55 protein-coding genes and 5 pseudogenes (2 of these 60 running past the window's edge) are annotated in these 54,443 nt (G+C 59.7%); 22 read left to right on the top strand and 38 right to left on the bottom strand.

All coding sequences use genetic code 11. From position 1 onward, the window contains the following. Positions 1-667, bottom strand: the beginning of a protein-coding gene (locus tag ACKFRT_RS00525) for a succinic semialdehyde dehydrogenase (RefSeq protein ID WP_408925367.1). Its footprint begins 935 nt before the window's first position; only the first 667 of its 1,602 coding nucleotides appear in the window; the start codon lies at positions 665-667; its stop codon lies off the left edge, out of view. Positions 668-959: 292 nt separating this feature from the next. Between ACKFRT_RS00525 and ACKFRT_RS00530 the strand changes: the two genes are divergently transcribed. Beyond that, the gene (locus ACKFRT_RS00530) at positions 960-1,865 is read left to right on the top strand and encodes a Bax inhibitor-1/YccA family protein (RefSeq protein ID WP_296214387.1); all 906 of its coding nucleotides are present in this window, start codon (positions 960-962) and stop codon (positions 1,863-1,865) included. An 840-nt stretch (positions 1,866-2,705) separates the two neighbouring features. Here ACKFRT_RS00530 and greA read toward each other — a convergent pair. Next, positions 2,706-3,227 (bottom strand): transcription elongation factor GreA, encoded by a 522-nt coding sequence (greA, locus tag ACKFRT_RS00535; protein ID WP_296214388.1) that lies wholly within the window; start codon positions 3,225-3,227, stop codon positions 2,706-2,708. Positions 3,228-3,352: 125 nt separating this feature from the next. Next, a complete protein-coding gene (locus ACKFRT_RS00540; RefSeq protein WP_296214390.1) occupies positions 3,353-3,787 on the bottom strand; it encodes a DUF4307 domain-containing protein in 435 nt (144 codons plus the stop codon). A gap of 109 nt (positions 3,788-3,896) precedes the next feature. Between ACKFRT_RS00540 and mca the strand changes: the two genes are divergently transcribed. From mca to ACKFRT_RS00555, 3 genes are all read left to right on the top strand, one after another. Beyond that, positions 3,897-4,805 (top strand): mycothiol conjugate amidase Mca, encoded by a 909-nt coding sequence (mca, locus tag ACKFRT_RS00545; protein ID WP_408925368.1) that lies wholly within the window; start codon positions 3,897-3,899, stop codon positions 4,803-4,805. A 112-nt stretch (positions 4,806-4,917) separates the two neighbouring features. Next, positions 4,918-5,334, top strand: a complete 417-nt coding sequence (locus ACKFRT_RS00550) for a hypothetical protein (RefSeq protein WP_408925369.1) — start codon at positions 4,918-4,920, stop codon at positions 5,332-5,334. A 10-nt stretch (positions 5,335-5,344) separates the two neighbouring features. After that, the gene (locus ACKFRT_RS00555; RefSeq protein ID WP_408925370.1) at positions 5,345-6,115 is read left to right on the top strand and encodes an isoprenyl transferase; all 771 of its coding nucleotides are present in this window, start codon (positions 5,345-5,347) and stop codon (positions 6,113-6,115) included. A gap of 59 nt (positions 6,116-6,174) precedes the next feature. Here ACKFRT_RS00555 and coaA read toward each other — a convergent pair whose 3' ends face one another. Next, the gene (gene coaA / locus ACKFRT_RS00560) at positions 6,175-7,101 is read right to left on the bottom strand and encodes a type I pantothenate kinase (RefSeq protein WP_296214397.1); all 927 of its coding nucleotides are present in this window, start codon (positions 7,099-7,101) and stop codon (positions 6,175-6,177) included. A 159-nt stretch (positions 7,102-7,260) separates the two neighbouring features. Here coaA and glyA point away from each other — a divergent pair, with 159 nt between their 5' ends. Together glyA and ACKFRT_RS00570 are read left to right on the top strand one after the other, a co-directional pair. Then, positions 7,261-8,571: a serine hydroxymethyltransferase gene (gene glyA, locus ACKFRT_RS00565; protein ID WP_408925371.1), complete on the top strand. Its 1,311-nt coding sequence runs from the start codon at positions 7,261-7,263 to the stop codon at positions 8,569-8,571. A gap of 118 nt (positions 8,572-8,689) precedes the next feature. Beyond that, positions 8,690-9,340, top strand: coding sequence for an isochorismatase family protein (locus tag ACKFRT_RS00570; protein ID WP_408925372.1), 651 nt, complete (start codon positions 8,690-8,692; stop codon positions 9,338-9,340). 26 nt (positions 9,341-9,366) lie between these two features. Here the strand turns inward: ACKFRT_RS00570 and ACKFRT_RS00575 are convergent, their stop codons facing one another. Then, positions 9,367-10,371 (bottom strand): TDT family transporter, encoded by a 1,005-nt coding sequence (locus ACKFRT_RS00575; RefSeq protein WP_408925373.1) that lies wholly within the window; start codon positions 10,369-10,371, stop codon positions 9,367-9,369. A gap of 70 nt (positions 10,372-10,441) precedes the next feature. On the opposite strand from ACKFRT_RS00575, the gene ACKFRT_RS00580 reads away from it, so the two are divergent. Together ACKFRT_RS00580 and ACKFRT_RS00585 are read left to right on the top strand one after the other, a co-directional pair. Beyond that, complete coding sequence (locus tag ACKFRT_RS00580; RefSeq protein WP_408925374.1) at positions 10,442-11,446, top strand: LysR family transcriptional regulator; 1,005 nt, start codon at positions 10,442-10,444, stop codon at positions 11,444-11,446. A gap of 10 nt (positions 11,447-11,456) precedes the next feature. Further along, positions 11,457-12,335, top strand: coding sequence for an enoyl-CoA hydratase/isomerase family protein (locus ACKFRT_RS00585; RefSeq protein WP_408925375.1), 879 nt, complete (start codon positions 11,457-11,459; stop codon positions 12,333-12,335). 24 nt (positions 12,336-12,359) lie between these two features. Here the strand turns inward: ACKFRT_RS00585 and ACKFRT_RS00590 are convergent, their stop codons facing one another. Then, complete coding sequence (locus ACKFRT_RS00590) at positions 12,360-13,535, bottom strand: acyl-CoA dehydrogenase family protein (RefSeq protein WP_296214409.1); 1,176 nt, start codon at positions 13,533-13,535, stop codon at positions 12,360-12,362. Positions 13,536-14,184: 649 nt separating this feature from the next. Next, complete coding sequence (locus ACKFRT_RS00595; RefSeq protein ID WP_296214411.1) at positions 14,185-14,553, bottom strand: DUF5997 family protein; 369 nt, start codon at positions 14,551-14,553, stop codon at positions 14,185-14,187. Positions 14,554-14,590: 37 nt separating this feature from the next. Here ACKFRT_RS00595 and ACKFRT_RS00600 point away from each other — a divergent pair, with 37 nt between their 5' ends. The 4 genes from ACKFRT_RS00600 to ACKFRT_RS00615 all read left to right on the top strand — a co-directional run bounded on the left by ACKFRT_RS00600 (position 14,591) and on the right by ACKFRT_RS00615 (position 18,515). Next, the gene (locus ACKFRT_RS00600; protein WP_408925376.1) at positions 14,591-15,331 is read left to right on the top strand and encodes a LysR substrate-binding domain-containing protein; all 741 of its coding nucleotides are present in this window, start codon (positions 14,591-14,593) and stop codon (positions 15,329-15,331) included. 131 nt (positions 15,332-15,462) lie between these two features. Continuing rightward, the gene (locus tag ACKFRT_RS00605) at positions 15,463-16,125 is read left to right on the top strand and encodes a hypothetical protein (protein WP_408925377.1); all 663 of its coding nucleotides are present in this window, start codon (positions 15,463-15,465) and stop codon (positions 16,123-16,125) included. Positions 16,126-16,385: 260 nt separating this feature from the next. After that, positions 16,386-17,777, top strand: a complete 1,392-nt coding sequence (locus ACKFRT_RS00610) for a PhoH family protein (protein WP_408925378.1) — start codon at positions 16,386-16,388, stop codon at positions 17,775-17,777. 63 nt (positions 17,778-17,840) lie between these two features. Then, positions 17,841-18,515, top strand: a complete 675-nt coding sequence (locus ACKFRT_RS00615) for a GNAT family N-acetyltransferase (protein WP_296214418.1) — start codon at positions 17,841-17,843, stop codon at positions 18,513-18,515. Positions 18,516-18,533: 18 nt separating this feature from the next. On the opposite strand, the gene ACKFRT_RS00620 is transcribed toward ACKFRT_RS00615, so the two are convergent. The 4 genes from ACKFRT_RS00620 to glpX all read right to left on the bottom strand — a co-directional run bounded on the left by ACKFRT_RS00620 (position 18,534) and on the right by glpX (position 24,529). Beyond that, positions 18,534-20,123 carry an MDR family MFS transporter gene (locus tag ACKFRT_RS00620; protein WP_408925379.1) on the bottom strand — a complete coding sequence of 530 codons (1,590 nt, stop codon included), beginning with the start codon at positions 20,121-20,123 and terminating at the stop codon, positions 18,534-18,536. Beyond that, positions 20,120-20,881 carry a TetR/AcrR family transcriptional regulator gene (locus tag ACKFRT_RS00625; protein ID WP_408926109.1) on the bottom strand — a complete coding sequence of 254 codons (762 nt, stop codon included), beginning with the start codon at positions 20,879-20,881 and terminating at the stop codon, positions 20,120-20,122. Before ACKFRT_RS00625 ends, ACKFRT_RS00620 begins: the two co-directional genes overlap by 4 nt. Positions 20,882-21,915: 1,034 nt before the next feature. Beyond that, complete coding sequence (locus ACKFRT_RS00630) at positions 21,916-23,319, bottom strand: class II fumarate hydratase (RefSeq protein ID WP_408925380.1); 1,404 nt, start codon at positions 23,317-23,319, stop codon at positions 21,916-21,918. Between the two features lie 178 nt (positions 23,320-23,497). Continuing rightward, entirely contained in the window at positions 23,498-24,529 is a 1,032-nt protein-coding gene (glpX, locus tag ACKFRT_RS00635; RefSeq protein WP_408925381.1) for a class II fructose-bisphosphatase, read from the bottom strand. 170 nt (positions 24,530-24,699) lie between these two features. Here glpX and ACKFRT_RS00640 point away from each other — a divergent pair, with 170 nt between their 5' ends. Then, entirely contained in the window at positions 24,700-25,311 is a 612-nt protein-coding gene (locus ACKFRT_RS00640; RefSeq protein ID WP_408925382.1) for a DUF4245 domain-containing protein, read from the top strand. Between the two features lie 13 nt (positions 25,312-25,324). Here the strand turns inward: ACKFRT_RS00640 and ACKFRT_RS00645 are convergent, their stop codons facing one another. Together ACKFRT_RS00645 and xseA are read right to left on the bottom strand one after the other, a co-directional pair. After that, positions 25,325-25,624, bottom strand: coding sequence for an exodeoxyribonuclease VII small subunit (locus tag ACKFRT_RS00645; protein WP_408925383.1), 300 nt, complete (start codon positions 25,622-25,624; stop codon positions 25,325-25,327). A 3-nt stretch (positions 25,625-25,627) separates the two neighbouring features. Next, on the bottom strand, positions 25,628-26,914 hold the full coding sequence (xseA, locus tag ACKFRT_RS00650; protein ID WP_408925384.1) for an exodeoxyribonuclease VII large subunit: 1,287 nt from the start codon (positions 26,912-26,914) through the stop codon (positions 25,628-25,630). A 75-nt stretch (positions 26,915-26,989) separates the two neighbouring features. Between xseA and ACKFRT_RS00655 the strand changes: the two genes are divergently transcribed. Next, positions 26,990-27,976 (top strand): 4-hydroxy-3-methylbut-2-enyl diphosphate reductase, encoded by a 987-nt coding sequence (locus ACKFRT_RS00655; RefSeq protein ID WP_408926110.1) that lies wholly within the window; start codon positions 26,990-26,992, stop codon positions 27,974-27,976. Positions 27,977-28,055: 79 nt separating this feature from the next. Here the strand turns inward: ACKFRT_RS00655 and ACKFRT_RS00660 are convergent, their stop codons facing one another. The 4 genes from ACKFRT_RS00660 to ACKFRT_RS00675 form a co-directional block, all read right to left on the bottom strand. Continuing rightward, a complete protein-coding gene (locus ACKFRT_RS00660; RefSeq protein ID WP_408925385.1) occupies positions 28,056-29,024 on the bottom strand; it encodes a DUF6542 domain-containing protein in 969 nt (322 codons plus the stop codon). Positions 29,025-29,051: 27 nt separating this feature from the next. Next, positions 29,052-30,893 (bottom strand): AI-2E family transporter, encoded by a 1,842-nt coding sequence (locus ACKFRT_RS00665; RefSeq protein WP_408925386.1) that lies wholly within the window; start codon positions 30,891-30,893, stop codon positions 29,052-29,054. An 84-nt stretch (positions 30,894-30,977) separates the two neighbouring features. Beyond that, a complete protein-coding gene (gene metS, locus ACKFRT_RS00670; protein ID WP_408925387.1) occupies positions 30,978-31,157 on the bottom strand; it encodes a methionine/alanine import NSS transporter subunit MetS in 180 nt (59 codons plus the stop codon). Further along, positions 31,157-32,806, bottom strand: coding sequence for a sodium-dependent transporter (locus ACKFRT_RS00675; protein ID WP_408925388.1), 1,650 nt, complete (start codon positions 32,804-32,806; stop codon positions 31,157-31,159). Before ACKFRT_RS00675 ends, metS begins: the two co-directional genes overlap by 1 nt. A 286-nt stretch (positions 32,807-33,092) precedes the next feature. Between ACKFRT_RS00675 and ychF the strand changes: the two genes are divergently transcribed. From ychF to ACKFRT_RS00690, 3 genes are read left to right on the top strand one after another with little or no spacing between them, the layout of a single operon-like run. Next, the gene (ychF, locus tag ACKFRT_RS00680; protein ID WP_408925389.1) at positions 33,093-34,178 is read left to right on the top strand and encodes a redox-regulated ATPase YchF; all 1,086 of its coding nucleotides are present in this window, start codon (positions 33,093-33,095) and stop codon (positions 34,176-34,178) included. A 39-nt stretch (positions 34,179-34,217) separates the two neighbouring features. Beyond that, the gene (locus ACKFRT_RS00685; protein ID WP_408925390.1) at positions 34,218-34,499 is read left to right on the top strand and encodes a type II toxin-antitoxin system RelE/ParE family toxin; all 282 of its coding nucleotides are present in this window, start codon (positions 34,218-34,220) and stop codon (positions 34,497-34,499) included. A gap of 34 nt (positions 34,500-34,533) precedes the next feature. Beyond that, a complete protein-coding gene (locus tag ACKFRT_RS00690) occupies positions 34,534-34,794 on the top strand; it encodes a HigA family addiction module antitoxin (RefSeq protein WP_070495680.1) in 261 nt (86 codons plus the stop codon). 54 nt (positions 34,795-34,848) lie between these two features. Here ACKFRT_RS00690 and arfB read toward each other — a convergent pair whose 3' ends face one another. The 12 genes and pseudogenes from arfB to ACKFRT_RS00750 all read right to left on the bottom strand — a co-directional run. Then, positions 34,849-35,292, bottom strand: a complete 444-nt coding sequence (arfB, locus tag ACKFRT_RS00695; protein WP_408925391.1) for an alternative ribosome rescue aminoacyl-tRNA hydrolase ArfB — start codon at positions 35,290-35,292, stop codon at positions 34,849-34,851. 303 nt (positions 35,293-35,595) lie between these two features. Then, on the bottom strand, positions 35,596-36,918 hold the full coding sequence (locus ACKFRT_RS00700; RefSeq protein WP_408925392.1) for a hypothetical protein: 1,323 nt from the start codon (positions 36,916-36,918) through the stop codon (positions 35,596-35,598). 76 nt (positions 36,919-36,994) lie between these two features. Continuing rightward, on the bottom strand, positions 36,995-37,996 hold the full coding sequence (locus ACKFRT_RS00705) for an IS481 family transposase (RefSeq protein ID WP_070777553.1): 1,002 nt from the start codon (positions 37,994-37,996) through the stop codon (positions 36,995-36,997). Between the two features lie 129 nt (positions 37,997-38,125). Beyond that, on the bottom strand, positions 38,126-38,536 hold the full coding sequence (locus ACKFRT_RS00710) for a hypothetical protein (protein WP_408926131.1): 411 nt from the start codon (positions 38,534-38,536) through the stop codon (positions 38,126-38,128). A gap of 170 nt (positions 38,537-38,706) precedes the next feature. Continuing rightward, positions 38,707-38,880, bottom strand: a pseudogene (locus ACKFRT_RS00715) (FAD-dependent oxidoreductase); the annotation flags it as partial. Positions 38,881-38,944: 64 nt separating this feature from the next. Further along, positions 38,945-39,163, bottom strand: a complete 219-nt coding sequence (locus ACKFRT_RS00720; RefSeq protein WP_108871150.1) for a hypothetical protein — start codon at positions 39,161-39,163, stop codon at positions 38,945-38,947. Between the two features lie 100 nt (positions 39,164-39,263). Beyond that, positions 39,264-39,794, bottom strand: a pseudogene (locus ACKFRT_RS00725) (helix-turn-helix domain-containing protein); the annotation flags it as partial. Further along, a complete protein-coding gene (locus tag ACKFRT_RS00730; RefSeq protein WP_408925393.1) occupies positions 39,781-40,131 on the bottom strand; it encodes an FUSC family protein in 351 nt (116 codons plus the stop codon). The pseudogene ACKFRT_RS00725 and the gene ACKFRT_RS00730, both read right to left, overlap by 14 nt. A gap of 506 nt (positions 40,132-40,637) precedes the next feature. Further along, complete coding sequence (locus tag ACKFRT_RS00735; RefSeq protein WP_408925394.1) at positions 40,638-40,802, bottom strand: hypothetical protein; 165 nt, start codon at positions 40,800-40,802, stop codon at positions 40,638-40,640. 202 nt (positions 40,803-41,004) lie between these two features. Continuing rightward, a complete protein-coding gene (locus tag ACKFRT_RS00740) occupies positions 41,005-42,897 on the bottom strand; it encodes a heavy metal translocating P-type ATPase (protein ID WP_408925395.1) in 1,893 nt (630 codons plus the stop codon). After that, positions 42,894-43,253 (bottom strand): ArsR/SmtB family transcription factor, encoded by a 360-nt coding sequence (locus ACKFRT_RS00745; RefSeq protein ID WP_408925396.1) that lies wholly within the window; start codon positions 43,251-43,253, stop codon positions 42,894-42,896. Before ACKFRT_RS00745 ends, ACKFRT_RS00740 begins: the two co-directional genes overlap by 4 nt. An 82-nt stretch (positions 43,254-43,335) precedes the next feature. Next, positions 43,336-44,057, bottom strand: a pseudogene (locus ACKFRT_RS00750) (alkane 1-monooxygenase); the annotation flags it as partial. Between the two features lie 224 nt (positions 44,058-44,281). Between ACKFRT_RS00750 and ACKFRT_RS00755 the strand changes: the two are divergent. Then, a pseudogene (locus ACKFRT_RS00755) lies at positions 44,282-44,535 on the top strand (HigA family addiction module antitoxin). Between the two features lie 7 nt (positions 44,536-44,542). Beyond that, complete coding sequence (locus tag ACKFRT_RS00760) at positions 44,543-45,142, top strand: class I SAM-dependent methyltransferase (protein WP_408925397.1); 600 nt, start codon at positions 44,543-44,545, stop codon at positions 45,140-45,142. Positions 45,143-45,209: 67 nt separating this feature from the next. On the opposite strand, the gene ACKFRT_RS00765 is transcribed toward ACKFRT_RS00760, so the two are convergent. The 4 genes from ACKFRT_RS00765 to ACKFRT_RS00780 all read right to left on the bottom strand — a co-directional run bounded on the left by ACKFRT_RS00765 (position 45,210) and on the right by ACKFRT_RS00780 (position 48,369). Further along, positions 45,210-45,560, bottom strand: coding sequence for a VOC family protein (locus tag ACKFRT_RS00765; protein ID WP_408925398.1), 351 nt, complete (start codon positions 45,558-45,560; stop codon positions 45,210-45,212). Positions 45,561-45,714: 154 nt separating this feature from the next. Further along, the gene (locus ACKFRT_RS00770; protein ID WP_408925399.1) at positions 45,715-46,488 is read right to left on the bottom strand and encodes a class I SAM-dependent methyltransferase; all 774 of its coding nucleotides are present in this window, start codon (positions 46,486-46,488) and stop codon (positions 45,715-45,717) included. A gap of 34 nt (positions 46,489-46,522) precedes the next feature. Beyond that, positions 46,523-47,800 (bottom strand): ABC transporter permease, encoded by a 1,278-nt coding sequence (locus ACKFRT_RS00775; protein ID WP_408925400.1) that lies wholly within the window; start codon positions 47,798-47,800, stop codon positions 46,523-46,525. Then, positions 47,797-48,369 (bottom strand): ABC transporter ATP-binding protein, encoded by a 573-nt coding sequence (locus tag ACKFRT_RS00780; protein ID WP_408926111.1) that lies wholly within the window; start codon positions 48,367-48,369, stop codon positions 47,797-47,799. The genes ACKFRT_RS00775 and ACKFRT_RS00780 overlap by 4 nt, the downstream gene beginning before the upstream one ends. Before the next feature lie 209 nt (positions 48,370-48,578). On the opposite strand from ACKFRT_RS00780, the gene ACKFRT_RS00785 reads away from it, so the two are divergent. Then, on the top strand, positions 48,579-49,748 hold the full coding sequence (locus ACKFRT_RS00785) for a sensor histidine kinase (protein ID WP_408925401.1): 1,170 nt from the start codon (positions 48,579-48,581) through the stop codon (positions 49,746-49,748). 20 nt (positions 49,749-49,768) lie between these two features. After that, complete coding sequence (locus tag ACKFRT_RS00790; protein WP_408925402.1) at positions 49,769-50,419, top strand: response regulator; 651 nt, start codon at positions 49,769-49,771, stop codon at positions 50,417-50,419. A 13-nt stretch (positions 50,420-50,432) separates the two neighbouring features. Here ACKFRT_RS00790 and ACKFRT_RS00795 read toward each other — a convergent pair whose 3' ends face one another. The 3 genes and pseudogenes from ACKFRT_RS00795 to ACKFRT_RS00805 form a co-directional block, all read right to left on the bottom strand. Continuing rightward, the gene (locus ACKFRT_RS00795; protein ID WP_408925403.1) at positions 50,433-51,077 is read right to left on the bottom strand and encodes a hypothetical protein; all 645 of its coding nucleotides are present in this window, start codon (positions 51,075-51,077) and stop codon (positions 50,433-50,435) included. 72 nt (positions 51,078-51,149) lie between these two features. Continuing rightward, entirely contained in the window at positions 51,150-51,413 is a 264-nt protein-coding gene (locus ACKFRT_RS00800; protein ID WP_408925404.1) for a hypothetical protein, read from the bottom strand. Positions 51,414-51,525: 112 nt separating this feature from the next. Beyond that, a pseudogene (locus ACKFRT_RS00805) lies at positions 51,526-52,044 on the bottom strand (ABC transporter ATP-binding protein); the annotation flags it as partial. Here ACKFRT_RS00805 and ACKFRT_RS00810 point away from each other — a divergent pair. Continuing rightward, on the top strand, positions 52,043-52,555 hold the full coding sequence (locus tag ACKFRT_RS00810; RefSeq protein ID WP_408925405.1) for a recombinase family protein: 513 nt from the start codon (positions 52,043-52,045) through the stop codon (positions 52,553-52,555). The pseudogene ACKFRT_RS00805 and the gene ACKFRT_RS00810 sit on opposite strands and share 2 nt — an antisense overlap. Before the next feature lie 205 nt (positions 52,556-52,760). On the opposite strand, the gene ACKFRT_RS00815 is transcribed toward ACKFRT_RS00810, so the two are convergent. After that, complete coding sequence (locus ACKFRT_RS00815; RefSeq protein ID WP_408925406.1) at positions 52,761-53,150, bottom strand: hypothetical protein; 390 nt, start codon at positions 53,148-53,150, stop codon at positions 52,761-52,763. Positions 53,151-53,162: 12 nt separating this feature from the next. Further along, positions 53,163-54,443 carry the 3' portion of a hypothetical protein gene (locus ACKFRT_RS00820; protein ID WP_408925407.1) on the bottom strand. Its footprint extends 264 nt past the window's final position, so only the last 1,281 of its 1,545 coding nucleotides appear in the window; its start codon lies off the right edge, out of view — the gene reads right to left on this strand; its stop codon occupies positions 53,163-53,165.

A 54,443-nucleotide genomic window follows, 5' to 3' on the forward strand; every position in this document is an offset into this window, starting at 1 on the left:
CCAGGTCGCGGGGCAATCCGGCGTCAAAAAGAAACTTAAAGACCAACAGCGCGGTGAACGGTGTAGAAGAGTCGGGCTTAGCGACCACAGCGTTACCGGCGAGTAGTGCGGGGATAGCGTCGCCGATGCCCAGGGAGAGCGGGTAGTTCCACGGGCTGATCTGCCCCACAGCGCCCAGCGGGTGACGGTACTCGACGGACTTCGCCATGATCGACATTGCCGAAGCTCGTTTGCGGGGCTTCATGAACTTCTCGACATTGTTGGCGTAGTAGCGCGCGTTGTTGGCGACGTCCATGATCTCGTCGAAGGAGCTGGCGCGGTTCTTGCCGGTTTCCAGCTGAACCATGTCGCAGAGCAGATCCGCGTTCTTCAAAACGAGGTCGTGGAAGCGGCGGAAAATGCGCTTGCGCTCGGCGAAAGGGACGTGCAGCCAGGACTGCTGAGCGCGGCGGGCGAAGCGGAATGCCTCGGCGACATCGTCAGCATCACCGCTGGCGACCCAGCCGATGGTTTCGCCGAGGAATGGGGCTTCGATCTCCAGGCGCTTACCGGCGTAGTCGTCGTTGAGGTTGTGCAGGCGGGCATTTGTGGTGAGTTCGCGCAGCTCTACTTCCAGGTCGGCGGGCAGAGCGGCAACCGAAAGGCGCTTGTAATTAGTTCGCTTCATGTTTGGGAGACTACCTAAAAGGCTTGAGGAAGTGTGTTCGATCTAGAACTTTTTTTAATAAACGTATTGGTGCTTGTGGTGGGTAGTGACGCTTGTGGTGGGTAGTGACGGTGAGAAATGAGGCTTGTGGTGGGAAATGACGATGGGGTGGTTACGGCGAGGTGGTGAAAGGTCTAGCTTGTGGGAACCTTTGAGCGGGCTTAGCCGTTGGTAGTATGTACGCGAAAGCGCCCGCTCCCTTAATGCGGGAGTTGGGAACGCACATGACCAGCACAACTTTGGAGTATTAGAAATGAAAAGCTCGAACCCGTACATGGGGTCGCTGGCCAAGAACCAAGGCCGGCACCCGTTCGCACAGCAGGGTAACCAGGGTGGTTACGGCCAGCAGGGCGCTTATGGCCAGCAGGGGATGAATCCCTACGCGACCTCCGCACACGGCGGTGTGCAGACCGCCGCTATGGATTACGGCATGCAGAATGCTGCCAACTATGGCCAGGCTGGATCTGCTGACCGGCCGATGACTGTCGACGATGTTGTGACTAAGACCGGCATCACCCTTGCCGTGATTATTGCTCTGGCGGTAGTGAACTTCTTCATCGGCCTGAGTAACCCCGGCCTTGCGATGGTGCTGACTTTCGTCGGCATGATCGGTGGTCTGATCGCCGTTCTGGTTTCTGCCTTCGGCAAGAAGTACGACTCCGCGCCGGTCACGCTGACCTACGCAGCCTTCGAGGGCCTGTTCGTTGGTGGCTTTACGTTCCTGGTGTCTGGCGCTGCGGTTGGTGATACTGACGCCGGCATGCTCATTGCCCAGGCGGTTCTGGGAACCATTGGCGTGTTCATTGGCATGCTGTTTGTTTACAAGACTGGTGCTATCCGTGTGACCCCGAAGTTCACTCGCTTCCTGGTGGGTGCCATGATCGGCATCCTGGTTCTGGCTCTGGGTAACCTGGTGTTTGCACTGGTTACGGGATCTGCAGGCATCCTTCGTGACGGTGGCCCGATCGCTATCATCTTCTCCCTGGTCTGCATCGGTATCGCAGCCATGAGCTTCCTGCTGGATTTCGACCAGGCGGATCGTCTGGTTCGCGCTGGCGCACCGTCCAAGATGGCTTGGGGTGTGGCGATGGGTCTGGCCGTTACCCTGGTCTGGCTGTACACCGAGATCCTGCGCCTGCTGTCTTACTTCAGGGACTAGCGCTTCAGGGCCAATGCTTCAAGGGGCTAAGTCTTCAAGGGGCTAGTGTCTCAGGGGGCAGTTCTTCAGGGCCTAGCGCCTCAGGGGGCCAGCGCCTTAGGGGGCTAGGTCTTCAAAGGGGCCAGTTCTTTAAAGGGGCTAGGTCTTTAAGGGGTAGCGCTGAGGCGCTGTCAGTTGAGGGGCTTCCGGTTCGTCGGAAGCCCCTTTTTTGCTGCCGGTATGCAGGAGATTTCGCTGCTAGGACGAGGAAATGTCGCTAAAAAGAAAATTCACGGCGGTTGGTAGGGAGGCATGTCGGAAAAGTTGCAGTTCTTGAGGTTAGATGTCGGAAAAGTTGCAGTTCTTGAGGTTAGATGTCGGAAAAGTTGCAAAACTAAAATCCCCGCCATCGACACGTAAATTAAAAAAGGCTCTGATCTGCAGGTATCTGTAAGTGGGAATGTCTCCCAATAACAAATTGCAACTTTTCCGACATCTAGCCCCTTCCGAGGGGGCATTCCCTTCCGAGGGAGGGGATTGGATGCTGCCCGGGGCGGGATTGCGCCCTGCCGGGGGCATTTGCCACCGCCGCGGCAGCATTGGGCACTGCCGGGAGGTCTGAAAGGCAGAGAACAGTAGAAGGGCGCCCGAAGGCGCCCTTCTTGCATTAGTGGATCGGCCACCGCGGTCAACAGCCGTGAAATTGCAGATGCTAAACAGCGACGCTGCGAAACTTCAGACCACCGGCAGCATAGAAACAGATCAGCCGCAGTCGGTCTAGCAGCACAAGCGGTCTGCCTAGCAGCGCAGCCACAGCCGACTAAAGACTAAAGCAGCGCAGCCAGCCGGAAATTACTGCAACTACTGCTCCGCGCGCGGAACGTCCAGATCCGGATCGTAAGGCTCGGCGGAAACGATGGTTACAGAGACCGTGTCGCCGGCCGGGGTCTGGTACTCGCGGGTCTCGCCAACCTTGGCGCCCACGATAGCCGCACCCAGCGGTGCATCGGTGGAGTACGTCTCCAGGTCCGGGTTCGCGGACTCCAGGCCACGGGTACCGATCAGGAAGGTCTCCTTATCCTCCTCGTCACCGTCGTAGTAAACGTGGATCACGGAGCCAACCAGTGCCACGCCAGACTCCTGCGGAGCCTCACCGATGGTTGCGCTATCCAGCAGCTCTTCCAGATAGGTGATGCGCGCTTCTTCCTGACCTTGCTGCTCACGAGCTGCGTGGTAACCGCCGTTCTCCTTCAAGTCACCCTCTTCGCGGCGCTCGTTGATTTCGGCAGCCAGCACCGGACGGTTCTCCTTCAGAGCCGTCAGCTCTGCGTTCAGTCGGTCGTAGGATTCCTGAGTCAGCCAGCGAGTCTGGTTCTCGGCCATTGGGTTCTCCCGTCTTCGTTGAGGGTTCACGCGGTCTCCCACGTGGGCGTCCATAAATTAATCAGTAGGCGTGCAAAGTCTAGCACCTGGGCCCGCGGCAACCCGGGCAGCCCGACCTAATCGACCTAGTCGAGTGGGTCTAGATGCGGCGGCAGCGTAGACGAACAACCGTAGGCGGTGGCCGCGTAACCGCGCTCGCGGGTTGGAATGTCTACTTTGTAGCGCGTGACATCCTCGCCACCGCGCGGGATGACGAACTCGCGGCGCCCAACCTCGTTCTTGTCGTAATCCAAGGCAGTCACGATGCAATAGGCGGGCTGGGAAGGATCCTTGCGGGTGACGTCGATGCTCATGGTCATACGCTCGTCCGAAACGACTTCGCCGCCAGATTCCTGTGCCGTCACGTCCGCATCGGAGGTGCGCAGGAACTGTGTGACCACGTACGTCAGCGCAGCCGCCAGAATCACTGCCAGGATCAGCGCGACGATCTTGCCGGAAAACTTCTGGTTGCGCGTCTCGCCGTAGCGCTCTTCTTGGATGCTCTTCTTCGCCGTGCTCATGATGTTTCTAGTTTAGCCCACCCATTTATTTATGACGCCCTCATCCCCGGCCCGCCCCAACCGCCCACTCGATTGGGCAGGGGAGGGTTGGGTAGTAAATTGTATTGGCGTGAGTGAAAAGACATCTTCCGCAGATACCCCGCAGTATCGCCTGTTGGCGATCCACGCGCACCCGGACGACGAATCCAGCAAAGGTGCGGCAACGATGGCTCGCTATGTCGACGAAGGTCACAAGGTGAAGGTACTGACGTGTACCGGCGGCGAGCGCGGGGATATTTTGAACCCGGAGATGCAGCAGCTGGCTGGCCAGGGCATAGGCGAGATGATCGAGGTGCGCCGTGAGGAGATGGCGCAGGCCGCCTCTATCCTGGGGGTGGAGCACGAGTGGCTGGGGTATGTGGATTCCGGTCTGCCGGAGGGCGACCCGAAGCCGCCACTGCCGGAGGGTTGCTTTGCGCTGGAGGATACGGAAAAGGTTACGCAGGACGTCGTACGGGTTGTCCGTGCATTCCGTCCGCATGTCATCATCACTTACGACGAGCACGGGGGATACCCGCATCCAGACCACATCAAGGTCCACGCGGTATCGATGCGCGCGTGGGAGGCCGCAGGTGACCCGCAATACCACCCAGAGTTGGGAGAACCGTGGGAGGTAAAGAAGCTGTACTACACTCACGGATTCATCCGCGAGCGCTTCGAGAACCTGGCCACGGCCTTGCACGAACGCGGCGTGCGGCTGCCAGAGAACGTTCTGCGCCACCTGGAAATGTGGAGGCAACTGCCGGACATCTTATCCCGGGTGACGACACGCGTAAACGTGGCGGATTGGTTCGACCGCCGCGATGACGCCCTGCGTGCCCACCGCACCCAGATCGACCCGAAGGGTGCATTCTTCCTGGCGGACACGGATCTGCAGCAGCAGGTGTGGCCGACGGAGGAGTTTGAGCTGGCGCAGTCCCGTGTGCCCAGTGAGCTGCCGGAGACGGACTTGTTCGCGGGGCTCGAGTCCGCCGACTAGGCCTGGTTCTTAGCCGTCGCAGCGCTGATGAGAGAGGCGGCACCGGGGTTTCCCCTCAGACCGCCGACAAACTACAGTTAATGGGCAGAGATTGTTGAAGGAGTTTCCAGCGATGAACACCGCCACCTGGATCATTGCGCAGGCAGAGCGCACCGGCCCGAAGGGCGCCGAGTTCGGCAAAGCCGCACCCGTCGGCCTGTTTGTGATCATCATCTTGCTGCTGGTCGTGCTGCTCATTGGCTTTGCCATGAACAAGCGCATCCGCCGCTTGGAACGCCGCCAAGCATTCGCAGAGTCGCGTGGGATCAACCTTTTTGACACAGAGAAACTGGAAGCTGCGATGAAGGCCGAGGGGTTTGATGAGACCGCCGGTAAGCGCTCCATGTTCGCCCGTACGGAGGTTCCCCAGACCGATGAGCGCTTTTTGCCCTCCTCCGGCACGCTGACTGGTCCCGCTGCTATTGACGCTGAGCGGGCGCGGGCTGAGGGCGTCGAGAAGAAGGATAGTCAAGAACCTCCGAAGCAGTAAGATTAGCAACGTGAATCGCATCCCACAGCTGCTATACCCGGCCTACGAGGCGAGCCTGGCGCGCTCGCTGCGCGATAAGCCGCGGCCGAAACACGTTGCCATCATGGCCGACGGCAATCGGCGCTGGGCCCGCGAGAACGGGTTTACGGATGTGTCGCACGGCCACCGCGTGGGGGCGAAGAAGATCGCGGAAATGTGCGGGTGGTGCGATGAGTTGGGGATCGAGACCGTCACGGTCTACCTGCTTAGCACCGAAAACCTGAAGCGCTCTGCGGAGGAGCTGTCGTTGCTGTGCAGCATCATCGGTGATGTTGCTGAGGAGCTGGCGGATTCGGACGCCGGATTTCAGCTGCGTACCGTCGGCCACCTAGAGCTGTTGCCGGAGCAGTTGCGCACGCGCCTGGAGGCAAACCAGGCCAAGACGGCTACCCACACGGGTGTGCGGGTGAACGTGGCCGTGGGTTATGGCGGCCGCCAGGAGATCGTGGATGCGGTGCAGACACTTGTGGCCGAGTTGGCGGAGCAGGGGACCGCGCCGGAAGATATGGCGCCGGCCATCACAGCCGAGGCGCTGGGGAATCACATGTACACCTCGGGCCAACCGGACCCGGACCTGGTGATCCGCACGTCGGGGGAGCAGCGCTTGTCGGGCTTCTTGCTGTGGCAGTCGGCGTATTCCGAGATTTGGTTTACGGATACGTACTGGCCCGCTTTTCGCCGCGTGGATTTCCTGCGCGCCCTGCGCGACTACTCCCAGCGGCACCGGCGCTTCGGGCTGTAAGCGGGGGGGATAGCCGGCGATAGGGCGCGGACAACAACTTCCCGTGATAGAGCGCGGGGCTAGATCTTCCGCATCCGCACTTTTTGTACCAGGTGGTCCGGTCCCTTCCGTAGAACCAAAGAGGCGCGCACGCGGGTGGGCAGAATATTTTCCATCAGGTTCGGCAGGTTAACGGTCTGCCAGATCTCCCTGGCCACGAGCGTGGCTTCCTCGTCGCTGAAGTTGGCGAAGTGGTGGAAGTGGGCTTTCGGATCCTTGAACGCGGTGTTCTTGAGGCGCAGGAAGCGATCGATGTACCAGTCCTCGATATCCTCGCGGCGCGCATCGACGTAGACGGAGAAGTCGAAGAGGTCAGAGACCATGAGGGTAGGGCCGGTTTGTAGGACATTGAGCCCCTCGACGATGAGGATGTCCGGGCGATCCACGGTGATGGTTTGGTCTGGGATGCGGTCGTAGGCCTCGTGGGAATATACCGGAGCTTCGACCTTCTGGGTGCCGGACTTCACCTTCGTGACGAAGCTCAGCAGCTCCGCCTGGTCGTAGGATTCCGGAAAACCCTTGCGGTGCATGAGCCTGCGGCGCTCGAGTTCTGCGGTGGGCAGTAGGAAGCCATCGGTGGTGACTAGATCCACCCGTGGGTTAGTCTCCCAACGCTGCAGTAGAACCTGCAGAACACGCGCGGTGGTGGATTTGCCTACGGCGACGGAGCCGCACACACCGATGATGTAGGGGATCGGCGGCAGGGGCTCGCCTAGGAAGGTTTCGGTGGCAGCATTGAGGCGACGGTGCGCCTCTACGCGTAGGAAGATAAGTCGGGATAGTGGCAGGTAGACCTCGGAAACTTCTTCGAGGTCGATCTCGTCGCCGATGCCGCGGAGTTGTTCCAGTTCGTCTTCGGTGAGGACCTGGGGCATCGACTTTCTTAACGTGCGCCACTGAGTACGGTCCAGCTCAATGTAAGGGCTGGGGGAAGTCATAGCACCCATTGTGCCCCGAAAATGAGGCCAGGTGAAATTGCCGGTGAAATTGAGCGGGTGCCGGGTTGGCTATGGGGTTGTCCAGGCCACTGGCTATGATGGTGAGGCAGATAAGCAAACGGATTTATCTTTCTTAACTTCATCCCCCTATGGAAGGCCTTGGTCGACGTGACTTCTCCGCAGAATTCGTCCACTCAGAACTCGCAACAGCACAACACTCCCCTCGCGGAGCTGGATCCGCAGGTCGCGGAGGCCATCGCCGGTGAGCTGCGCCGCCAGCGCACCACGCTGGAGATGATTGCTTCAGAGAACTTCGTTCCGCGCGCTGTGCTGCAGGCTCAGGGATCGGTGCTGACCAACAAGTACGCCGAGGGCTACCCGGGTCGTCGCTACTACGGCGGTTGCGAGCACGTGGACGTCGTCGAGGACCTGGCCCGCGACCGCGCCAAGCAGGTCTTCGGGGCGGAGTTCGCCAATGTACAGCCGCACGCCGGCGCACAGGCCAATGCTGCTGTGCTGATGTCCCTGGCCAACCCGGGTGACAAGATCATGGGTCTGTCCCTGGCACACGGTGGCCACCTGACCCACGGCATGCACCTGAACTTTTCCGGCAAGCTCTACGAGGTCGCCGCTTACGAGGTGGATCCGGAGACGTTCCGCCTGGACATGGACAAGATCCGCGAGCAGGCCATTGCGGAGAAGCCGCAGGTGCTGATCGCCGGCTGGTCCGCATACCCGCGCCACCAGGATTTCGCCGCCTTCAAGTCCATCGCCGACGAAGTCGGGGCGAAGCTGTGGGTGGATATGGCACACTTCGCCGGCCTGGTTGCCGCAGACCTGCACCCGTCGCCGGTTCCGCACGCTGACGTGGTCTCCACCACCGTGCACAAGACCCTGGGCGGCCCCCGTTCGGGAATGATTCTGGCTAAGCAGGAGTACGCCAAGAAGTTGAACTCCTCCGTCTTCCCAGGCCAGCAGGGCGGCCCGCTGATGCACGCCGTCGCAGCCAAGGCCGTCGCCATGAAGGTGGCACAGACCGACGAGTTCCGCGACCGCCAGCAGCGCACCCTCGAAGGTGCGAAGATCCTGGCGGAGCGTCTGAACGCTCAGGACACGAAGGATGCTGGCGTGCAGGTTCTCACCGGCGGCACCGACGTGCACTTGGTGCTCGTGGATCTGCGCAACTCTCAGCTGGACGGCCAGCAGGGCGAGGATCTGCTGCACGAGGTTGGCATCACCGTCAACCGCAATGCCGTGCCCTTTGACCCGCGTCCGCCGATGGTGACCTCCGGCCTGCGCATTGGTACCTCCGCCCTGGCTTCCCGTGGCCTGGATTCCGAGGCCTTCACCGAGGTTGCGGACGTCATCGGTACCGCGCTGGCGGGCAACGCGGACGTTGCGGCTTTGCGTGCCCGTGTGGACAAGATCGCCGAGGATTTCCCGCTCTATGATGGGCTGGAAGACTGGAAGCTGGTCTAGGCAGACCTCTAAACAGGCCCACGCCTTCCGAAGAATGGGCGCGCGAGAGGACGGGCGTGCGAGCTAGGGACACGAGCTAAGTATCCACACTAGAAGTTAACGCTAGGAGTTAACAGGAATGGTCAGCACCTACACCAAAGACGCAATCATCGTCGTTGACGTTCAGAACGACTTCGTCGATGGTTCCTTGGGAACCGACCGCGGCGTAGAGGTGGCTCGGGGAATTAACACCTGGCTGCGCGAGGTGCTAAGTGTCGATCAGGGCGAGGGCGCAGAAGAAGCAGGGGAGGGCAGTGGCGCCCGCAAGGCTGCCAACTCCCGCCCCCTCATCGTCGGCACAAAGGATTGGCACATCAAGCCCGAAGGCCACTTTGCGCCAGAGGGGGAAGAGCCGGACTACCAGAACACTTGGCCCGTCCACTGCGTAGCCGATACTCATGGCGCGCAGATCTGCGCCGAGCTGAACTCCGACCTGGTGGACGTCTGGTTCCACAAGGGCGAATACACCGCCGCTTATTCCGGCTTCGAGGGCCATCTTGCGGGTGAGGAACAAACACTTCAGCAGTGGCTAAACTCCCACGAGGTCGAGAACGTGACGATCGTGGGCATCGCCACCGACTTCTGTGTCCGTGCCACGGCGCTGGATGCTTTGAATGCTGGGTTCCACGTGCGCGTCATCGAGCAACTGTGCTCGGCGGTGACTGAGCAGGGCGGCAAGTCCGCTATTCAGGAGCTGGAAGACGCAGGTGCGGAGATCATCCGCGACTAGGCCATCTCCCACGCAATGCTTTAGTGCTAGCCGGCACTTACGATGTCCGGTCGCCGCGATAGTTTGCGAGCCCCGAGTGCTGCCCAAACGACGTGGAGCAGAAGTAAAGCCAGTAGGGCGGCGCTGAGGGTGTCCATCCATCCCAGATCCCACACCAGAAGCGTGGAATTTATGGATTTCTCGGCCAGGGTATGGGTTCCAAGACAGCACGTACCCACGGGGAAAGTGCTGGCCCACCAGGTGGGGTTATAAGGCATGGGGGCACTGCCCAGGGCTGTTCCCCAGTGCTTGACTATGGCGTAGCCGGCGAGGGGAATGCCAACGCTCAGTATTACTAAGCCGTAGACCGTGGCACGGAAGTGCCACTGGTCACCCGCAAGCAACTGTGCGGCCACGGTGGACTGGCCGACGAGTCCCAGCGGAATCCACGCGGTGGTGGCGAACTGGGCGGGGATGATAGGGAAGGTGCGCGCGTAGACGAAGGCAAATGTCGGTACTGCCGTCACCCAGGCCAGGACAAAGCATGCGACCCCGATTCCGTGCACAGTTGAGGCCCACTCACCCACATGGGGTGCCAGCTGAGCCGAGGCGGTAGCGGCAACCATAGGCGCTACTAGGGGTAGCCCCCAGGTAAAGGCGGGAGCTGGGCGGCTAACAAAGAGATAGCGGAAAAACTTCACGCACGTGATCGCGCCAAGGACAGTCCCGACGGCCCAGCAGAAGGTGTGAACTGACCAGCTGCTGAAGATGAGGGAGTAGGCACTTCCCAAGGCGAGGATGCCCATGGAAGCCATTCCCCATGCCGGCATGACGCTCGAGTGGAAACCCGGGTTGCGATGTCTAAGGAACCCCACGGTGAGAGCCAAAGCGAGGAGTGTCGCCACGCCAAGCATTAGCTCGGCAGGGAGGTGCCCCAGCGTTGAGCTCAGGTGAATGTCTATGAGTGACGCCGTGATGCCCAGCCCCATCACCGCTCCGGCCCAACCGGGGCCTAGGGGCGGTAGGTCGAGCTTGCTGTGCTTCGTATTCATATTCTTGAGGCTAGGCAGTGCTCGGCAGTAGCGGGAGAGTGTATGTGCTGGACAGGGTTACAATGAATGCATGTACCCCCAAAGGAATCTTGATAACGAAGCGGATTCTTTCCCTGCTCGACGTAGCTATGTTCCTGACGCCCTCACAGTAGATTCCGTCCTCGCTGTCGCTCGGTATGGAGGAATGAACCGGGCCGCAGAGCATCTGAACGTCTCGCAACAGACCGTTAGTATGCGTATTGCCAAGTTGGAAAAACACCTAGATACGCGCATTTTCTGGCGCGGAGCCGCAGGGAGTTCCACCACGGAGGTAGGCCGCCAGGTCGTCCGCGTACTGGAGAGCCTAGAAGAAGCGCTCGACGAATGCGCTCGTGGCCTTGAAGAAGCACTGGGAAAAGGCGTTGTCGAAGAGGTTAAACTCGTGGCCTCGAACACCGTGGCGGAATTGGATTACCCACGCTGGGCAGCGAAGTATTTGCGCACCAGCCCACAGACCCATCTGCATATGCGGCAACTCAATAGCCAAGAGGCGCAGCGCCAGGTTATTCAGGGCCAGGCGGAACTGGCGGTAGTAGAGGGAAACTGTGTCTCACACGAATTGCACCAGCGGGTGCTGGGGCACGATGAACTGGTGGTTGTCGCGCCTGCAGAACACCCCTGGGCGCAGGCCAACGATCATGGTCATTCGGACACTAAGCCGGGGAAAACGGCGTCAAGAGAAAAAATAGTGACGAAGAACGAGTTGAAGTCCACGCCTTTGGTGCTACGCGAACCGGGAAGCGGCACCAGGGAAGTGGTGGAGGCCGTGTTGGGCGACCTTGCTCCACCGGCGGGGGAATTTGGTTCCCTGGGGGCTCAACGTACGGCAATCGGTGCGATCGGGGCGCCAGGGGTGATCGCGCGAAGAGCCGTAGCGTCGCAACTAGCTACTGGGCAGTACGTGGAGGTTCCGGTGGCCGGAGTCAAGTTCGACCGGCCGCTGCGAGTGGTGTGGAGCTCGAAGAACCGCCTCTCCGAGCCGGCTCTCCGTTTCCTTCGCTTCCTTGCGAGCCAAGCTGACGGGCAGATGGCCTAGAGTTTGTTCTATGACTCAGGACACTCCAAACTCTGCTAACTCTGTTAACTCTGCAAACACCGCTAACTCTCCAAGCACCGCTGCTGCGTCGACGACGGCGGGCGACATCGTGCAGGTTTCCACAGTTGGAGCCGTACGCTACATCACGCTCAATCGCACGGAGGCATACAACTCGCTGAATCAAGAACTCCGGCTCGCGCTGATCGAGGCATTCCGCAACGCGCAAAAGGACTCGAAAGAACTCGGCTCCGCCGTGCGCGCTGTGGTTCTGCGCGCCAATGGTAAAGCGTTCTGCTCTGGGCAGGATCTGAATGAACAGCTGCAGGACACGCAGAACCGCACTGGCATAGAGAAGGTTGTGGAGGAGTACAACCCGATGGTCGAGCAGCTCACCGGCATCAGCGTTCCTACGATTGCCGCGCTGCAGGGGCCAGCAGCGGGGGCCGGATGGGGTCTGGCAATGGCCTGTGACTTCCGCGTGATGTCCACTGCCGCCTCCTTCAAGGGTGCCTTCACGGGCGTGGGGCTGGCGGCGGACTCCGGTTTGTCGAAGACCCTGGTGGATTGCGTAGGGCGTGCGAAGGCACTGCAGCTGCTGCTGATGGATAGCAAGGTGCCCGCGGAAGAGGCGCTGGACTTGGGCTTGGTGGAACAGCTGGTGGAGCCTGCGGAGCTGGGCTCGGCGGTAGAGAAGCTGGCGGGTACCTTTGCGAGCGGCCCGACGGCTGCGTACAAGGAGATGAAGGCGCTGGTGAAGGCCGCGGCGGCCATCAACGATGCCGCGGCGGCGGAGGCGGACGCGCAGATGCGCTTGTTCAAGACCGCCGACCATAGCGAAGCGGTGGCCGCCTTCCTAGGAAAGCGACCACCGCAGTTTAAGGGGGAGTAGGGCTAGAACCTTACTTTTAGAGCCTTACTTCTCGCCCTTGGCCAGGCGGCGGGAGATGATCTCGATCATGATCTCGTTCGGGCCGCCGTAGATCGGCTGGACGCGGGAGTCCAGGTAGTGCGTGGAGATCGGGTACTCCAGCATAAAGCCGTAGCCACCGTGCAGCTGCAGGGCCTCGTTGACGACCTCGATCTGCAGTTCGGTGGTCTGGTACTTGGCCATCGCACCGGTGACCTCGTCCAGGGTGCCGGCAACCTTCTCCATGATGCAGGCATCAACGAAGGCCTGGGAAGCCTGGATGTTGGTAGCCATCTTGGCCAGCTCCCAGCGGTATGCCTGGTGGTCGATCAGGCGCTGACCGAAGGTCTTGCGATCCTGAGAGTGCTTGTACACCAGGTCGAATGCGCGGCGGGAGGTAGCGATGGAGCCCACGGCGATGGACAGGCGCTCCTGAGCCAGGTTGGTGCGCAGGTAGCCGAATGCGGCGCCCTCTTCGCCCAGCAGGTTCTCCTTCGGAACGCGGGTGTCCTCGAAGGACAACTCAGCGGTGTCCTGGGACTTCAGGCCGACCTTCTTCAGCGGGCCGGTCTTGGTGTAGCCTTCCATGCCGTCCTCGACGATCAGCATGGAAACGCCTGCGCGACCCTTCTCCGGGTTGGTCACGACGACCAGCAGGGTGAAGTCTGCCTGAACACCGTTGGAGATGAAGGTCTTGGAGCCATTGACGATGTAGTCGCCGTTCTCGTCCTTCTTAGCGAAGGTGCGGATGCCGGCCAGGTCAGCGCCTGCGCCCGGCTCGGTCATGGCCAGTGCGGCGATCTTCTCACCTGCACAGAGCGGCTTCAGGAAGCGCTCCTTCTGATCGTCGTTACCGAAGCGCTGCAGGTAGGGGATCACTAGGTCGTTGATGGTCTGGATACCCACGATGACGGAACCGGAGTCAGCCTTAGCCAGCTCCTCGGTGAGCACAGCGTTGAAGCGGTAGTCGTTCTCCATACCGCCGCCGCCGAACTCCTCCGGAGCCATCATGCCCAGCAGACCCTGCTGGCCGGCCTTCTGGAACATCTCGCGGTCGCAGTAGCCCTGCTCGTGCCAGCGGTCAACGTTCGGGGCAACCTCGGCCTTCACGAAGTCCGCGCAGGCCTCGCGGAACATGTTGTGCTCTTCTTCGAAAATGTTGCGTGGCAGGAAGTTCTTCATGGGTTCCTTTCAAACCAAGACGCTGGCTGCTGGAAACACTGAAGCGCGCACAGCAACAACGTCGGCTATAGAGATTTCTTGTGTTGCAGCTCGATTTTACGTCGTATTGTGACGTGCATCTCTGCATTGCTTATGAGAATAGCATCTTCATGCGGTGGAAGTGCAAGAAAACCCCTCGATGTTGGGCGAAAACACACTGTCGTATGCCCCACATCTGTGGGATCTCACCTCTGCGGTGTGTCAGTCAGCGTCGCACGGTACGAAGAGGCAGGTCAGGTATTTATTCAACATTTTTGTTGTTTAAATATTGACAAGCGCGATAAGGCTTGGCTAACCTCATAGATGTGTCGCAGGCTAGTCACCTGAGGCGCACTGCAGTTGTGGAATATGTTGCAGCACCTGTGAAAAGTCGGGCTACCGGCGCACTAATCATGTGACGAGGGTTTCTCTCTTCTCCCCGAAGCGCATGCGCACCGGTTATCGCTTTTCCTCCTAGGTGCTGTGGTTGTTCGTCCGGTTTTCCCACGACCGTCAGCCTCGTCACCTGGCGTTCGTGTACCGGAAGAAGGCTTCTGATGGCTCGTCACCATCGAAGGCTAAAGGCGAGGAAGAATCCAAAACATCGGGTCCATCCTCGCCTTTTTCTTTTTTATTGACGCCCAGTTTCCTCGCGCTCACTAGCCAGCTTATGCCGAGCCTCTCGCAGCCAATCGGGCTGATTCTCCAGCAGTGCCTTAATATCCGCAGTAGTGAGGGGTTTATCCATGTCGTTACCCTTCAACGAGGTGATGCTAATGCCCAGCTTGCGTGCCACCTCGGGGCGTGGATGTGGGCCTTCACGGCGCAGGGTCTGCAGCCATTCGGGCGGGTTCTTCTGTAGTTCCACGAACTGTTCGTGGGTTAGCGCGGAATCCTGAAACTCCTGGGGAGTGGCAGGCAGGTAGATGCCTAGTTTCTTGGCTGCGGTCGCGGGCTTCATGGGCGGGCCGGATTTGTAACTCGGGTTCGCGTCAGTCATGTCCATCATTCTAGTGAACAGCCCTAGTATTGGTGCCATGCCCAATCAGCCCCAGCCGCGTCAGCCCCAGCCCCGTCAGTCGCCGGGTCGCGGTTCGCGCCCGGGCCGTCACTTGAAGGTTGTCTTTAGCACTGGGGTGCAGCCGGATAAGTGGTTCCGCCGCTTCGATGAGCGCGTCCCGGGATGGAAGATCGCCAGTGCTGGTACCGACGATCCGCTGGCCTACATTCGTGCAGGCCAAGCTGATGTTGCCCTGGTGCGCGTGCCCGCCGAGGGGTTCGAACGCCCCGCGGGCATGCACGAGGTCGCCCTCTACGAGGAACAGACTGGTGTGGCTGCGCCGAAGGATCACCCGGTCAAGGTCATGGATTCCATCAACTTCCGCGAGCTCACCGACGAGAAGCTGATGTACGTCACTCCGGCTACGGGTTGGGACGATGTTGGGGTCCTGCGCGAGGCGTTGCAGGTTGTTGCCGCCAATGTAGGCATCGCGGTTGCTCCGCGACCCTTGCTGCGCGCAATCAATCAGCGCGGAGTGGTGCACCGCGATGTTTATGGGGTAGACGCCACCACGTCCCCTCGCACTCGCGTCGTCCTGATGTGGCTCACCGATTCCGACAGTGATGTCATCCAGGATTTCGTTGGCATATGTAAAGGGCGCACCGCTGCCAGTTCGCGACAAGTGGCGGTTAGACGGGGTGGTGGCGTCAATAAAAAAGCAAACAAAAGAAAGAAAACGGGGAAGCAAAAGAGCCCCCAAGGCGCGCGGCGAAAATAAAGAATTGATTTCGATTGGGTTAAAAATCCCAAACAATACGTGCATTATTCGGAGGGATGCTATTAGGAATAGTGGGGTAGTGCTTTTGCGGTTAGCGAGAGCCTAAAGAGAATCGACGAAAGGTATTAGTAATGAACTCCAACAAGCGTTTCCGTCGTTCCGCAGTAGCGCTGGCTGCAGGTGTATCCCTGGTATTTGGCGTGTCTGCATGCTCCGACGAGGCGGAAGACGCCAAGGACAAGGCCGGCGACGCGGCAAACTCTGCCACCGAGAAGGCGGGCGAGGCTGCCGACTCCGCTACCGACAAGGCTGGCGAGGCAAAGGACGAGGCGGAGGAAGGCGCATCTGACTCCGAGAGCTCCGAGGGCGCAGACGCTGAAGGTTCCGAGAGCTCCGAGGGTGCTGACGCCGAGGGTGAGACCGAGAAGGTTCAGACCGCCAACGGTGAGGAGGTTGAGCTGCCCAAGGAGATCAAGACCGCGTGGGACAACGAGGGCGGCGAGAACGGCGCTTTCGGTAAGCTGACCGAGTTCGCAGAGGGCGAGAACGGCTCCCTGGCTACCTTCGCTAAGGGCTGGATCGCTAACTCCAAGGACAACGGCGCGGTCCCGCTGATCGGCAAGATCGGTGAGACGTGGGCCAACGGTGGTGGCCTGGACAACGAGCTGGGTCTGCCGACCGCTCCGGAGAAGGGCGACGCAGCCAGCGGCTGGACCCAGTCCTTCGAGAACGGCACCATCAAGTGGGCTAAGGACGCTTCCGGCAAGTTCTCCGAGACCATCGAGAAGCGCTAAGCAAAGGCTCTAACCTTAAAGTAGAGCTTGATAACCCCAGGTGAGGGGCATTAACTGCCCCGAATCCTGGGGCTTTTTCGTGTTTACCGAGTGTTCATCTAACAACAATGTAATTTCCATGCAGCGCGCCTAGCGTCGGGGTTGTCCGAAGCAAGTAACAACTACCCACCTCATCCGTTTCCCGGATGTAAAGCGTAGCTTTTGCGGCGTGGAACGTCCGGGTTGATTAACTCCTAATCCCTACAAGGAGCACCACCTCCATGACTTCCGCCGCGCCCACTGATCAGACCCATCAGGCACCTGAGGCCGACCAAGCTCTGAACGCTCACACAGACGCAGAACTCGGTCTGCGCACCTACGTCCTTGACACTTCGGTGCTGTTGTCCGATCCCTGGGCACTCATCAAGTTTGCGGAGCACCGCATTATCCTCCCCGTCGTCGTCATCAGCGAGCTGGAAGGCAAGCGCCACCACCCGGAGCTCGGATGGTTTGCCCGCCAGGCTCTGCGCATGCTCGAAGACTTTCGCCAGGAGCACGGCCGCCTAGACATGCCTAGCATTGTCAATGGACAGGGCGGGACTGTGCAGGTCGAGTTGAACCACGTTGACCAGTCCGTGCTACCCACCGGCCTGCGCGGGGAGCAGAACGACCACCGCATCCTGGCCTGCGCCCTGAACCTGCGAGCAGAAGGCCACAACGTCACGCTGGTGACGAAGGACGTGCCGTTGCGCGTGAAGGCCGGTGCCGTGGGCTTGGATGCCGACGAGTACCATGCCCAGGACGTCGTGCTGACCGGCTATAACGGCATGGCGCGCGCGGAAGTTCCCTCCGGCATCATCGACGAGCTGTACGACGTGGGGGAGGCCGACATTTCGGGCGCCCTGACCGTAGACGGCGACGAAGTCGACGAGCTGCCGATTCACTGTGGCCTGCAGCTGACCGCGGGCAGCCAGTCCGTGCTCGCGCGTTCCATGGGCGACGGAATGGTGCGCCAGGTGCCTACCGACCTGGAGGCCTTCGGTATCCGCGGGCGAAGCGCACAGCAGCGCGTGGCACTGGATCTGCTGCTAGATAGCGAGGTCGGCATTGTAAGCCTCGGTGGCTCGGCAGGTACCGGTAAGTCCGCCCTGGCGCTGTGCGCCGGTCTAGAGGCCGTGCTGGAACGCGGTGAGCACAAGCGCATCGTCGTATTCCGCCCGCTGTACGCCGTCGGAGGTCAAGACCTCGGCTACCTGCCGGGTAGCGAGACAGAGAAAATGAACCCCTGGGCGCAGGCGGTGTACGACACCCTGGAAGGCGTTGTAAGCGACAACGTGCTGGAGGAGGTCGATGAGCGAGGCTTGCTGGAGGTTCTGCCGCTGACTCACATCCGTGGCCGCAGCCTCAACGACAGCTTCGTGATCGTCGACGAGGCGCAGTCCCTGGAGCGCAACGTTTTGCTGACCGTGCTCTCACGACTGGGCCGCAACTCTCGGGTAGTGCTGACCCACGACGTTGCCCAGCGCGACAATCTGCGCGTTGGTCGCCACGATGGCATTCAGGCGGTCATCGAGAAGCTGAAGAACAACCCGCTGTTCGCCCACATCACCCTCACCCGCTCCGAGCGTTCTGCGATCGCCGAGTTGGTGACAAACCTGCTGGAAAAGGGCTAGTTTGCTGACAGCTGCCAGTGGTCAGGTGGCGTAAACGATGGGTTGTGAGGCACAATTTCTTCCATGACTTCCGCGAATACCGCAGGGAGCACTGCAACCAGCAGTGCTGGCAATAATGCTGAGAACAGTGCCAAGCAGGCTGTCTCCATCCGCTTGATGGAGGAGAAAGACTACCCGCAGGTCCAAAACATCCTGCAGGCCGGGATGGATACGGGCGAGGCTACTTTCGAGGAAAGCGCGCCGGAGGCGTGGGAAGACTTCATGCGCCACCGCCTGCCAGAGCTCTCCTTCGTCGCCATCGACACCGACCCCGCAGCTGCCCCGGCTGCGGGGCTGGGCGAGGATGGGGAAAAGATCCTGGGGTGGATCACCGCCACCTCCGCCAGCCACCGCGATGTCTTCGACGGTGTGCTGGAAGATTCGATCTACGTCCACAAGGATGCTGCCGGCAAAGGCGTGGCAGGTAGCTTGCTGGACCGCCTGCTCAAAGACGCAGCCGACCAAGGGCACTGGGCAATGCACTCCAGCATCTTCCCGGAAAACGAGGGTTCCGTGCGTTTGCACGTTTCCCGCGGCTTCGAGAAGGTGGGTATTTTCCACTGCATGTCCCACATGAACTACGGCCCGAAGAAGGGGACGTGGCGCCACAACATGGTGATGGAGAGGATCCTCGAGGGAGGACCGGCCTGGGAGTACTACCAGCAGAACCTGGAGCACTCGGCCGAAGAATCCGAATAGCTGCGGAATTGCTGGGGGCTACTCGACGGTCTCCTTCAGATTATCCTGGCGAACCAGGATTAGAATGAGCGCGGCCAGTACAGCCGCTGGAGCCATCGCTCCCAGCACTGGAACCAGCGCGTCGTTGTACGCGGTAGTAATCGCCTCGTGTAGCGGTCCCGGAAGGGTATCGACAATCTCCGGGGTGAGGCGTGCGCTGCCGTCGCCTTGGAACTTCTCTGCAAACGGAGCACCTTGCGGCCCCATCTCCTGCAACGCGCCGGGCAGGCGCTGACCCATCAGATCTGACACGCGGTGTGTGAATAGTGAACCGATGATGGCGGAGCCAGCCGTACCGCCAATCTGGCGGAAGAAGTTGTTCGAAGCCGTCGCAGTGCCCACCATCGAGATCGGGAATGAGTTCTGCACGATCAGGACCAGGATCTGCATCGAAAGCCCCAGGCCAACACCCATGAGGGCCAAGACGAGGCCAAGGTGCAGAAGGGAATCGTGGGCGTCAAAAAGACCCATAAGTCCAACCGCCATAGCGGCGACGAGCAGACCCGCGACGGGGAACCACTTGTACCGGCCAGTGCGGGAAACATACTGGCCAGACGCGGTGGCGGTGACGATCATGCCGGCCATCATCGGAATCATCATCAGTCCGGCCTTCGTGGGGGTCATGCCGTGGACCATCTGGATGTAGGTGGGCATGTAGGCCAGCACGCCGAACATCACCACGCCAGTGATTGTGCCTGCCAGGGTGGTGACCACGAAGTTGCGGACGGTAAACAGCTGCATCGGAATCAACGGATCCTGTGCCTTGCGCTCCACCACGACGAACAGCGCAGACAGCACTACAGCAGCTACGCCTAGGCCGATGATTACGGGGCTGGACCAGGCATAGTCACGACCGCCCCAGGTGAGTAGCAGAATCAGTGAACTAGTGGCGCCGGCCATCAAGACAGTGCCCGGCACGTCCAGGCGTGCACCGGAGCCGCGCTGCGGTAGTTTCAGATTGAAGAAGACCATCAGCAGTGTAATAACTGCCAGTGGAACGTTGAACCACAGCGCCCAGCGCCAGCCGGGACCATCGGTGAAGAAGCCACCCAGCAGCGGCCCTAGCACGGAGCTCAGGCCGAATACGCCGCCCATGATGCCCATGTAGCGGCCACGGTCACGAGCGGAGACAACGTCAGCGATGATGGCCTGCGCGCCGATCATGAGGCCACCGGCGCCGAGCCCCTGTACGCCACGGGCGACGATCATCATGTTCATGCTCTGCGCCAGGGCGCCAATAACGGAGCCGACCAAGAACAGGGAAACTGCCACCAGGTACAGCGGCTTGCGCCCCATCTGGTCGCCCAACTTGCCGTAGACGGGCATGCCGATGGTCATTGTGAGTAGGAAGCTGGTGATGACCCAGCTCATTTTGTTTGCACCGCCAAGCTCGCCGACGAGGGTCGGCAGGGCGGTGGAGAAGATCATCTGGCCCAGCGAGGACATCAGCATGCCCAGCATCAGGCAGCTAAAGACGAGGGGGACGTTGTTGTGGTTTTCCTGGCGCTGCTTGTCCGCCGCGTCTAGCCGCGCCTTGGCTGCTGCGGCTTCTTCGCGTGTGTCTTTCATGGGCGCTCCTTCTTGGGGTTCTGCAAGTTGTCTTCTGCGATAGGTTGGGTGGCTGGTGTGGTGGTGGGTGTGGTGGTGGGCTTCATACCGGCGAAGATTTGCTGTAGGCCAGCGAGAGGAATGTCGAAATCCTTTGTGCTGGTCAGCGTTCTGCCGCTACGAGTGGCTGAGGTGGCAGCGGCCCATTGCACGGTCGTTGCTGCGGTGACGATGAGGTGTGCTTCCTCCATCGCCTCCAACTGGGTACTGCGGTTGCAAGGGTTGTTTTTGAGGTTCCGGCTCACTGCCTCGGCAAGGTCGCTGCGCAGCTTTTCGTAACTGGCGAGCTTGGCCAGTGCCAGGCTGGGAAATCTCTTTATTATTTGGGATCGACGCCACCGTATCGACTCTGCCAATTCCGGATCGAGGTTGGCATTGTCCGACTTTCTGGCCTCCTCGATGCGCTTTTGGGTCAGCATGTCGTAGAGGTATTGGGGCAGGCTGCCTTGGGTGGGGGTGAAGTTCTCTAGGTCGGAGAAGTCATTGTCGGTGAGCAGGGGAGGTTGTTTGCCGACCGCGACGTGTTCCTTTGAAGAGAAGTAATTGAAGAAGGTGCGGCGGCTAATGTCGGCGGCGTCGCAGATTTCCTCCAGGGTGACTCCATCAAAGGATCGATCGAGGAAGAGGCGGGTGGCCTCGTCCTCGATCCTTAGCCTGGTTTCCAGGCGTTTGCGCTCGCGCAACCCCATGGTGGCGGGATCTGAGCTATTTGAATTCATCACTCGCTTAAACTTACACCGAGTGCAAAGTTTTAACCAGTGCAAGATTTGTGTGATTCCCCATAAGGCTTTGCGTGGTGTGGCGTGGTTAACGGTTTGTGGAGTGGATGGTCTGCTGTGGATAGGTGAGCTGCGGCGGAAGTGTTGGGGTTAACGGTTTGCGCTGTGGATAGGTGAGCTACGGCGGAAGTGTTGGGGTTAACGGTTTGTACTGTGGGTGGGTGCGCTGTGGCGGGAGTGTCGGTGTTCGTCCGGTGGGTGCGCTGTGGATGGTGTGCTGTGGCGGGGCAGTAGGGTTCGCGTGGCGGTTGGGGGTGCTGTGTAGTTCACGTCGCGGGCCAGTGTGTTTTGGTTCGTGCGGTGCTTAAGTGTCGGAAAAGTTGCAATTCAGAGGGCTGATTGTCGGAAAAGTTGCAAAACACTGTTGGGAGCCTTTTCCATTAATGTAAAAGTGCAGGTCAGAGACTTGCGAGTTGATATGCGCTTAAGCGAGAAGAAGAGTTTTGCAACTTTTCCGACATTCATGAAGCTTGTGGTGCTGGTGTGATTACTTGTGGTGCTGGTGTGATTAATGGCGGGTAGTTAGCGGCAGGTGCCTTATGCAGAGGTGGTATGAGGGGGTGGTGAACCGTGGATATTTCATGAAGAGGTGCGGATGGCAGGGGCGAGGCTGTGGGTAGTGGGAGGCGATCGGGACAGAAGGGGCTGGAAAAGGCGGCAAGAAAGAAGCGGTGGAGCCAGCCGGGGCCACACAATAGGAAAACCCGCTGTCGCTCGTTCAAAAACGGTGAATAGAAGCACCAGTGCCTTCGGAAAGCAACAGCGGGTATGTCGGCGCAGTTTGCGGGCTAGCCAGGGCGACCCAGCCAGGATGGCCCAGCCAGGATGGCCTGGCTAGGGCGACCCAGCCAGGATGACCCGGCCAGGATGGCCCGGCTAGGGCGGCCCGGCCAGTGTGACCCGGCTAGGGCGGCCCGGCTAGTGTGACCAGCTAGCCAGCTAGCCACGGGACAGCGTCAGTACTAACTTTTCGCCTACTTGTCGCGGTCGGTGTTAGCCATAGCCAGAACGTCGAGGCGCTTATCCAGCTCCTCCTCGGTCAGCTTCTCACCGTCGACGAAGCCCAGATCAATCACAGTCTGGCGGATGGTCTTGCCCTCCTTCAGAGCGGTCTTAGCAACCTTTGCCGCAGCCTCGTAACCGATGGCAGAGTTCAGCGGGGTGACGATGGACGGGGAAGACTCAGCCAGGGTGCGCATGCGCTCCTCATTCGGCTCTATGCCGTCGACCAGCTTCTCTGCGAACACGCGGGCGGTGTTGGCCAGCAGCTTCGCAGACTCCAGCACGTTACGAGCCATCATCGGAATGAAGACATTCAACTCGAACGCGCCCTGGGAACCGCCGAAGGCAACGGCAGCGTCGTTACCGATAACCTGCGCGGCCACCTGGGTAGCGGTCTCACACAGAACCGGGTTGACCTTGCCCGGCATGATGGAGGAGCCCGGCTGCAGGTCCGGCAGGTGGATCTCGCCCAGGCCGGTCAGCGGGCCGGAGCCCATCCAGCGGATGTCGTTGGCGATCTTGTTCAGGGACACAGCGATGGTGCGCATGGCGCCGGAGAACTCAACCAGGCCGTCGCGGTTGGCCTGCGCCTCGAAGTGGTTCTCTGCCTCGCGCAGCTGCTCTACGCCGGTCAGCTTTACCAGCTCGGCGGTAACGTTCGCGCCGAAGTCAGCCGGGGTGTTCAGACCGGTGCCCACTGCGGTGCCGCCGATCGGCAGCTCGCCCAGGCGGGGCAGGGTGGCCTCGACGCGCTCGATGCCAGCGGCGATCTGGCGGGCGTAGCCAGAGAACTCCTGGCCGAGGGTAACCGGAACAGCATCCATCAGGTGGGTGCGGCCGGACTTCACAACCGTCTCCCACTCCTTGGCCTTCTTAGCCAGGGAGTCGTGCAGCACCTTTAGACCCGGGATCAGGTCGTTCACGGCAGCCTGGGTGGCGGCCACGTGGGTGGCGGTCGGGAAGGTGTCGTTGGAGGACTGGCCCATGTTCACGTGGTCATTCGGGTGAATCTCCACGCCATTGTTCTTGGCGATGGAGGCGATGACCTCGTTGGTGTTCATGTTAGAAGACGTACCGGAGCCGGTCTGGAACACGTCGATCGGGAACTCAGCATCGTGCTTGCCTTCAGCGATCTCCTTGGCAGCGGAGATGATGGCATCCGCCTGCTCGTCGGTCAGTAGGCCACGGTCCTTGTTCACCTGCGCGCAGGCCGCCTTCAGCAGACCCATTGCGCGGATCTGTGCGGACTCCAGCGGACGGTCGGAGATCGGGAAGTTCTCCACTGCGCGCTGTGTCTGTGCACGCCACAGAGCCTTCGCGGGAACCTTAACCTCGCCCATCGTGTCGTGTTCAATGCGGAATTCTTGCTCGGTCATTCTTTCATCACCTTTATCTTCTTAGCTTTTTGACGCCTCCCGCTTCGAACCCTCCAAAGGGCTTACAAGCCGGGAACCGTGCCGAAAGCGGATTGTTTTTCGTGCCCCGCACGGACACCGCCCAATTTACCTAAAAGGCCTTAAAGGGCGGTTGCGCCGTGGGGGCGTCATAAAAGAGCTAGTTACGGGTGTAATCCAGCACAGAGTAGGACTGCAGCTTCGCCAGCTGGTGGTGCGACTCGACGAAGCGGATTGTGCCGGAACGAGAGCGCATAACCAGGGAGCGTGTGGTGGCGGAGTTGCGGTGGTAGGAGACACCGCGAACCATGTCGCCATTCGTCACGCCGGTGGCCACGAAGTAGCAGTGCTCGGAGTTCACCAGGTCGTCGGTGGTCAGCACACGGTCCAGGTCGTGGCCCGCATCCAGAGCTTTCTGGCGCTCCGCCTCGTCCTTCGGCCACAGTTTGCCCTGGATCTCGCCACCCATGCACTTCATGGCGGCTGCGGCGATAACACCCTCCGGGGTGCCGCCGATGCCCATCATGATGTCCACGGAGTTAGTGGAGTTATCCTGCGCGGTTGCCACGGCGCCGGCCACGTCGCCGTCGCCGATCAGGCGGACCTTCGCGCCGGCCTCGCGGATATCGCGGATCAGGTCTGCGTGGCGCGGACGGTCCAGCACGACAACGGTGATGTCGCCCGGGACGGTGCCCTTGGCCTTGGCTACGGCCTTGATGTTGTCGGCGACCGGTGCATCGATGTCGACCTTGCCCACGGCCTCCGGGCCTACGGCGATCTTTCGCATGTAGAACACGGCCGACGGGTCGTACATGGAACCACGCTCGGCGGCCGCAATCACGGAGATGGCGTTCGGGCGACCCTCAGCCATCAGGGTGGTGCCGTCCACCGGGTCGACGGCGATGTCCACGGCCGGACCGTTGCCAGTGCCGACATTCTCGCCATTGAACAGCATCGGGGCTTCGTCCTTCTCGCCCTCACCGATCACCACAACGCCGTCCATCTGCACGGAGTTGATCATCTGGCGCATCGCATCCACGGCTGCGCCGTCGCCGGATTCCTTCTGTCCACGGCCGACCCACTTGCCGGAGGCTAGGGCGGCGGCCTCGGTCACGCGAACCAGCTCCATTGCCAGGTTGCGATCCGGGGCCTCCGGGTTGGGGGAGACAGCAGGGATGTGCTCAGTAGACATGATCTTCAAGCTCTTTTCTGTTGCTGATGTGGTGGCTGATAGGTAATTATTTCCACTCTTCTTCCATTGTGCACTATTTCAACCCGGCGCTGTCCTAGGCTCTGCCAGGTACTGGATTGTCTAGCCCTACCCAGGGTTAATTTGGCCGGGCCAGCGGGGCTAATGCGATAATGACGGACGTGCAGATTCAAAAACCCCGCGCGTTTCAATCCACCAAGGACATTGTGCTGTCCTTGGTGGTGTTGTTGGTTGCCATGTTCCTGACGGTCGGGTTCACGGGCCTGTGCTCCTTTGACCCTGGAGAGGCTGATCGTTCGGGTCCGGTGCAGGAGGTTGATGCGGCTTCCGTGCTGCAGATGGATGCCCGCAGCCTGGACATTCCGATCCGCAATCCAGAGATGCCGGAGGGCTGGGTTCCGAACTCCGCTCGCCGGGTGATGGTCGGCGGCGAACCATCCAGCCTGGTCGGCTGGGTAGTCAACGGGGAAAACTACATTTCATTGACTCAGACTGGTGCCGACTTCAAGGCCGCCACCCAGCCAGACGATTCCTTGCGGGAGGAGACCGACACGGAGACCACGGGCGATGTCGAGTGGCACATCTTCACGGGTGAGGATGCCCGTCCGCTTTGGGTCGCCGACCTGGGCGATGTGCGCCTGGCTATTGAGGCTATGGCCTCCCAAGAGCAGACCCGCACTGCCGCGGAGAAAATAGCTGCGACGGAGCCCATCGACGTTGAAGATGCTGCCGACGGGGCCGGCCAGGGTGGCGGCGCTAAATAAACAGCGAGCCTAACTAGCCCTCCGCGTTGCCCGGAGCCTGCTGTTGTGTGGCACCGGAACGCTCGTCGCGCTGCTGTAGAGCCTGTTCGATCCGCTTGGAAGCACCGTTGAGGTAGTCCTCGCAGTACACGGCGAGCTCCTCGCCACGCTCCCAGTAGTTCAACGATTCATCGAGGCTCATTTGCCCGAGCTCGAGGATCTTCACGACCTCCACCAGCTCATCGCGCGCCTGCTCGTAGCTCAGCTGATCGAGCGGGCGGAACTTCTGTTGCGCGTTGTTTCCCGTGCCGGTGCTGTTGTTGTTCTCCGCCATTGTTTAAGCCTCTCCAGTTTCGTTGTCGTTGCTGTTTTTATTGTGGACGCCCCCAGGCGCCGCCTGTACACCCATCGCCGCGGCCGTAATGGATCCGTCGGGGACGCGGATGCGCAGTTGCGAACCGGGATCGACCTGATCCACGGTGGTGACCACCTGAGCGCCTGATTTGTCGCGTGGAAGAACCTGCACAATCGAGTAGCCACGCGCGAGAGTCTGGGACGGGCCTAGTGCGTTGACCTGTGCCTTGAGAGACTCAATGGAGGAGCGCAGCGAGCGGACGTGCACGCCTAGCGCGCGATCCTTGCGCTGCAATGCCTCCGCAATGATGTCCATTTGGCGCACCACGGGCAGGTTGGGGTCAGCCATGACGGGACGGCTGCGGATCTGCGACAACCCCCTGCGTTCGGTAGCCACCCAACTGCGCAGGGCACCGGCGCCACGTTGTCGAGCTTCGCTGATAATCTGCAGTTCACGCACCACGTCCGGTACAACAGTCTTTGCGGCGTCGGTGGGCGTGGCTGCACGGACGTCGGCTACGAAGTCCAGCAGTGGATTATCCGGCTCGTGCCCAATGGCCGAGACCACCGGGGTGCGCACACGGGATACCTCGCGGACCAGCGCCTCCTCCGAAAACGGCAGCAGGTCCTCCACAGAGCCACCGCCGCGGGCGACGATAATCACGTCCACTGCCGGGTCCCGTTCTAGCTCCCGCAACGCATCAACCACCTGGGGGACAGTCTTTGGCCCCTGTACCGCTGTGTTGATCACCCGGAAGCGCACGGCGGGCCAGCGTCGTTTGGCCACTTCCATCACGTCCCTCTCTGCAGCCGAGCCGCGGCCGGTGATCAGGCCGACGGTGGTGGGCAGGAAGGGGAGGGGGGCTTTTAAGCGCGGGTCGAAGATTCCCTCGGCGCTCATTGCGCGCTTTAATTGCTCGATCTGCGCCAGCAGTTGGCCGATGCCAACCTGTCGGATTTCAGTAACCCACAAGGAAAAACTGCCGCGCTTGGAATAGAACGAAGGCTTGCCGAGCACGACGATGCGGTCGCCGTCCTTTACCGGCGTGGCCAAGTTCTTCAGCGCGCTGGTTTCTACGGTCAGGGAGACGGATGCCTCGACGTTCACGTCGCGCAGGGTGATGTAGGAAAACCGCCAGGTGCTTTTCATGTTCACCTGTGTGACTTGGCCCTCGACCCAGATGAACCCCAGCTTCTGGATCCAGTCCTTCACCTTTCCGTTTAGCTGCTCGACGGCCCAGGGGGTCTCTGCAGAATTAGGAGCGCTCATAATTATGCATTCTAAAAGATGGGTCGGGCACCTGGCGATGGGCGGGGATAGGCAGTGTCTGGGACTTCCATTACGATGGGGCACATGACTACCCCAACTACCGAGGCAACTGCCGATACCAAGAAGGTCTACCTGGCTGCCCCGCGCGGTTACTGCGCGGGAGTTGACCGTGCTGTCGAATCGGTCGAGAAGGCTTTGGAGAAGCACGGTGCACCGCTATACGTGCGCAAGGAGATCGTGCACAACAAGCATGTCGTGAAGACTTTCGAGGATCGCGGCGTGATCTTCGTGGACGAGACCACGGAGATTCCGCGCGGTTCCAACGTTGTGTTCTCTGCGCACGGTGTGTCGCCCGCCGTGCACGAGGAGGCGCGCCAGCTGGAGCTGAAGACTTTCGACGCCACCTGCCCGTTGGTAACCAAGGTCCACCACGAGGTCACGCGCTTCGCAAAGCAGGGCTACCAGATCATTCTGATCGGGCACCATGGGCACGAAGAGGTCGAAGGTACCGCGGGCGAGGCGCCGGATGTCGTGCACCTGGTCGATGGAGAGGACGACGTGAACGCGTTGGACTTCCCGGAAGGGACGAAGCTGGTGTGGCTGTCCCAGACCACCCTCAGCGTGGACGAGACCATGGCGACTGTGAAGCTGCTGCGCGAGAAGTTCCCGCACATTCAGGATCCGCCGTCCGATGACATCTGCTACGCCACCCAGAACCGCCAGGTGGCGGTGAAGGCGATCGCTCCGAAGGTAGAACTGATGATCGTGGTCGGTTCGCAGAACTCCTCTAACTCTAAGCGGCTGGTGGAGGTTGCACTGCAGCACGGCGCGCAGGACGCGCACCTGGTGGACTACGCCGAGCAGGTGGATCCGGCCTGGCTCGAGGGCGTTGCACACGTCGGTGTGACCTCGGGTGCGTCGGTGCCGGAGATTCTGGTTCGTGGTGTGTTGGAGCTATTGGCGGAAAAGGGCTTCAGCGAGGTCGAGGAGGTCACCACCGCCACGGAGGATCTCATCTTCTCCCTACCCCGCGAGCTGCGCCCGCCGCGTACGCAGAAGTAAGGTGAGGGCGCCCCGGGGGAAGGGGGGCAACACGCACCAGAGTGGGGACAAGGAAACCAAAGGGGCGCCTGGGGGTGCGCTACTCGTGATCGTCGTCGAGGTAGCGCTGGGGGGACATGCGGCGCTCCGGGAGCGGAACCCGGCGGCGCCGAGCGTTATCCCGCAGCTGATCGGAACTACGGGTCACGCGCTTGGCGCTGGCGCCGGAGCGCTGGGTCGAACGCTGGGTTGAACTCTGAGCCGAATGAGGGCGCAGGAATTCCTCATCCTGGTCGAAGCCCGTTTGGTATGGAGCCGGAACCGCATTCCCACCGCGCGGAATGCGGGTGCCTTCCCTCTTTGACCGGTGCGCTTGCTCCTCCTGTTCCGCCTGCGTTGAACGTTGGGCCGGTTCTTCGCTGGGGGCGTCGTCAATAGAACGATTACCCCTGCGCGCCTGGCTTCGGGCTTGCGAGCGCTCCTTGGCGCGACCGTAGGTTTCGATGTTGCTGCGGTCGGATTCGCTGCGACGGCGGCACTGCATTTCCAACCTCGCGGCCTTGCGCGTGAGGTTCTCCCGGTAGTTCCACCAGCGGAAAATAGCGATGCCTACGGCAACGAGGAACGGGATCAGCAGCCATAAAAAGTGCTCGATGGCGGGGTAGATCGATGTAATGACCTTCGTCTTCTTGCTCGCAATTGTCGTCGCGCCAGAGCTAAACCAACCGATCGCGAGTGAGCCGAATAAATAAAACAACGGGAACGAGGCGGCGGAGAGAAACAGGCCACGCGGTTCCACGAAAACGGTGCAAATGATCATTGCCACCGCAAAAAGCGCGAAGAAGCTGGTGGGGATCGTGGCATCGCCCTTGGCCAGTACGAGGCCGGTGAAGATTACGGCCAGCATAACCAGTGCGGGCGCCCAGACAGGGAACCAGTGCGATGGGGTATCTTCCTGCAGCAACTCAGCTGGCCGGCGATTACGGTCACCACGGTGCACGGAGCGACCGTCGCTGTGCGATGTGGCGCTCGTGCGACTATTGCTTCTGGTTCGGCTGCTATCGGTCACGGGGTAATGCTACTTCTTCAGTTCGCTCTACTGGTGATTGCCACGGAAGGACTTAAAGATTGACTGCACCTTGCCACGGATTTGTGCCGTGGTGTTGCTAAGGGGGAACGCCCCATTGTTTCTACCGGCCATGGCATCCGTAGCGTCATCACTGACCGCTGCGGTGGTACTACCCTCCGTGGCTGCGGCGGCCGCGTTCTTGTCGGTCTTGGCTTTATCGGACTTCTGCGAGTTGGACAACATCATTGCCTTGCGCAGCTCCTGCCAGCGCTGGGCGGCACGCTCGGACTGCTCACCTGTGAGTGAACCGGCCGTGGTTGCGAACTCGATATCCCGCGACGTTTTCTCGCCTGTAGCTAGATCTGTCAGGTCACCCATGTACCGCAGGATGACGGCGATCATGGCGGCGAACGGCACGGCCAGGAAGGCACCAATAATGCCGAACAGAGTGGAGCCCAAGGTGACGGACAGCAGGATGATAACCGGGTGGACGTTCATCGCGCGGGACTGCAGCACCGGCTGCAGGATGTTGCCCTCTAGCTGCTGGACGGCAACGACCAGAAGCAGAGCCATGAGGGCGGTGTTGAAGTCTACGGCCACCAGTGCGATGAGCACCGACAGCGCGCCGGCGACGAACGCACCGACCATGGGAATGAAGCCACCGAAGAAGGTAAGGATGGCCAGCGGGCCTGCTAGCGGCACGTTCATCAGCACCAGTCCCAGACCGATAAAGATAGCGTCGATGGCGGACACGACGGCCTGGGTGCGGATGAAGCCGCCCAGGGTGTTCCAGCAGCGGGTCAGGACCTCGGTGAGGTGCCAGCCGACGCGGCGGCCCGTCACGCGACGCAGCATCGGCAGGAAGTTCTCTCCGTCCTTCAAGAAGAAGAACGTCAGAACCAGCATCACGAAGAGAGTGACCAGCAGGGAGGCGGTTTCCGTACCGAAGGCAGCGATGCTCGTGGCGATGTCACCGGACTTGTTCTGCAGCCAGTCGGTGATCTGCTGCACGCCGTCGTTGAACTGGCTCTCCTGCAGGTTCACCGGTGGCCCCTGCAGCCAGTCTTGGATGCGGCCGATACCGTCGCTGGCCTGGTTGACGATGGTTTTGCCCTGTTCTACCGCACTGGGGGCGATGGCGGCGAAGATGCCGATGATGAGGGCGAAGAAGCCCAATATGGTGATGAGCACGGCCAGGCTATTAGGGATTTTCGCCTTGCGGAGCAAGCGCACGACCGGCCACAGCACCGTACACACGATGACGGACAGGCAGACCGGCAGAATGCCGGCCCACAGCTTTCCGAACACCTGGAACCCCAGGTACAGCGCAGCAGAAATGATGATGAATCGCAGGCACCAACCCGCAAACCAGCGGCCCGTGGTGCCGATGACCTCGGCGCGATCGCGGAGCTCGGGGTTGAGTTCCTCGTCGATGGCCGACTTGGTGGAAGACCTCTCAGACTTCTTCTTTACCTTGGCCGCGCGCGAGCGCATACCCGGGTGGTCGTCGGTTTCAGTCTCGCCGTCGGGCTCGTGATCCTCCTGCAGCGGCTCCTCGTTGCCCGTGGTGGCACGGGCCGTATTGCGTTCTTGGACGAAAGCCTCGCCCTTGTCCTCCACGGTGGGGGCGGTCTCTGCCCGCTTGGATTCAACGAGTTCAGCTTCGGGAGAATCAGGGCTAATGGTCGGCCCCTTGGCGGCTTCGGGCTCGTCTGCGAACGGGCCGTCGCCTAGTCGTTCTTCGTCCCGATCGTCACCAGGAATGGGGATATTTTCGGTATCCATACGATGGGAACCCGCGATAATGTCTGCGAAGTCACGGCCATCCTCATTAGGAAAGGACCTGTCGTGTGGGTTCTGGGAGTTCATTCTCCCTATTCTGCCTCACGCAGGTCCAAAACGGGAGTTAGAAATGCCCTCCCGGAGCATGTTTATGCGGGTCTGTGTGGTTTGTTAGCTGGCTGTGGTGGAAGCATTCACGCTCAACAGCGATTCATTGTCCGTGCCGGGTGCGGTGCCCAGCTCTCCAGTGGAATCGTCGTCGGTTTTGGCCAGCATGAGGATCGCCGACACCAGTCCGCCCCAAATCACAATGATGAATAGGGCCATGAGGAGAATGGCGGGGCCGGTCATTAGCTTTCCCTCTTTTCGTTCTGGGTGGAGACTTCGGTGGGCGCTGCGGAGTGGTAGTCAGCAGCGGCAGTGGACAGGGGGTTTGGCTGGTCGAGACGGCGCCCTTTCGGCGGTACGCCGTAGTTGGAACTGGGCAGACCATCGAGGATCTGGGTGCCACGGAACGGAACCGTCGACCACAGGGCTGCGCCGAGGGCGATGAGGATGAGCACAAGCCACCCGTAGGCGAAGATCGTGCCGCTGGCGTAACCTTCGTAGCCTTCGGAGAGCAGGGTACGGATTTCCTCGATCAGGAAGTAGAGCAGGACAGCGGGGGTAATGACGAACACGCAAGCTTGCCACACGAATCCCAGCCTCAGCTCAGAGACCGCGTTGAGGTGCTGTGCGATCTCGTTGCGGCGCCCTTGAACCCAGCCGATGGACAGAACTGCGGCGACGGCGCAGATCACGATGCCCAGGTTGTTCGTGAACTTGTCCATGATGTCCAGCGTGATGAGGCCGGAGGTGGTGGAGAATAGTAGGCAGGAAACGACGGCCATTACACCGCCGACGCTTGTCGAGGCGACCTCCCGGGACAGGTTCAGTTTGTCCTTCACCGCGGAGATCACGACTTCCATGATGGAGATTAGCGACGTAATGCCGGCCAAGAACAGGGAACCGAAGAAGAGCACACCGAACAGGGGACCCGCCGGCATCTCGTTGATGATAGTTGGGAATGCGACGAAGGCCAGGCCGATACCGCCGGAGACAGACTCTTCGACAGAGGTGCCGGACTGTGCGGCCATGAAGCCCAAGGTGGCGAATACGCCGATGCCGGCCAGAACCTCGAAGGAGGAGTTAGCGAAAGCGGTAACCATACCGGTGCCGGTGAGGTTTGTCCGGGGCTTCAGGTAGGAGGCGTAGGTGATCATGATGCCGAAGCCGATGGACAGGGAGAAGAAGATCTGGCCATAAGCGGCGATCCATACAGATGTGTCAGATAGGACGCTCCAGTCCGGGGTGAAGAATGCGTTCAGCCCCTCGGCGGAACCCTCGAGGAACAGGGCGCGGATCACCATGACAACGAACAGGACGACCAAAACCGGTACGAAGAACATGGTGATGCGGCCGATACCTTCGTTAATGCCGCGGGCCAGAATGAAGATACAGACCGCCCAGACGGCTGCCATGACCAGCAGAATCGGGATGACGAAGTCACCGGTCCAGGCGGAGGAATCGTCGAGCTTAAGGAACTCTTTCTGGAAATAGGTTTCGGCGTTGTCGCCCCACGCCTTGGAAAGGGAGTTCCAGGTGTAGATACCCGCCCAGGCGATGATGGCGGCGTAGTAGACTGCAATGAAGAAGTTCACGCCCACCTTTAGCCAGCCGATCGGCTCGGCGTACTTGCTGGTACGGCGGAATGTCAGAGGAGTGGAACCGCGGAAGCGGTGCCCCATGGCGAGGTCGAACCAGAGTAGCGGAATACCAGCGCTGAGGAGAGCGACCAGGTAGGGGATCAGGAAGGCGCCGCCACCGTTTTCATAGGCGGCGTAGGGGAAGCGCCAGATGTTACCCAGGCCGACTGCGGAGCCGATGGCGGCCATGAGGAAGACGAGTCGGGAGTTGAATGTTTCCCGTCGCTGACGGGGGTTGGCTTGAGACGTTGTCATTGCGAGGCAACTTTCTTGCAGGCATCTCGGGGCATGAAGGGGGAAAGACGAGACTTTAGGGGTGGCAAAGCCTCAAGTTTTTTTAAGGTGCAATTACTATACGACCGTGCAAGGGGGCTAATAGTGGGTTTTCACAATTTTTTCCTGAGTTTGATTACCTACGGGGTGGGGTGGTGGGGCTGCGGAGATTTGAAAGGGCTTTAGAAACGGTCTCGGCGGTGAACTGTGGGCGTCAATAGAAAGGGCGCGTTGTTGGCAGCAACGGCCGGGCGATAGGATGGGGCACGTGACTCTTACTCTAGGAATCGTCGGCCTGCCCAACGTGGGCAAGTCCACGCTGTTTAACGCCCTGACCCGCAACGATGTTCTGGCTGCGAACTACCCGTTCGCGACCATCGAGCCCAACGTGGGGCTGGTGGAGCTGCCGGATCCGCGCCTGACGCGCCTGGCGGAGATCTTCGAATCGGAGCGCATCTTGCCCGCGACCGTCTCTTTTGTGGACATCGCCGGTATCGTCAAGGGCGCTGCTGAAGGCGAAGGCATGGGCAACGCCTTCCTAGCGAACATCCGCGAGGCGGACGCGATCTGCCAGGTGGTGCGCGCGTTCTCCGACGACAACGTGATCCACGTTGACGGTCGCGTGGATCCGGCAAGCGACATCTCCGTCATTGAGACGGAGCTGATCCTGGCCGACCTGCAGACAGTGGAGAAGGCCCTTCCGCGCCTGGAGAAGGAAGCGAAGAAGAATAAGGACCTTGCTGAGCAGGTTGAGGGAGCTAAGAAGGCCCAGGCGATCCTGGAAGATAGCCGTACGTTGTCGAGCGCTGCTGCGCTGGGGGAGATCGACCTGGCGACGGTGCGCGACCTGCACTTCCTGACGGCCAAGCCGTTCCTGTACGTGTTCAACTCCGACGAGGCTGTGCTGACCGACGAGGACAAGAAGGCGGAGCTGCGCGAACTGGTGGCTCCGGCGGACTGTGTGTTCCTGGACGCCGCGACAGAGGCGGATCTGCTGGAGCTGGACGACGAGGAGGCAGCTGAGCTGCTGGAATCCGTCGGGCAGACCGAACCCGGGTTGCAGACGCTGGCAAAGGCTGGCTTCGCGACGCTTGGCCTGCAGACCTACCTGACTGCTGGGCCGAAGGAGGCCCGCGCGTGGACGATCCACCAGGGTGACACCGCTCCGCAGGCGGCCGGCGTGATCCACACGGACTTCGAGAAGGGCTTTATTAAGGCTGAGATCGTGGCCTTCGAGGATCTGGACGAGCTCGGTTCCATGGCGGAGGCCCGTGCCCACGGCAAGGTGCGCCAGGAGGGTAAGGACTACGTGATGGCCGACGGCGACGTGGTGGAGTTCAAATTTAACGTCTAACGTTATTGACGCTTCGCGTTATGGGGGATAGGGTGAAGCATGATCCAGTCGTTCGCTGACAAGGACACTGAGCGTCTGTGGAATCGAGAGCGGGTTCGCTCGATCGATTCCCGCATTCACTCAGTAGCGCTGCGTAAGCTTCGCCAGCTTGGGTACGCGCAGACTCTTGATGAGTTACGGATTCCCCCGGGAAACCGGCTCGAGACGTTGAAAGGTGATCGGCGGGGTCAGTTCAGCATTCGAATCAACGACCAGTGGCGGATCTGTTTTCGGTGGTCCGCCGCGGGGCCAGAGGAGGTTGAGATCGTTGACTACCACTGACAAGCTCCCTTCGGTTCACCCCGGTGAGATCCTCATGGAGGACTTTCTCAAGGAAATGGGGATCACCCAGCACAAGCTCGCCGTCTCCATCGGCGTTCCGCCCCGCCGGATCAACGAAATTGTTCACGGGAAGCGGGCTGTAACCGCGGACACTGCTCTTCGCTTGGCTAAGTTCTTCGGAATGAGCCCCCAGTTCTGGCTCGGGTTACAGGCTCAATATGACTTGGACGTGGCGGAAGACAAGATCCTCTCGGAAATCGAGCGGATTCAACCGGTCCAAGCTGTCTCAGCGTAGCGGTTACCCGAACCAGGTCCGTCAGCGTGAGGATATGCACGCGGATGGTTCGAACTAGGGAATTTGGGGCCGCTGTCGCGTGGACTTGAGTTCCGAGCGCCGCTTCTTCGCTTCGAGACGGCGCCGCACCGAGCCGCGCGTCGGCTTCGTTTTCCGCCGCGGGGGAGGCGGTGGGGCGAGCGCCTCGCGCAACAAGATGGCCATACGTTCCCGCCCCTCGGCACGGTTGCGGACCTGCGACCGCTGCGTCGATGCGCTCACGGTGAGCACCGTGCCGTCCAGGCGGTGTTCGAGGTTGTGGAGGGCGCGGCGGCGTTGGGTGTCGGAAAGCGATGCGCATTCCGCGATGTTGATGGAGAGCTGCACCTTACTGTCGGTGGTGTTGACGCCCTGGCCGCCCGGGCCCGATGCCTTTGCGAACCGCTCCGACAGGTCAGCCGCGGCGACGACGAGGCCGCCGGGGATCCCTGGGCCGGGCGCGATGGTCAAGTCCTGCATGCCGCCCATACTACGTTCTTGCATCCTGCGTCAACCAACCTAGACCGCAGCCCAGTTGCAACGTAAGTCTCAGCGACCGACCTCCCGGTAAATCTCATCCATCGTGAACTTCCTACCGGAGTCAATCTCGACGGCTGAGCGAAGTTCCTGCAGATCTTCGATTCTTTCCGCAATGGCGGATCGAGCAAAACTCGGAAACAGCTACGCCCTCAGCACGCGCAAGCTTCGTTACGAGTGATGCTTCCTCGCTGCTCAAACGGATTCTCAGGAACATAACTGCTACCTATCTCGTGGAGAAAACCTCTATGCTTTCTTCTCGTCTCGACGGAAACGTAAACCGCGTCGCGTTGTGCGGGTTTCTGTCGCAGATTGATCTTCGTCGCCGGTCGACTCGAGCGCTTTTTGCTCCCCCCGCTCCCGTCGCGCTTCGATTTCTGCGGCCTTTGCAAGCAGCCGGTCGTCGTTCATGTCGCGAATTTTCTCGGTGGCTTTTTGCGCTTGCCCCACCGCCGATTGGCGGGCGCGGTTCGCGGCATCGATGGTGTCGCCCGCTAGCGACACCACAGATTGACGCCATCCTTGGACGTGGAGACGCTCTGCGTCCTCCACGCTCATCCGCAAATGCTGCGCAAACGCACTAATAATGTCGTGAATTTCGTTCGCGTGCGCGGTGATATGGCGAGCACGAATCGGGTTTGTCACCCAGACCTGATTGCTCAACTTGGCTGTCTCACGGATGGCTGTATCCATCTCGAGCAGACGTCGGGTGGTCGATTCCAATCGGTCCTTGCGCGCGTCGTGGATTCCCTCACGGTGAGAATCCAGCTGGCGAGGCTCAAACTCACTCACGTGGGCGATCTCCAGGACATACGTCCGATCGTGGAGGTAGATGCTTCGAGCGGCCACACCCAGCCAAAGCGGCAGATCGCCTTTCAGCCCAGCTAAGAAAGTTTCAAGTTTCTTGGAGTTGTTCTTCTGTTTCCGGAGCTGATCAACGGCATCATCGAGTTGTTCGATGGCGTAAGACTCGATGCCGTTGAGCGCCGATCCGAGGTGGTCGACCTTCGACCAAGTAGTTGCGGAGACACTACTGCTGCGTCGGTAAAGTTCGTCCGCTTCTTCAATCGTGTACTGGATACCCCCAAGCTGTGCCAGTGCATCAACCTTGCGCTGCCGGAGGAGAGTATCGAGCTTCTCATCGATGACCTCTAGATACTCCCTGATTTCAGCAATTGCTGCCTCAATTGCGGCCTGAGCTGCGATGCCAGCGGCGCCTGAAGCCATGGCGGGCGAAAACTTCACCTCTTGAAACGAGGTGTGTTTGAAGAATCGACTTGGATTGTCGGCGAGCCCAAGATCGCTTCGGCGTAGGACTCCAGGAACCGGTCCAGACGACGTGCGATGCTGGAGTAGCTTCGCAGTTTCGTCCGTTGCCTTGTAATACTTGCCGGATTTGAACTGCCGGTTGGAAATCGTGCTCAACACATTGTTAGCGCGGAAAAGCACTTGCGGTGACGCAGGCGAAAATGCGGGTGCGGAAGTGGCGGGGAAGCGATCTTCCTCGCTAAGGGTCAGCAGACCCTCTTCATCTGCCAGGAAAGCTAGGTCCTTGTTTGAAGTCTCCATAATCAGAAATTGTAGTCCTGGCGGGCTGCAAATTCGTCGCAAAGCACTTGCGCCTATCGCCGCGGCAGCACGACCTCTAGGTGTACTTCCCCGTGAGGTTGTGAACGCGGTCGGCTGGTGAGAGTCCCCCGATGGCGGTGTGGGCTCGGTGGTGATTGTAGTCATGTAAGAACGCTGCGTACGAATCCTCGCGAGCACTCTCACTGGCATACGGTCTCGCGTAGGCCCATTCGTTCATCAGCGTCCGGTTGAACCGCTCGACTTTCCCATTCGTCTGCGGACGGCGAGGCCTCGTCCGCTTGTGCCTGACCCCATCTCCGAGGGCTTGCTGGAAGTCTCCGGACCGGTAACAAGCCCCGTTATCGGTCATGACTGCTTCGATCGCGACACCGATACTGGTGAAGAACCTGTTCGCCCGCTTCCAGAAGCCTGCTGCGGTGTGTTTCTTCTCGTCATTGAGGATCTCGGAGTACACCAGCCGGGAGTAGTCATCGACGGCGTGATGCAGGTACCGATACCCCCGCGACGAAGGCTGCCCGGCACGCGCGGCTTTGCCCCGTGAGGACTGGACCTTCCGGTCCTGGCCCGATCCGCGGCCATGAGCCCGCCAGCCGCCACCGTCAGGGATGCGGCCAAGCTTCTTGATGTCGACGTGGACCAGCTTGCCAGGCTGATCGACCTCATACCGGTGAGGTGCCGGCCGGCGGACCGGCAGGCCGGTGGCCTGATCGATACAGTCCAGCTTCGGCATCCGGTAGCGGGCCAGGACCCGCCCGACGGTCGAGCGTGGCACGCGCAGGTGATAGCCGATCCGGTGCGGCCCCCATCGGCGGTTGAACCGCAGCGCGATGATCCGTCGCTCGGTACGTGCGCTGAGCCTGTTCGGGCTGTAGTGCGGACGGCTCGAGCGGTCAGCCAAACCGGTCCCTGCCCGATGCCGGCTCACCCAGCGAGACACCGTTGCCGGGGACACCTGGAAGCGTTCAGCAACGCGTCGCTGGGGCCAGCCGTGATCGACAACAAGACAGACGAGCCGGCGCCTACCCTCGATGGTCATCGGGGCGTTACGGTGTGTCATGGAAGACCTCCGGGTCAGGGTGCGTGTCGTTACCCACCTCGATACCGGGGGTCTTCTCTGACCTCAAATCCCGTTCACAACCTCCCGAGGAACTACACCTAGAGCAGGCGCGGTGGGAGAGCATCCTGACTAGGCGGCTAAGCCGAGGTCATCCTGTGGTTTCTCCACGTCGAAGATCCAGGAGACGCACTCTGCGAGATTGAAGCCGTAACCGCCGCCGAAGGTGCTGATGCGATCAGGCCCGTAGAGCTGCTCGAACGGGCAGGCCGTGAGATTCAGCGGCTCTGACATGACCTCGGTGACCTCGTCGAGGTCATCGGGCGGGTGCTCCAGCGGTGTCCAGTCGATGGTGACCTGCGTGTGTCCTGGGGACGCCAGGAGCAGATGGGTTTCGAACTTGCCGACATCCCGGCCGTCTGCGGTGAGGAAGACGAACCCGGTGCTTCCCTGCCGGGCTCCGGCATGCGGAGCATCGGGCGGAGTAGGTCGTCGGTGAGGCCGCGGAAATCGCCGGCTGCGGTTCCGAACACCCGGGCCCACGCGCTGCCGTCATCGAACAGGGTCCGGCTGGTCGCGAAGACATCGCGCACCGCCGACGCCCCGCCGTGGTCGAGCGGGTGGGCGTACTGGATCTCCGGCCACTCCCAGGCTAGACCGTGGGCCGCGAGGTCGACGGAGCGGCTGAAGGCGTTGTCGACGGCCAGCGGATGGAAGCCGGAGCACTCATCGTGGAGAAGTCCGGGGAGCGTTGCCTCCGCCGATCGGGCACCCCCGCCCGGTTGCGCAGCGGCCTCGAGCACGGTGACCTCGATGCCGCTGCGGGCAAGGGTGAGAGCGGCGGAGAGTCCGTTCAGACCGCTGCCGACGACGATCGCGGACGTCACTGCGGGCCGTCATTCACAGCTAGACCCCCGAGCCTCCGCAGCACCTGACAGAGCAGGATGGAACTCACACGGTGGTGTCGTCGGTGCGCGAGCGCTTTCCGGTGTCGCGGCGCCAGAAGTAGATGACGACGAGTGCGACGATGATGAGGATGCCGGCACCGAGGAGCTGCCGCCAAAGCTCTTCACCGGCGATGCCGAAGAACATGCTGACGACGGCGATGCCGATGACGATGAGAACGACGATCCATGCTGCGTTCTTCGTGGAGTAGGGACTCTTGGCCATGGTCGAACCTTTCGAGCGAGGGGAGCGGTACATGCCTGCCGGGATCACATGCCCGAACCGGGCGATACCTGCAATTTCCGTCACGGTCAGATTACACCCGGGCTTTGCCCCGTGAGGACTGGACCTTCCGGTCCTGGCCCGATCCGCGGCCATGAGCCCGCCAGCCGCCACCGTCAGGGATGCGGCCAAGCTTCTTGATGTCGACGTGGACCAGCTTGCCAGGCTGATCGACCTCATACCGGTGAGGTGCCGGCCGGCGGACCGGCAGGCCGGTGGCCTGATCGATACAGTCCAGCTTCGGCATCCGGTAGCGGGCCAGGACCCGCCCGACGGTCGAGCGTGGCACGCGCAGGTGATAGCCGATCCGGTGCGGCCCCCATCGGCGGTTGAACCGCAGCGCGATGATCCGTCGCTCGGTACGTGCGCTGAGCCTGTTCGGGCTGTAGTGCGGACGGCTCGAGCGGTCAGCCAAACCGGTCCCTGCCCGATGCCGGCTCACCCAGCGAGACACCGTTGCCGGGGACACCTGGAAGCGTTCAGCAACGCGTCGCTGGGGCCAGCCGTGATCGACAACAAGACAGACGAGCCGGCGCCTACCCTCGATGGTCATCGGGGCGTTACGGTGTGTCATGGAAGACCTCCGGGTCAGGGTGCGTGTCGTTACCCACCTCGATACCGGGGGTCTTCTCTGACCTCAAATCCCGTTCACAACCTCCCGAGGAACTACATCTAGGTACTTGTGCACGTAGCCGACCGCGATGACGGCGAGCGCCGCGAACGCGCCGATGACGGTCTCCGCGGTGCGGGCGAGCAGCATCGGCCAGATGGGGGGAGGCCTCGACCGTCTGCACCATCAGCAGGGCGGTCGGGGTGATGAAGCTGACGGTGATGGTGTAGTTGTGGGTCACGTACATCTCGGTGACGGACTGCAGAATCACAATCCACACGACGATCTGCCAGCCCTGCATCGGGGGGCAGCAAAAAGCCGGCTACCGCGATGCCAGTGAGGGTGCCCAGGACGCGCTCGATAGCGCGGTAGTACTGTGTTCTTTTCGTTTTCGTGATTACGAAATACCCTGTAAATACCTGCCGTTACCTGAAACGATACGGTTTCGTATTTTTGTGTTTTTTACGAAACCGCGCAGCGGACACCCCACCGTGCTCTCGCGGTACCGTCGTCGGAACCTTCTTGCGTGAATCTCTCCAGCAGCCCTACTACATGAAAAGTACCTACAAGTAACGCGCATCTTCCTGTGTCCTGCTGTTTCCCGAGTTGCTAGATGTTCCGGGAGCGATAGTGCCATGGCCGCATCCTGCGGTACTTCTCTGGATTTACCTACTGTCTTTCGCGGAATGGTTATTTACCAACGACACGTGGTGGAGTTCAAGTTCAACGTGTAACGCGAGCAGCCGCCGCCGGATTCTCGGTGGCGATTCCGGCCCGAACCTCGGGGACATTGTCGCGCTTCCTCATTTACGTGAGCTGCGCGACTCCGGCCAGCTCACCGCTACCCCCATCTTCGATAGCTTGAGCGAGCTCGACCACGACCATCTGATCTGGTGCACTGGTTTCCGTCCGGCCCTCAGTCCATTCCGCCACCTCATGCGCGGCCGCGAAACCGCGGTGACGAATCTGCATCTCGTCGGTTATGGCAACTGGACCGGCGACGCCTCGGCAACACTGATGGGTGGGGCCCTTTGCCAAACACACTGCCCAGGTAGTTGCGGACCGTGTCGATGAAGCTCGGCATCAAAAGTTTTGAGGCGACGCTTGGTCCCTGGGCAGCTCGATCCTTCCAAGATCCGCGCTGGAGAGCCAGCGTGCTGGGCGAAGGTGTGTCTCAGCGCTTCGCTCGCGCAGCCCGCAGGCCGTTCAAAATCACGATGACCTCGGCGACCTCGTGAACCAACACGACGGCGGCCAGGCCCAACACGCCGCTGATCGCCAGCGGCATCAACACGATGATGATGGCCAGAGACAGCACGATGTTCTGGTTAATAATCCTGCTGCCTCGACGGGCGTGCTGCAGCGCCTGCGGGATCAGTCGGAGGTCGTGGCCGGTGAAGGCGACGTCAGCGGACTCGATTGCGGCGTCAGAGCCGGTCGCTCCCATCGCTATGCCCACCGTCGCGCCCGCCAGCGCAGGAGCGTCGTTGATGCCGTCGCCGATCATCGCCGTCGGCGTCTTGGAGGAGAGTTCGGCGACGATGCTTGCCTTGTCCTCCGGGCGAAGCTCGGCGCGCACGTCGTCGATTCCGGCGATTTCAGCCAGCGCCCGGGCGGTGCGAGTGTTATCGCCGGTGAGCATGCTCACTTCCACGTCGTTGGCGTGCAGGGTCTGCACAGCTTCGGGCACCTCGGGCCGCAGCTCGTCGCGGACCCCGATCGCCCCAGAGAGGGCGTCATCGACGGTGACTAGGACGCAGGTCTGGCCCTCGGACTCCATGCGCTCAACGTCTGCCTTTAGTGGCCCGGCGTCGATCCACCGGGGGCTGCCCACCAGCACCCATCGACCTTCGACGGTGCCGCCGATGCCATGCCCGGCCTCCTCGCTGATGTCCAAGGCAGCGGGCGCTTCGGGCACTGCTGCCGCGATCGCCGCAGCAAGGGGGTGCGTCGATTGCTGCTCAACTGCCGCCGCGAAGGCAAGCACCTGCGCCCGATCGAATCCGTCTGCCGGGACCACGTCGGTAACCTCGGGCTGGTTGCGGGTAAGGGTTCCGGTCTTGTCCACCGCCAGGTGACGGATGCCGCCGAGCCGCTCGAACGCCGCGCCGGACTTGATGACCACTCCGAACTGGCTGGCCGCGCCGATCGCGGCCACGACCGTCAGCGGCACGGAGATTGCCAGCGCGCACGGCGACGCGGCGACCAGGACCACCAGTGCACGGGTGATCCACGTCTCGGGGTCGCCCAGCAGCGAGCCGATCACGCCGACCAGCACCGCGAGGATCATCACTCCGGGCACGAGGGGTTGGGCAATCCGGTCGGCGATCCGGGCGCGGTCGCCCTTTTCCGCCTGCGCCTGCTCGACCAGGTCCACGAGTGTGGTCAGCGAGTTGTCCGTTCCAGCTGCGGTCGTCTCGACCTCCAGCGAACCGGCGGAGTTGATTGCTCCCGCGGGCACTTCGTCGCCGGGCGCAACCTCCTCCGGAATGGATTCTCCGGTGATCGCTGAGGTGTCAAGGCTGGAGCGCCCAGACCGAATGATGCCGTCCGTGGCGATCCGCTCTCCGGGGCGCACGAGCATCAGCTCGCCAGCCACGAGGTCCTTCGCTGCGACCTCGACCGTCGTACCGTCGCGCAGCACCGTCGCGGTTTGCGGTACCAGCTTCAACAGTGCCCGCAGTCCGCCTTGGGCCCGGTCCATCGCCTTGTCTTCCAGCGCCTCGGCGATCGAGTACAGGAACGCTAGCGCCGCGGCCTCTCCGACGTAACCGAGGATTACCGCGCCGACCGCGCTGATCGTCATAAGCAAGCCAATGCCGAGCTTGCGGTTCGTGACAAGGTTCCGGATCGCTCCAGGTGCGAACGTATACGCCCCTAGCAGCAGGCCGACCCAGAACAGTACTGTCGCGGGTGTCTCTAGCCCGGACCAGCCCAGTGCCAGTCCTATGCAGAGGGCTACGCCGGAGAAGATCGGCAGTAGCAACTCGGGGTCCTTCCACCAGGGCCGATCGAGATCTTCGATCTCCGTGGCTGGTTCGTGTTCGCATCCACATGCTGAACTCATGCGTCCGCTCCTTTTCCGTCGCAGCCGGGCACCGAGCACTCAGGGTCGATGCACGGGGCGTTTTCGTCGACATCCAACGTCGCGTTCACTAGCGCGTTGAGCGCTGTCGCGAGGTGCGGATCGGCGATTTCGTAGCGTGTCTTGCGGCCCTCCGGCTCGGCGACGACGATGCCGCAGTCACGCAAGCAGGTCAGGTGGTTCGAGACGTTCGAGCGGGTCAGGTCCAGGTCGCGCGAAAGCACGGCCGGGTAGCTCGGGCCGTCGAGTAGGGTGATCAGGATTCTGGAGCGCGTCGGATCCGCCATGGCCCGGCCGAGCCGGTTCATGACGTCGAGGCGTGAAGAAATAGTCAGCATATGCTGAACTATACAGTATTCACTGAACTATTCAACACGCACTGAGCTGACGTTGGAGCGAAGAGCTTGCGACCTGCGGGAATTACAAGATGGGATAGCCGGTAACTGCGCCTTCGCTGTTCGGCCGCCAGCCCAGCGCAGGGGCGACGTGGGTGGCGAAGTTTTCCAAGATTTTCACGTTGACATCTACGCCCATGCCGGTCGGGATGGTGATGAGCAGGGTGTCGGCGGACACGACGGCGGCGTCGGCTTTGAGTTGCTCAATGAGCTTGTCTGGCTCGGCGGCGTAGGTGCGGCCGAAGGTGGAGGCGCCGACATCGGGAAGCATGCCCACCTGATCGGAGCCGGAGGCCTGCATGCCGAACAACTGCATGTCCGCGCCGTCGACGATGGGGAAGACGGAGCGGGACACCGACACGCGCGGCGTCCAATCGTGGCCCGCCTTCTTCCACGCGGCGCGGTAGCGGCTGATCTGATCCGCCTGGATTTCGCCCAGAGTCTCGGCGGTGGTCTCGGGAACAGGGTGGAGGACATCAGGTTCAGCCCGTCCTTGGCGGTTTGCTCGGCAGAAGCATGGGTGCCGGAGCCGTAGAAAATGTGCTTACGCAGCTCGGGCACCATGGGGAAGACCGGCAGGGCGAGGCCGGGCTGGAACATGTTGGGGTACTGCCGATCCAGCGGTGCGGCGGTGGCGAATCTGTTGCCGTCCACTGCAGCCATGAACGCCTCGAGGTGGGCTCGTGCCACGTCCGCGCCGTTGGGCGCTTCGCCCTTGTAGCCGAAGGCCTCCCAGCCGCGGTCAGCTGAATGCTGCAACTGAATTGGTCGAACTCAAAGTGGCGCCTAGTAACCAACTGGGAAAAACTCAGTGGCGACCGAGCAGGGCAGCGCAGTGTCAGAATTAGCAGCCAATGGCGCATTTGCTTCATCTGGGCCATTGCTGGGCCATGTGACGCGGAGATTGTCGACTGTCACTAGGAAGCGGAATGACAAGTTTTTACCCTCCGATTCATCCCGGGGAAATCCTTATGGAGGAATTCCTGGAACCAGCGGGTATTTCTCAGCATAAACTCGCAGTGTCTATCGGCGTTCCGCCTCGACGCATCAACGAGATTGTGCATGGCAAGCGCCGTATCACTGCGGACACTGCCTTGCGTCTCGGCCGTTTTTTGGCATGACGGCGCGGTTCTGGATCAACCTGCAGTCGCACTATGACTATGATGTAGAGAGTGAAACGATTGCTGATCAGCTTGAGTTGATCAAGCCGCACCAGGTTGCGTAAATCAGGAATGGAGAAGTTCATTCAGGACGGTTGGAACCATAATCGGCACTATCATAATCTGATTCTTGAGCAGTGCCAGCCGACAATGAATAGCGCCCTCGACGTGGGATGCGGTGAAGGTCTTTTGGCACAAGTATTGAGTGCCCGTGGTTTGACCGTGACAGGGATTGATGCCAATGATGATGTGCTAGCCACTGCGCGTCGGCGTGAGTGTGGAGTCAGATGGGTGCAAGGGGATGTGTTGACCCATGACTTTGGAGAACGGCAGTTTAATTTTGTTACTGCAGTAGCAACGGTTCATCACTTGCCGGAGTTTGAAGCGGCGCTGGCTCGGCTGCGCAGTCTAGTTTCCCCGGGTGGCACGTTGGTAATCCTCGGTTTAGCCAGGAGTACGACCACAGTCGACTTTGTCTACGATGTTGTCGGAGCAGTTCAGCACCGGTTCTATGCAAAGCTCCGTGATCACGTAGAAGATTCGGCACCCAAAAAGTTCGAGTTTCCCTTGACTTATCGGCAAGTTCGAACACAGGCACGCTCATGCTTGCCGGGGTGCTCTTTCCGGCGGCTCCCGTTGTTTCGCTACCTATTGGTGTGGAATCACTCCTGAGCGCGAGTAGAACGTTGCGCATGTTAACTACCAACGGGATTCGGTGGAGTTCAAACTCAACGTCTGGCTAGGCTTCGGGGCTGCCCACGCAAAACTCGTTGCCCTCCGGATCCTGCATTATGGTCCACACCAGGCCTGGCGCCTCGTGGGAGCTAAGTTCGATAGCGCCCAAACTTTTAAGACGCTCCACAAGGAGTTCGCGGTCAATCCCGCCGCCGTCGATATGTATGCGATTCTTGCCGGGCGTGGGATCCGAAACGCGCTGAAAACCTAACGCTGGGGTGGAATCGATCAAAACGAAGTCCCCATAATCTGCGGCGATCTCGCAGTTAGTTACCGCCGACCAAAACTTGGCTAGCTTGGAAGGATCGTGGCAGTCGAAGGTGACCTGGCGGATAGCGAAAGCTGGGTTACGCATAATCCGCAGCGTACCTGTGTTTCGTTGTTTCCGCTTGTTATCTACAAGCGAGTAAGAAACCCTGCAACGACACTCCATCGAGTTCAAGTTCAACGTGTAGCTAAGCCGTATTTTCTGCAATTTTCCGGCGATCTCTCTGCAAGAATCCCGGCGATCAGCGACGGCGTGCTGTGATGAGCACGTAGCCGGTCGTGGAGTTGACGCGTCCGGACGTGTCGGCATGAGATTCGAGGTGATCGCGCAATGCAGTCCACAACGCTTCTCGGTGGGGGCCTATATTCTCGGCCATCCATGCATGCGTTGGACTGCCTTCGCGGTATAGCCGCATACCGTCCTCAACGCTGTCGAAGGACCATTCCAGCTCGCGGTGCTCGATGTGGATGCTTTCGAACCACTGCGACAGACGCTCGTGTGCCACCTCGTCAATACCCCAGGCCATGTGCGGTGGGGTCTGCTTGGAGGAACCTGGATTGACCGCCTCCATCATTGCGTCTGTCATTGTGGCGAGGAAACCCTTTTGATTCCAGGCGGTCATCACAAGCTCGCCTCCCGGACGCAAAATGCGAGCCCATTCTGCCGGGCCGGCGATCGGGTCGCAGAACATTGATCCGAATGTGCTTGTTACCGCGTCGAAGGATGCGCCTGCAAGACCTGTTTTTTCGCCCAGTGCGTCTATCCACGTGGCGTTCGGCACGTTTTGCTTCCCAACCTCACGGATTCGGGCGGTCGGCTCGATAGCGGTCACGGTGTAGCCTTCGGCGACAAGCGCTGTGACGCCATCGCCATGCCCCGATCCGATGTCGACAACCGTTGCAGGGGTGGGCAAGCGCCCGGCCAATTCCTCGGCGACGAGTTCAGAGATCGGTCGTAGGCGTGCAGCTGTCGGGGCGTAGTCGCTGGCTGACCAGATATCGCTGGGGGAGCTCATGTTGCTCACCCTATCTGAAAAACGTTTTCTTTTGTCATGCAGCTGGCTTGGTCCATTCGATAGTGTGCCTGAACGCTAGTCGACGGCGGACGCATTCACCGGGAAAGTGATCGCCTGTTGCCCGGATTGTTGCTACCGCCAGTTTGACGCCACATAGAACCAGAAACATCGCAGTGAAGGTGCAGGCAAAGGCTGTCCACCAAATCCCATGGAAAGAAACAAAGCCGGTGAGGTGGTCATTTACTATGCCAACGGTCAGAACAGTGAACACTAAAACCACCATTGCAGCCGTTCCGGTGAGCGCGAATGCTTCGCCTATTTGAATTAGAATCCAGGACCTACTGGGCGCGCCTGCAAGGCGAAGCCCATGGATATCCCTTTTGATTCGGGCATGCATAATGAGCGAAGTCATTACGGCGCCCACGATACTGGGGGCAAGGACTGGACCAAGGACAACCACAAAAACTTGCCATGCCGACATTGAGCTCCCAGGCTCTGCGTCCTTGATTAATCGAAGCCCTGAACCCACACTGATGATGAGGCCTCCGAACAATACCCATGGAACGATGTGAGGCGAGGAAAACTTACGTCGGACGCGAACGTTGGCTCCTGCAATGCCGAGTACGCGTGTCCACTGGTCAAGAAAAGGGAGCAGCCAGGGCAGTAGTAGTGGTATGAGGATTGACATTCCCATCGCCCAGGCCAGTACATCACCTGTTTTCTCGATGTAAGCGCCTCCAACACTGCAACCAGCAATCGCGACCGCAGCAACCACGCTTCGGACTGTGATCCACCACGGATGTGCATCGGCCTGCGGGCGAAAAATCTGTCTTAGCGGTAAGAGTGCGCCAGCTACAGCGGCCCCACCACAAACAAGTACGACCCACATCACCACAGAGGCGTCAACCGATAGGTCAGGCATGGGGATACCATCACCACGAAGAGCTTCGACTGCTGGGTTTAACGCTGGGCGAATAAGTTGTGCCCCGATTAAAGAGGCAACGGCACTAACGAAGGCAACTTGGCCGAGTATGAGGAGGTTGATCATCCACCCAGGCATGCCGACCATGCGCCAACTCTGATAAATGGGTTGGTGTTCTTCGATGGTCAAACGCATCTGACTAAACGTGACTAGAACGATGGCACAGATCGACATGCCAAGGATCGTTCCGCCAAGGGGAATTGCATCGTTGCCACCCGCGGAAATCATCGAAATTGCCAGGCTACAGCTAGCGGAAGAAACGAGCATCGTAATTGAAATCGCAAGCCATGACAACCAATTCGACTGTAAGTCTTTAAGCCAAACAATCATGAGTTTCCGCTTCCAGGAGTGGCCAGAGATTCCTCAGCAAGATCAATTACGCGATCCGCATATGTGGCTGATCTTTGGGAGTGGGTAACCATTACCACTGTCGATCCAGATTGAGTTGCCGTTTTGAGGTGCCTTAACACCACATCAGCAGTCTGATCGTCGAGAGCTCCCGTGGGCTCGTCAGCAAAGATGAATGGTGCGTTAGCAAGCAGCGCACGAGCCACGGCTACACGCTGTTGTTGACCTCCAGAGAGTTGATGTGGCAGATAGTTTTCGAATCCTTTAAGCCCTAGTGAATTAAAGATTGTGTTGACTTGGGCCTTGGAGCAGCGGCGCCCACAGAACCTGGCGGTAAGCATGGCATTGCGCCTTGCCGTGAGGGATTCCAGCAGGTTGTAATCCTGGAAGACGAAGGCGCGGTCTGTACGGTTCGGAGCATTCACTGTGCCTGATGAAGGCTTGTCTAAGCCGGATAGAATTTTGAGCAGTGTTGTTTTGCCGCTCCCAGATGGGCCCATCACAGCGACAAATTCACCAGCTTTAATGCTCAATTCGAGACCGTCTAGCACCTTGTGCTTGCCGAATCGCTTCGTAAGGTTATGAGCCTGAAGTGCTCGCGAGGAGACTGGTGGGCTAGCCGATGTGGCGGTGGTGTGAATTCTTGTTTTTGATTGCTGCATACTCTCATCTGACCAACCACACATTATGGAAGCCATGTAGCCAACTACCTATATAACGGTAGAGCTGGCTCTACCGTTTTTCTCAAAGGCGACCACTAATGTTGAAATCGATGAAGACGTTGAAGAGTTTGGGTTGGAGTGCAGTGCTCGCGCTCCTTTTCGTACCTGGATTCGTTATCTCGTTGCTGCTGCTGCCGTGGATTCCCCTTGTTGCACGTGGGGCAGATTTTGTCTGCAGGCGTGGAGCGTTGTGGATGGGCGTGGACGTCCCGTACCGCAAAGCGAGCCGCTGGTTCGACTGGCCACAGTTCTTTCATCTGGTGATGCAGCTTGTGCTTGCTGCGGCTGCCTTCTTCACATGGGTTTCTTTGGGCTTCTTCGCAGGAGTACTAATTGCCATCCCATTCCTACCGGTCGGCGAGCTTTCTCTGGGCGAATGGTCCACCTCAAATCCAATTCTCATTTTTGTCGTTTCTTGGGGTGTGGCTGCCATTGCTATTGGTCTTTTGATGATCTTCTCGCGACTGCTTTCCGCGGCGTCAATAGCTGTAGTTCGGTTTGCGCTATCTCCCAGCGACAAGGAACTCGCTGCTTCTCGTGCCACTCTTATCGACGCTTTTTCTGGCGAACGCCGTCGCATCGAGCGTGAACTCCATGACGGGCCACAACAATATTTGACAGCGCTAAAACTCAACCTCGCTACTGCAAAATTGCATTACAAGAATCAGGCTTCCGCTGAAGTTATGGAGATAGCATTGGAGGATGCAGAACACAATGCCTCCCAGGCGCTACGCGCGTTACGTGCGACTGTGCGGGGAATCGCCCCGCAGGTGCTCTTTGACAGAGGGCTGATTGCAGCCCTTGAAGAGCTAATCGCACACGCAGGGGTCGACGCTTGTTTGCAGGTCGAAGGTAGCTCTTCGGAGTTGGACGAAACAATGGCGCTACTGGCCTACCACTGCGTTGCCGAAGCTTTGACGAATGCAACGAAACACGGCCAAGCTAAGCACGTTGACGTGAGGGTTGCCTTTTCGAATCGGCTACGAGTGTCTATTACAGATGATGGGGTGGGATTTATCGAGACCTCTTCAGAAGATTCACGTGACTTAAACGGTACAGGTATCGCAGGTTTGCGTGAGCGTGCTGCTGCACTTGGTGGAACGGTGAAACTCCAGAACATTAAGGATGGTGAAAGCTCGCTTAAAAGTGAATCTGGTGCGCAGTTAATTCTTGAACTGCCTCTGTCGGAATCCCCCAAATCAACCTAGTGGAGAATAGGGAGAATAGATTGAAGGTCTTGCTTGCAGAAGACTCTGCGTTGCTTCGTGCCGGGCTAGAACAATTACTAATGGCACTCGGGCATGAAGTCGTGACGGTGGTCGATGCGTCAGAATTGCGAAATGCCACGATGGCGAGTGATGAAAATGGGCAGAAATACGATGTAATTATCACCGATGTACGTATGCCTCCCACCATGACTGATGATGGCCTGCGTGCGGTATATGACCTGCGCAAACGGTATCCTTCCCAACCAGTTATGGTGCTTAGCCAGTATGTTGCGGCGAGCTACCTCGATCGGCTGTTGGAGCACGGCGGCTTTGGCTATCTTCTGAAGGAACGCGTCTCTGACGTGGATGAATTCGTTCACACTCTTGGCGAGGTTGCTCGGGGAGGAACCGTCGTCGATCCAGAGGTTGTATCTGCCCTACTTTCGGCGCGACGAACCGGCCTGGCTGCGTTAACTCCTCGGGAAAAGGAAGTCCTTGCGTTAATGGCTCGTGGTCTGAGCAACTCGGAGATCATGGATAAATTGGTGCTGACCGCAGGAGCAGTGAGCAAGCACGTTGCTAATGTTTTTATGAAGCTTGGGTTTGCACCCGAGGATGCTAATCGCCGTGTAAAGGCAGTGCTTGCTTGGTTGCGACATACGGAGCGATGAAGGCTAACGCCAACTAGTCGAGGATCTCCGGCTTATAGTCGGAGTTCTTGATCGTCACCGCTGTCGGGGGAGCTGACGGGTCCGTCGCGAAGGTCATGTTGTCTCGGTGCGCGATGACGCGGATTTTGTGCCCGACCATGGAGTCCCAGTTCATTTCGCTTGGCATACTGCTGCTACCAACGATGGCCCATGCGGGAGTTTGGGTGCCAATGCCTATCCCCAGCTTCGCCGTCACGGGCTTCTTCGGATCGAGCTTGATCGCGTAGTAGACCACGCTATCGTCCACGATGTCCGCCACTCGTGCGAAGTCCTCCGGTGGAGTCATATCGCTGAAGTGCACCTTCATCAGCTTGCCCTCTAGAGCCGTTTCATTCGGGGCCAGCTCGACCTTATCGGGCTTCGGAGTGCTGGGCGCTGTGGGTTTGGGGCGCTTCTTGGCTCCGTTGCCAGTGTTGTCTGTGTTACCTGTGTTGCCAGAGGCCTCATCTTCTTGCACTTCTTCCGAAGTGCCTTCTTGTCCTGCGGCGGCGGAAGTTTCGCCGGACTCCTTCGAAGGCTGAGCAGCGCTCGGCTCAGGCGGAGTCTCGTCATCCGAACAAGCTGCAAGCGAGAGAGCCGTCAACGCGGCAACGGAGAGTGCAACAAGGCGATTTCGCATGAAGCTAAGCGTACAACGTCGCCCGGTCCTGTCCAGGTAAAAACAGCAGAATCAGGCAGGTGGTTCGGCGAATTAACCTGTCACAATGGCGCGCGCCATGCGGTGCAGTGTTGCCATTGCTTGTTCGAGGTCTTCGGGAGTTTTTGCCATTTCTGACGCCCTTACCACCGCCGCATTCAGCAATCCGATGTCGATGGAGGAAACACCGGGGCAGAAGCTATCCACGATCTCCTTAAAACCAGCGTGCGATTTCTGCACCTTTTCCTCGGCGAACGCTTCCGGGAAGTGCTGGACCGCGCGGTGCTCGGCTACTGTCGTCTCCGTGATCTTCGGCATAGTGCCCTAGTTTACTACCCGCTTTTCGGCCTGCGTAGCTGCCTATTTGGATGTCTAGTTACCCAGTTGCCTAGTTGTCTTATGCCTAGTTGGAGGTAGGGCTCAAGCGCCCATCGACCAGCAACACCTGTGGGTCGCCGACGAGAGCTCGGGCGATGCCCACCCGCTGACGTTCGCCACCCGACAGACTTCCTGGGCGGTGCTTAGCTCGGGGCGTCATACCAACCTTCTCCAAAAGCTCCGCACCAGAGTAACGACCGTGTTTACCCATGACGCGCGCGGCGAGCTCCGGTTGTTCCTCAGCGGTGAGGGCGCCGGGCAGGCTGCCGGAGGATTGGAAGACGAAGCCGATGTAGTCCCGGCGAATGCGGGCTAGTTCCTTGTCATCGTATTTGGTGATGTCTTCGTCGCCGACTTTGACGCTGCCAGAGGCTGGGTTGGTCAGCGCTCCAGCAACGGCCAGCAGTGTGGACTTACCGGAACCGGAAGGGCCGACGACGGCGACGAACTCTCCGGGCTCGACGGTCAGGTTCACCTTGTCCAACGCGGTGATCTGGGAATCACCGTCGGTGTACCCCAAGCGAACACTTTGTGAATGACAAGATTTCCTGTTGGCTAGGGTTGGCTCCATGACTAACGGAACAGAACCGTCACTGCCTCTAGAGATCACGGAACAGTTGGGTGTGATCTCGGGGCAAAAGGTGGGTTATGCCCGGGTGAGCTCGAAAGATCAGAATCTTGATCGCCAGATTGAGCAACTCAAGGTGGAGAAGGTCTTCACCTATTACACAGATAGGGCTAGTGGTGGTTCACGAAAGCGGCCTAGTCTTGATGAAGTGATGCGGTATGTCCGTGCGGGGGATCAGCTTGTGGTCGCGTCGATGGATCGGTGCGCGCGGTCCTTAACGGATCTGTATGCCATTGTTGACGAGTTAGTCAGCAAAGGGGTGTCGGTGGAGTTCCTCAAGGAGGGACAGATCTACTCGAAGGACTCCACCCCGATCGCCAAGCTGATGCTCGGGCTGCTGGGTTCGGTGGCGGAATTTGAACGCTCAATCATTAGGGAGCGTCAAGCCGAGGGGATTGCTCGAGCGAGGGGTGTACAAAGGTCGTGCCCGCGCGCTTACTGCGGAGCAGGTTGATCAGGCGCATGCATGGGTGGATGCTGGTGTACCGAAAGCGGAAGTCGCACGACGTTTTGAAGGTAGGGCGAACAACGCTGTATAGCTGCTTTGGCAAGCCAACGCGAACTACGGATTTGGCTTAAGGAGACCATGGTCAGGTCGATCATATCGATAGCGGACTTGGATAATCTGACCTATTATAGCAGTAGTCAAACAGTATGGATTATCTTAATAGAGAAATCAAATAGAACCTAACGACCATGGAGAACCCTGCCAACAGGAGGACTTCGCCGACTAAAAATATGAGACCTCCGCCAATGTTAGGGCTATTGTCTGCCATGCTTTTAACAAGTACGACAGCCACCGCTCCAGCGGCAATGATCGCCCACCCTGTAGCGATTTTATTTGGGGCAATTACCGCAAGAAAAATGCCCAAAAGGGCAGAAATTGCCGAGATTATTACAAGAGATTGATTGAAGGAATCAAAAAACTGGCTCTCCGTACCGTAAGATGGGTCATAAAAAGGCATTATGATCCATCTTGATAAGCCAAACAGGGACAGAGAAATAAGAATAAGTTCAATGATCGGCAAGAAAAGAATGCGCTTTATCAAATTAATTATTCCTTAAAAATCATGAGGAGCATTCTTTACGACTTGATAGTAAACCTGGGCTACATTTCCGCACCGATACCTATCTACACTGTATTGTGAGTATACGCCTTCGCAGGTTAGCAATAGCTGCGAGTGGAACCTTTCATCACAAAATGATTGGGTCCTTTCTCCTCGAGAAACTGCCTGGTAGCACATATCATGAATAGCGCAAGGTCCTCTGAAATCTGCATTCTTTACTCCTCCAGAGTATTCATCAGGGCTAGATGTGCAGTAGTCGTTTAGATTTCCTCTATGCCAGTCATATACATAGTAGCTAGGGACTGGAATGATTGTCACTACCTCTTTTCCGCCCACTACACGAGAATCTCTAGTTTCTGCATTGGCGACAAGGTCATTTCGTGCGCCTATCTCCACATTCCCCCCACTAGCCAACTCAGGATAAAGAGCAACTAGTTTATCGTTAAGTAGCTTCTCTCCCACTCGTGTAGTGGCGGTGTTTCCTAGGTACACACTTAGATCCAGTCGACTTTTTGAGAAGTTTTGAACAACATTTCCTTTACTGTCCAAAAATTGTTCGGAAGTAGGGTATCCATAGATACCTTGCTCACGTCCGCTCGCTTCCCAGATCAACTGCTGTGCTCCTACAACGCTATGTGCTCCATATTGTGGGTGCCAGTAGATCTTCCCGCGGGTGAAGTTATGGAACCGTCCGATGCCGTCAGGGGTTTTTGTTTCATCACCTGTGGGGTAGCCAAGCGGGCCTTTTTCTGCCCCGGTTTGCACCCACTTGTCGTAGATCGCCCCGTGGATTGTGGCCAGTCCTGCCAATGAGCCGTAGATGTGGCCGTGCTCGAAGGATTGCTTACGCCCGATACTGCCAGACAGGCCAAATTCGTCAGTGGTGGGGTAACCTAGCGGTCCACGTTCCCATCCGATACGTGCCCAAGCGACAGAGAAGTGCGTGGTGATCGAATGAGCACCGGTATTAGGGTGCCAGTAGATGAATCCGTTGACGAACTCGTTGCGGCGCCCCACACCATCGGGAACCTTCAGTTCGTCGGATTTTGGCCAGGTTAGGAAGCTTTGTGGTCCGCCGAGGGAGTCGTACTTTTCGCGGATCTTTCCGCAGACCTTGAACGGGCTGGGCCAGTACGTTCGGCACGTATCGACAACGGCAAAAGTCTGGATCCCAGAGCGTGCCTGTGTGGCCTGTTCTTTAGCTTCTTGGACCTCGGCGCGGTTGGCCTGTTCTTTGGTGAAACCACCAGGGATTTCTTCTTTATCGGAACGCAT

It is taken from the genome of Corynebacterium jamesii, assembly GCF_046097395.1.
Taxonomy (GTDB): Bacteria; Actinomycetota; Actinomycetes; order Mycobacteriales; family Mycobacteriaceae; genus Corynebacterium.

What these genes read in the sequence shown, in the direction of transcription:
- ACKFRT_RS00615 (WP_296214418.1), top strand. Translation starts at nt 17,841, where the DNA reads ATGACTTCCGCGAATACCGCAGGGAGCACTGCAACCAGCAGTGCTGGC.
- ACKFRT_RS00585 (WP_408925375.1), top strand. Translation starts at nt 11,457, where the DNA reads ATGACTCAGGACACTCCAAACTCTGCTAACTCTGTTAACTCTGCAAAC.
- ACKFRT_RS00735 (WP_408925394.1), bottom strand. Translation starts at nt 40,802, where the DNA reads ATGCAGATTCGTCACCGCGGTTTCGCGGCCGCGCATGAGGTGGCGGAA.
- arfB (WP_408925391.1), bottom strand. Translation starts at nt 35,292, where the DNA reads ATGCAGGACTTGACCATCGCGCCCGGCCCAGGGATCCCCGGCGGCCTC.
- ACKFRT_RS00550 (WP_408925369.1), top strand. Translation starts at nt 4,918, where the DNA reads ATGAACACCGCCACCTGGATCATTGCGCAGGCAGAGCGCACCGGCCCG.
- ACKFRT_RS00600 (WP_408925376.1), top strand. Translation starts at nt 14,591, where the DNA reads ATGCCCAATCAGCCCCAGCCGCGTCAGCCCCAGCCCCGTCAGTCGCCG.
- metS (WP_408925387.1), bottom strand. Translation starts at nt 31,157, where the DNA reads ATGACCGGCCCCGCCATTCTCCTCATGGCCCTATTCATCATTGTGATT.
- ACKFRT_RS00655 (WP_408926110.1), top strand. Translation starts at nt 26,990, where the DNA reads ATGGGGCACATGACTACCCCAACTACCGAGGCAACTGCCGATACCAAG.
- ACKFRT_RS00785 (WP_408925401.1), top strand. Translation starts at nt 48,579, where the DNA reads ATGTTGAAATCGATGAAGACGTTGAAGAGTTTGGGTTGGAGTGCAGTG.
- ACKFRT_RS00595 (WP_296214411.1), bottom strand. Translation starts at nt 14,553, where the DNA reads ATGACTGACGCGAACCCGAGTTACAAATCCGGCCCGCCCATGAAGCCC.
- ACKFRT_RS00685 (WP_408925390.1), top strand. Translation starts at nt 34,218, where the DNA reads ATGATCCAGTCGTTCGCTGACAAGGACACTGAGCGTCTGTGGAATCGA.
- ACKFRT_RS00765 (WP_408925398.1), bottom strand. Translation starts at nt 45,560, where the DNA reads ATGCGTAACCCAGCTTTCGCTATCCGCCAGGTCACCTTCGACTGCCAC.
- ACKFRT_RS00630 (WP_408925380.1), bottom strand. Translation starts at nt 23,319, where the DNA reads ATGACCGAGCAAGAATTCCGCATTGAACACGACACGATGGGCGAGGTT.
- ACKFRT_RS00730 (WP_408925393.1), bottom strand. Translation starts at nt 40,131, where the DNA reads ATGCAGGGCTGGCAGATCGTCGTGTGGATTGTGATTCTGCAGTCCGTC.
- ACKFRT_RS00810 (WP_408925405.1), top strand. Translation starts at nt 52,043, where the DNA reads ATGACTAACGGAACAGAACCGTCACTGCCTCTAGAGATCACGGAACAG.
- ACKFRT_RS00745 (WP_408925396.1), bottom strand. Translation starts at nt 43,253, where the DNA reads ATGCTGACTATTTCTTCACGCCTCGACGTCATGAACCGGCTCGGCCGG.
- ACKFRT_RS00590 (WP_296214409.1), bottom strand. Translation starts at nt 13,535, where the DNA reads ATGAAGAACTTCCTGCCACGCAACATTTTCGAAGAAGAGCACAACATG.
- ACKFRT_RS00605 (WP_408925377.1), top strand. Translation starts at nt 15,463, where the DNA reads ATGAACTCCAACAAGCGTTTCCGTCGTTCCGCAGTAGCGCTGGCTGCA.
- ACKFRT_RS00705 (WP_070777553.1), bottom strand. Translation starts at nt 37,996, where the DNA reads ATGACACACCGTAACGCCCCGATGACCATCGAGGGTAGGCGCCGGCTC.
- ACKFRT_RS00720 (WP_108871150.1), bottom strand. Translation starts at nt 39,163, where the DNA reads ATGGCCAAGAGTCCCTACTCCACGAAGAACGCAGCATGGATCGTCGTT.
- xseA (WP_408925384.1), bottom strand. Translation starts at nt 26,914, where the DNA reads ATGAGCGCTCCTAATTCTGCAGAGACCCCCTGGGCCGTCGAGCAGCTA.
- ACKFRT_RS00800 (WP_408925404.1), bottom strand. Translation starts at nt 51,413, where the DNA reads ATGCCGAAGATCACGGAGACGACAGTAGCCGAGCACCGCGCGGTCCAG.
- ACKFRT_RS00770 (WP_408925399.1), bottom strand. Translation starts at nt 46,488, where the DNA reads ATGAGCTCCCCCAGCGATATCTGGTCAGCCAGCGACTACGCCCCGACA.
- ACKFRT_RS00625 (WP_408926109.1), bottom strand. Translation starts at nt 20,881, where the DNA reads ATGAATTCAAATAGCTCAGATCCCGCCACCATGGGGTTGCGCGAGCGC.
- ACKFRT_RS00570 (WP_408925372.1), top strand. Translation starts at nt 8,690, where the DNA reads ATGGTCAGCACCTACACCAAAGACGCAATCATCGTCGTTGACGTTCAG.
- glpX (WP_408925381.1), bottom strand. Translation starts at nt 24,529, where the DNA reads ATGTCTACTGAGCACATCCCTGCTGTCTCCCCCAACCCGGAGGCCCCG.
- ACKFRT_RS00665 (WP_408925386.1), bottom strand. Translation starts at nt 30,893, where the DNA reads ATGAACTCCCAGAACCCACACGACAGGTCCTTTCCTAATGAGGATGGC.
- ACKFRT_RS00760 (WP_408925397.1), top strand. Translation starts at nt 44,543, where the DNA reads ATGGAGAAGTTCATTCAGGACGGTTGGAACCATAATCGGCACTATCAT.
- ACKFRT_RS00690 (WP_070495680.1), top strand. Translation starts at nt 34,534, where the DNA reads ATGGAGGACTTTCTCAAGGAAATGGGGATCACCCAGCACAAGCTCGCC.
- ACKFRT_RS00640 (WP_408925382.1), top strand. Translation starts at nt 24,700, where the DNA reads ATGACGGACGTGCAGATTCAAAAACCCCGCGCGTTTCAATCCACCAAG.
- ACKFRT_RS00775 (WP_408925400.1), bottom strand. Translation starts at nt 47,800, where the DNA reads ATGATTGTTTGGCTTAAAGACTTACAGTCGAATTGGTTGTCATGGCTT.
- ACKFRT_RS00620 (WP_408925379.1), bottom strand. Translation starts at nt 20,123, where the DNA reads ATGAAAGACACACGCGAAGAAGCCGCAGCAGCCAAGGCGCGGCTAGAC.
- ACKFRT_RS00575 (WP_408925373.1), bottom strand. Translation starts at nt 10,371, where the DNA reads ATGAATACGAAGCACAGCAAGCTCGACCTACCGCCCCTAGGCCCCGGT.
- greA (WP_296214388.1), bottom strand. Translation starts at nt 3,227, where the DNA reads ATGGCCGAGAACCAGACTCGCTGGCTGACTCAGGAATCCTACGACCGA.
- ACKFRT_RS00700 (WP_408925392.1), bottom strand. Translation starts at nt 36,918, where the DNA reads ATGGAGACTTCAAACAAGGACCTAGCTTTCCTGGCAGATGAAGAGGGT.
- ACKFRT_RS00540 (WP_296214390.1), bottom strand. Translation starts at nt 3,787, where the DNA reads ATGAGCACGGCGAAGAAGAGCATCCAAGAAGAGCGCTACGGCGAGACG.
- ACKFRT_RS00795 (WP_408925403.1), bottom strand. Translation starts at nt 51,077, where the DNA reads ATGCGAAATCGCCTTGTTGCACTCTCCGTTGCCGCGTTGACGGCTCTC.
- ACKFRT_RS00530 (WP_296214387.1), top strand. Translation starts at nt 960, where the DNA reads ATGAAAAGCTCGAACCCGTACATGGGGTCGCTGGCCAAGAACCAAGGC.
- coaA (WP_296214397.1), bottom strand. Translation starts at nt 7,101, where the DNA reads ATGGGTGCTATGACTTCCCCCAGCCCTTACATTGAGCTGGACCGTACT.
- ACKFRT_RS00675 (WP_408925388.1), bottom strand. Translation starts at nt 32,806, where the DNA reads ATGACAACGTCTCAAGCCAACCCCCGTCAGCGACGGGAAACATTCAAC.
- ACKFRT_RS00610 (WP_408925378.1), top strand. Translation starts at nt 16,386, where the DNA reads ATGACTTCCGCCGCGCCCACTGATCAGACCCATCAGGCACCTGAGGCC.
- ACKFRT_RS00740 (WP_408925395.1), bottom strand. Translation starts at nt 42,897, where the DNA reads ATGAGTTCAGCATGTGGATGCGAACACGAACCAGCCACGGAGATCGAA.
- ACKFRT_RS00645 (WP_408925383.1), bottom strand. Translation starts at nt 25,624, where the DNA reads ATGGCGGAGAACAACAACAGCACCGGCACGGGAAACAACGCGCAACAG.
- ACKFRT_RS00580 (WP_408925374.1), top strand. Translation starts at nt 10,442, where the DNA reads ATGTACCCCCAAAGGAATCTTGATAACGAAGCGGATTCTTTCCCTGCT.